This window comes from Sphaerisporangium melleum, assembly GCF_014646695.1.
Classification (GTDB): Bacteria; Actinomycetota; Actinomycetes; order Streptosporangiales; family Streptosporangiaceae; genus Sphaerisporangium; species Sphaerisporangium melleum.
On sequence record NZ_BMNT01000031.1, the window covers coordinates 34,524 to 82,696 of the forward strand.

Sequence of the window (48,173 nt, forward strand, 5' to 3'; positions counted from 1 at the left end):
CGCCACGAGCTGTATAGCTTGGCCTCGCTACGCTCGGCGGCTCGCGGCGCCCTTGAGGCGGCGCCCTTAGGAGAAGGTGTCGGCGGGTTGGGGGGCTCCGACGTGCTTGCAGGCGAACTCGATCTGGACGGCCATCTGGCGGATGCGCTCCTCGATCACTAGGGCGGCGTGCCCGGCCGGGTAGCGGTAGACCTCGAAGTCGTGCCCGCCTTCGGCGAGCTTGTTCAGGTACTTGTCGATCTGCCGGATCGGTGACCGCGGGTCGTTCTCGCCGGCCAGCACCAGCAGCGGCGCCTCCACCGAGTCCAGGTAGCTGATCGGGGACGACGCCGCGTACAGCTCGGGCACCTCCTGCGGCGACCCGCCGAAGAGCGCACGGTGGTAGGCGCGCAGGCCCTCGGTCTCGTCGGAGTAGGCCGCGGCGTGATCGGTGATCGGCACCGCGGCGATGCCGGCCGCCCACCACTTGGGCTGGGTCGCCAGGCCGAGCAGGGTGAGGAAGCCGCCCCAGGACGCGCCCGCGAGCACCATGCGGTCGGGATCGGCCACGCCCTGGTTGATCGCCCAATCGCGCACCGCCGCCACGTCGGCGAGCTCGATGTGGCCCACGTCGCCGCGCAGCGCGTCCCGCCAGGCCGATCCGTACCCGGTGGAGCCCCGGTAGTTGACCCGGACGACCGCGAAGCCCATGTCCACCCAGGCGGCGACGTTCGGCATGAACGAGTCGTCGTCCTGCGCGGCCGGGCCGCCGTGCAGCAGGAACACCGTGGGGTACGGCGGGCTGCCGGGGCTCGGGCGCGACACCAGGGCGTGGATGCGCCCGCCCGGCCCGTCGACGAGGACGTCCTCCAGCGGCACGGACGGCGGCGCCGACGGTCCCGACTGGTTCATCACGACGTGGCCGTCGCTGGCCCTGATCGCCGGCGGGCGCGCCGCGCTCGACCAGGAGTACTCGACGGTGCCGTCCGGCCGGGGCATCGCGTCGTGGATCACGCCGTGCGGCGTCTTGATCTCGGTCAGGTGACCGCCGCCGAGGTCGTACCGGTACAGCTCGGTCCTGGCGCGGTCGTTGTGGCCGATCAGCAGCGCCCGCCCGTCGTGGTACCAGTCGGCGGTGATCTCACCGGGGACGCGCAGCCAGATCTCGCGCTCCTCGCCGGTCACCGGGTCCCAGACCAGCGGCTCGCGCCGGCCGCGCCGCTCGTGCAGCGCCAGGATGCGCCGGTCGGCCATGGCGGGGGCGAAGCGCACGCCCGAGAAGCCTTTGCCCGGCCCGTCGTTCAGCTCTCCGGCGACCGACCCGTTCGGCCTGATCACCCGCAGGGCGGGGTGGCGGGAGTCGCCGTGCTCGCTGTGGCTCACCGCGATCAGCGAGCCGTCGAGCGATATGCCCGCGACCTGGGTGAACTCGCGGGATTCGTAGATGACGGCGGGTTTGTCGTCGCTGCCGACCTTGATGTGCAGCACCTGGAAGCCGTGGCGGCTGCTGCGGCCCACCACGGCCGTGCCGACGGCCGACAACGCCAGGCCGGTCGGGTGCCCTGGGGCGAGGTCGGGGTGCGCGGCGATCTCCGGCCCGCCGTGGAAGGGCTGCCGCATCCAGATGCCGAACTCGTCGCCGTAGGTGTCGGAGAACCACCAGATCCACTGGCCGGTGGGGTCGATCGCCGCGTGGGAGGTGCCGCGCGGGCGGCTGGTGACCTGCCGGGAGGCGCCGGTGGCCCGGTCCCAGGCGTGGATCTCCCACACGCCGGAGATGTTGCAGCGGTACACGGCTCGGGACGGGGCCATCCGTGCCCAGGTGGGCAGGGTCATACGTGCCGCGCGGAACCTGGCCTGCCAGCGTTCCTCGGCCTTCATGGGCGTGCCCCTCCCTCACGCTTCCCGGACCGGGATCGGCGGGTTGCCGTCAAGTATGTCGCTTCTAAACCGAGATTGGCCTACAAAGTCAGGGAAATTGGGTATTCGAGTGCGTCTAGGCGATCTTACGGAACAGAGAGACCCGGCACGACATCTGGACGGTCACCGGGTCGGGCAGGCGGAGGATTTCTCGGCCGAGTGCCTCGGCGTCGGTGTGCCAGGCGCTCGGGCCCATGCCGGCCACCGTCTCCACGGCCCGGTGATCCAAGCGCATCTCGGCCGTCACCTCGTGCTCCCCGGCCTCGGTGAAGTGCGTCCCGAGGGACTCCGCGATCCGCCGTGCCTTGTCCTCGTCCACCGACAGCAGGCCGAGCTCGCCGACCAGCGGTGACAGGTGCCGCGGGGTCGGGGTCACCACGATCAGTGTGCCGCCGGGGCGCAGCACGCGGGCGAACTCCGGCCCGTTGCGCGGGGCGAAGACGTTCAGCAGCACGTCGGCGCATGCGTCCCTGACCGGCAGCGGCCGCCACACGTCCGCCACCACCGCGCCGATGCGGGGGTGGGCCCGGGCGGCCCGCTTCAGCGCGTGCTTGGAGATGTCCAGCGCGATGCCCGTGTCAGCGGGGCCCAGCACCTCGGCCAGGTAGTGGCCGGTGCCGGCCCCGGCGTCCAGGATCACCGCGGGCCCGCGCCCGCCGGCCGCCGAGCCGCCCTGTTCGGGTGCTCCCGTTCCGCGCGCGACCATCGTGCCGTGCCGCTCCGTGTCTCCTGCGGAGGCGAGGACCGGGGCCGCGTGCAGCAGTTCGCGCAGCTGGCGGGCCAGCGGGGCGAAGTGGCCCGCGCCGAGGAACGCCGCCCGCGCCGCGACCATGGCCGGGGTGTCGGCCGTGCCCGGGGCCGCCGAGCCGGTCAGCAGGCTCACGTACCCCTGCTTGGCGACGTCGTACGCGTGCCCCTGCCCGCACCGCACCACCCCGCCGGCCAGGGCGAGATCGCCCTGGCAGACCGGGCACAGCAGGTACGGGATGACGTCGGCGAGCATCCCTCCATCATCCCCGACCGCCGTGACCGCCCGGCTCGCCGCTCACCGCCGGCCCGGACGCCCGCGGGCCGCCTGGACGCGCACCGCGACGCCGTCGAGCAGGCTGCGCAGCCCGAACTCGAAGAGGCTGTCCAGGTCCAGCTCGACCCCCGGGGACTGCAGGACCTGCGAGAAGGCCGGGAACCGCCCGGAGGTGAAGAGCCCGTCGAAGGCCGGGGCGTGCGCCGCCATCCACTCGTCGTCGGTGACCCCGCTCTCCTGGCGCGCCTGCGCCTCGCCTTCGAGGTTGACGGCCACGCCGTGCACGTAGCTGTAGACGGTGACCACCGTGTGCAGCATCTCGTTCGGCCGCAGGCCCAGGCCGGTGAGGCCCTGCATCACCCACTCGGTGCCCGCGAGCGCGTTGGGCGACATCAGGGGGCGGGTGAACGACTGCACCTGGGCGAGCCAGGAATGACGGCGGTACATCGCCCAGTGCTGCCGGGCGGCCAGCTCCAGCCGCTCCCGCCAGGTGCGGGCGGAAGGGACGGGCGCGAACTCCGCGCCGAACACCGCGTCGGCCATCAGCAGCACGAGCTCTTCCTTGCTCTGGACGTGCCGGTACAGCGACATGGTGGGCAGGCCGAGCGCGGCGGCGGCCCTGCGCATCGACAGGGCCGCGATGCCCTCAGCGTCGGCGATCTCGATCGCGGTACGGACCAGGCGCGCGCGGGCCGGCTCGTGCTCGCCGTCCACGGCCGGTGCGGGCTCACGGCCGCGTACGGGCACCTGGCCCGGCTCGGGGACGCGCACCACGGTGCCGACGCCCGGCTTCGGCTGCACGAGCCCTTCCTGGCGGAGCGTCGCGAGCACCTTGGTGGCGGTCGCCATGGCCACGCCCCACTCCTGCGTGATCTGCCGGGTCGAGGGCACCCGGTCTCCGGCGCGCAGTTCGCCGGTAGTGATGCGGCGCCGGATCTCCCGGACGATCCGGGCGTACGGCGGCTCTGGTCGTGTCCCGAGGCGGTTCAACCGGGGGCTCCTTCCGCTGGGCGCGGCGCACGGGTGCGTCGCCGAGTGTACTAGTGCACTAGTGCGCTCTCCGGGCCGCCGTCCGGCGGGCGGATCGGTGATGACGAGGCGCTTTTCCGTGCGGCCGAGGTGCACCCGCCGGAGGCCGCACTAGTGCTGGCGGTGGCATTTCCGCAGTTCGTTGCGTCTGTACACCGTACAAACTACCTTGTACGCATCGGTCCGTACACCGTACATACACCGCGGAATCGCCATCCCCCGAGGAGCTGTGATGAACCGAAGCGTCCTGATCAACGGTGCGAGCGTCGCCGGTCCCGCGCTGGCCTTCTGGCTGCGCCGCCACGGGTTCGACCCGGTCGTCGTGGAGCGCGCCCCGGCGTTCAGAGAGGGCGGCCACGCGATCGACCTGCGCGGGGTCGCCCACGAGGTGGTCTGGCGGATGGGCCTGGCGGCCGAGATCCGCCGGGCGAGCATCGGCACGCGCGGCATGTCGTTCGTCGACGCCTCGGGCCGGCCCCGGGCGAGCATGCCGGTGGAGCTCCTCGGCGGCGAGGGCGCGGTCGGCGAGATCGAGATCCTGCGCGGCGACCTGTCACAGGTGCTCTACGACGCCACCCGCGACGACACCGAGTACATCTTCGGGGACCACGTCACCGCGCTCGCCGACGACGGCGACGGCGTCGAGGTGCGGTTCGCCGGCGGCGGCCGGCGGCGGTTCGGCCTGGTGGTCGGCGCGGACGGCATCCACTCGACCATCCGGTCGCTCGTCTTCGGGGAGGAGGCAGGGTTCGCCCGGCATCTCGGCTCCTACACCTCCTACTTCACCATCCCCTACCCGATGGCCCACGACCGGTGGGACCGCTACCACACCCCGCTCGGCGGGCGCGCGGTGGCCATCCGGCCCACTCCCCTGCCGGATGAGGCCAAGGCGCTGTTCGCCTTCACCTCGCCGCCGCTGTCCTACGACCGGTACGACACCGGGCAGCAGAAGAAGATCATCGCCGACCGGTTCGCAGACGTCGGCTGGGAGGTCCCCCGGCTGCTCTCGGCCATGTGGGAGGCGGAGGACTTCTACTTCGACACCATCGGCCAGATCCACATGGATCGCTGGTCCAGCGGCCGGACCGTCCTGCTGGGCGACGCGGCGTACTGCCCGTCGGCGCTCAGCGGCCTCGGCACGAGCCTGGCCCTGGTCGGCGCGTACGTGCTCGCGGGTGAGCTGGCCGCCGCAGGCGGCGACCACCGCGCCGGGTTCGCCGGGTACGAGCGCGAGATGCGCGGGTACGTCACGGCGTCCCAGGCGCGCGCCAACGGCGGCGAGACCGGTTTCCTGTTCCCCAAGACGAGGGCGCACGTCATGATGCGCGACATGATGATCAGGTCGCTGCCGTACGTGCCGTGGCGGAAGATGATCGTCAAGCGGCTCCAGCAGGCCGACGCCATCACGCTCAAGGACTACCAGAGCTGACGGCGCCGGCCATGGCGGGAACTCAGGCGGGGACCGAGGCCACGCCGGGAGCGAGGAACGGGCGGCCGTTGACCTGCGCGGACACGCCGGTCCTGTCCAGGTACGGCGTGATGCCGCCGTTGTGGAACGGCCAGCCCGCGCCGAGGATCATGCACAGGTCGATGTCCTCGGCCGCGGCGACCACGCCCTCGTCCAGCATGATGCCGATCTCCTCGGCCAGCGCGCGCAGCGCCCGGTCGCGCACCTGGCCGGCGTCCGGCCCGGTCACCCCGGCCGCCTCGAAGATCTGCCGTGCCTCGGGGTCGATGGAGAAGTCCGGCGCGTAGACGCCCGGCTTGCCGGCCTTCACCAGCGTCGCGAGGTTCGCCGAGACGCCGTACCGGCCGGGGAACGCCTCGTGCAGTGTCTCGGACACGTGCAGCGCGACGGCGGGGCCGACGAGCTGGAGCAGCGTGAACGGGGACATGGGCAGGCCGAGCCCGTCGAGTGCGTGGTCGGCCACCTCGATCGGCGTACCCTCGTCCACCGCGCCGATGACCTCGCCCATGAACCGCGTGAGCAGCCGGTTGACCACGAACGCCGGGGCGTCCTTCACCAGGACGCTGGACTTCTTCAGCGCCTTCCCCACCGCGAAGGCCGTGGCGAGCGTGGCGTCGTCGGTCTTGTCCCCTCGGACGATCTCCAGCAGCGGCAGCACGGCGACCGGGTTGAAGAAGTGGAAGCCCACCACCCGCTCGGGGTGGCGCAGATCGGCGGCCATCGACGAGACCGGCAGCGAGGAGGTGTTGGTGGCCAGCACGCACTCGGGACCGACGACGGCCTCGACCTCGGCGAAGACCTGCTTCTTGACCGCGAGGTCCTCGAAGACGGCCTCGATCACGAAGTCGGCGTCGGCGAAGGCGTCCTTGGTCAGCGAGCCGGTGACCAGGCCCTTCAGCCGGTTGGCCTGGTCGCTGGTGACGCGGCCCTTGGCGAGCAGCTTGTCCACCTCAGCGTGCACGTAGCCGACGCCCTTGTCCAGCCGGGCCTGGTCGAGGTCGGTGAGCACCACCGGCACCTCCAGCCGGCGGGCGAACAGCAGGCCGAGCTGGGAGGCCATCAGACCGGCCCCGACGACGCCGACCTTGGTGACCTTGCGGGCCAGCGCCTTGTCCGGGGCGCCCGCCGGCCGCTTGGCCCGCCGCTGCACCAGGTCGAAGGAGTACAGGCCGGCGCGCAGCTCGTCGCCCATCAGCAGGTCGGCCAGCGCCGTGGTCTCGGCCGCGAACCCGGCGTCGCGGCTCGCGGTGCGGGCCGACTCCATCAGGTCCAGGGCGCGGTACGGGGCGGGGGAGGCGCCGCGCAGCTTGAGGTCGACCAGGGCGCGGGCGCCCGCCACCGCCGCCTGCCAGGCGGCGGCGTCCTCGGTGAACGGGTGCCGGGCCACGGCGGTCTCGCCGGTCAGCACCCGGGCGGCCCAGCGCAGCGACTCCTCCAGGAAGTCGGCCGGGTCGAAGATCGCGTCGGCGACGCCCAGCGCGAAGGCGTCACGGCCCTTGATCATCCGGTTCTGCGACAGCGGGTTCTCGATGATCAGCTTGATGGCGTTCGCCGGGCCGATGAGCCGGGGAAGGAGCTGGGTGCCGCCCCACCCCGGCACCAGGCCGAGGAAGCACTCGGGCAGCGCGACCGCCGGGACGCCCGAGGAGATCGTCCGGTAGGTGCAGTGCAGCGCGATCTCCAGGCCGCCGCCCATCGCCGCGCCGTTGACGAACGCGAACGAGGGGACCTCCAGCTCGCCGAGCCGGCGGAACACCTCGTGCCCGAGCCGGCCGAGCGCCTCGGCCTGCTCGCGGGTGCGCACCAGCGCCGCGCCCTTCAGGTCGGCGCCGACCGCGAAGATGAACGGCTTGCCGGTGACGCCGACCGCGGCGATGTCGGTGCGGGCGCTGATCGCGTCGAGGGCCTGGCCCAGCTCGGTCAGGCCGCGCGGGCCGAAGGTGTTCGGCTTGGTGTGGTCGAAGCCGTTGTCCAGCGTGATCAACGCCATCGTGCCCGCGTCGCCGGGCAGGCGCACGTCCCGGACCAGGGCGTGCGTGACGACCTCGTCGTCGAAGATCTCGGTGATGCCGCTCACTTGGCGCCCTCCCAGGCGAGGTTCTCCCAGACGACCGTTCCGCCCATGCCCATGCCGACGCACATCGTGGTGAGGCCGTACCGCACGTCCGGGCGCTCGCCGAACTCGCGGGCGAGCTGGGTCATGAGCCGCACGCCCGAGGAGGCGAGCGGGTGGCCGAAGGCGATCGCGCCGCCGTAGGGGTTGACCCGCGGATCGTCGTCGGCGATGCCGAAGTGCGACAGGAAGGCCAGCACCTGCACGGCGAACGCCTCGTTGATCTCGATGAGCCCGATGTCGCCGATGGACAGCCCGGCCAGCCGCAGCGCGCGTTCGGTGGAGGGGATCGGGCCGACGCCCATCACCTCGGGGTCCACCCCGGCGAAGGCGTAGGAGACCAGCCGCATCTTGGCGGTCAGGCCCAGCTCGGCGGCGGTGCCGGCCGCGGCGATGATGCTGCCGGTGGCGCCGTCGTTGATGCCCGCCGAGTTGCCCGCGGTGACGTGGCCGTGCGGGCGGAACGGCGTCTTCAGCCCGGCCAGGCCCTGCATGGTGGTGCCCGGCCGCGGCGGCTCGTCCTCGGTGGCCAGGCCCCAGCCCTCGGCGGCCTTGCGGGTCGCCATCGGCACCAGGTCCGGCTGGATCTTGCCGTTGGCGTACGCCTTGGCGACCTTCTCCTGCGAGGCGACCGCGTAGGCGTCGGCTCGTTCCTTGCCGATCTCGGGGTAGCGGTCGTGCAGGTTCTCGGCGGTCATGCCCATGATCAGGGCGGAGCCGTCGACGAGCTTTTCGGACAGGAACCGCGGGTTGGGGTCGACGCCCTCGCCCATCGGGTGGCGGCCCATGTGCTCCACACCGCCCGCGATGGCGACGTCGTAGGCGCCGAAGGCGATGCCGCCCGCCACCGTGGTGACGGCGGTCATCGCGCCCGCGCACATGCGGTCGATGGCGTACCCCGGCACGGACTTGGGCAGCCCGGCCAGTACGGCGGCCGCGCGGCCGATGGTCAGGCCCTGGTCGCCGATCTGGGTGGTGGCCGCGATGGCGACCTCGTCGACGCGTTCGGGCGGCAGCCCGGGGTTGCGCCGCATCAGTTCGCGGATGACGCGGACGACCAGGTCATCCGCCCGGGTCTCGGCGTACAGGCCCTTGGGCCCCGACTTGCCGAAGGGGGTGCGCACGCCGTCGACGAACACGACGTCACGAGACGTTGGCACGGCTGGCTCCTCGCTGCTGGATGGCTTCCGCCTACATGCTACTCGCGAGTAACATGATGTCACGGTACCGGCCTCCCGGCACGCCGATCGAGGCCGGGAACATGGCGACGCGGGCTCGGCGGGCACCGGTTCGGCGACGGCGATCCGGTCGGCGGCGATCCGGTCGGCGGCCTGTGCGGTGGCGGTTCAGCCGACGCCGGTGAGGATGGTGCGCGCCAGGCCCGCCGCGAAGTCGTCCACATCGCCCGGCGCGCCCGCGTCCCCCACGAACAGCCGCAGGAACGCGCGCTGGTAGCAGGCGCCGAGCAGCAGCGACGCCGCGGCGTCCGGGTCGGCGTCGGCGCGCACGCGCCCACTGTCGCGCAGAGCCCGGAAGTAGCCGGCGAGCGCCGCCAGCGGCTTGTGCGGGCCGGCGTCCAGCTTGCGGATCTCCTCGCGGTGGCGCTGGAGCAGCGCGGGCTCGGCGAACAGCGACGAGCCGATGGGAATGCTGGCCTCGTAGAACCGCGTCGCCGTGCGGGCGACTTCGGCCAGGCACTCCTCCGTCGAACGCCCCTCCGAGTCGGCCGTGAGCCGTGCGATCAGCGGGCCGAGCTTCGGCAGCCGTTCCTGCAGGACGGCGACGAACAGCTCCTCCTTGCCGCTGAAGTGCCGGTAGAGGGCGGCCTCGGAGATCTCGGCGGCCCGGGCGATCTCCTTGGTGGTCACGCGGGCCAGCCCCATCGTGCGCATCAGCCGCTCGGCGGCGTCCAGGATGCGCTCGCGGGTGCGGGCGCCCGCGGCCGTGCGCGACTGCGGCATCTGGCTGCTCGATCCTCTCGGAAGATGCGGCTTTCGCCGCGCTATGGAAGGGTACTCATCCTACGATGTGAGTGAGTGCTCACCAACCTTTGGGGGACGTTCATGAAGCTCACCGTCTTCGGCGCCACCGGGCGCACCGGAAGAGAGGTCGTCCAGCAGGCGCTGGACGCCGGGCACCAGGTCACCGCCGTGGTACGCGACCCCGCCCGCCTTCCCATCAGCCACTCCGCGCTGGAAGTGATCACGGCGGACGTGACCAGCCCCGCCGCGCTGCGCCCCGCGCTGGCGGGCAGAGACGCCGCCATCTCGGCACTCGGCCCCAACAGCCGCAAAGAGGCGGGCATCGCCGCGGCGGCACTGCACGCGATCGTGCGCGCCATGGAGACCGCCGGCGTGCCGAGGCTGGTCGTGCTGAGCGCGGCCCCGGTCGGCCCGCTGCCCGAAGGGGAACCCCTGCTCTACCGGGCGGTCGCGCTGCCGCTGCTCAAGCGGATCCTGCGCGACGTGTACGCCGACCTGCGCGCCATGGAGGAAGAGGTGCGGCGAAGCCCGCTCGAATGGACGATCGTCCGCCCGCCGCGGCTCACCGACAAGCCGCTCACCGGGGACTACCGGCACGTCGTCGACGGCAACGTCCCGCACGGCCGGTCCATCTCGCGGGCCGACCTCGCCCACGCGATGCTGTCCTTCGTGGACGACCCCGCGACGGTGAAACAAGCCGTCGGCGTCGCCCGCTGACCCGCCGGCCGGGCGGTTCTCAGGATCAGGACGCGGCGATCTGGCGGAGGAAGGCCGCGTTCGACGGTGTCTCGCGCAGGCGGTCGAGCAGTACGGCGGCGGCCTGCTCGCGGTCCAGGGCCGCCAGCACGCGCCGCAGCTTCCGCACCGCTTCGCGCTCGTCGCCGCCGAGCAGCAGTTCCTCGCGCCGGGTGCCGGAGGCGGTGACGTCCACGGCGGGGAACACGCGCTGCTCGGCGAGCGCCCGGCTCAGCCGCAGCTCCATGTTCCCCGTGCCCTTGAACTCCTCGTAGAAGAAGTCGTCCATCCGCGAGCCGGTCTCGGCGAGCGCGGTGGCGATGATCGTGACCGAGCCGGCCCCCTCGGTGGCCCGGGCGGCGCCGAACAGCCGCTTGGGCAGGTAAAGGGCCGAGGCGTCGACGCCGCCCGACAGGGTCTTGCCGCCGCTCGGCGCGAGGGTGTTGTAGGCGCGGCCGAGCCGGGTCAGCGAGTCCAGCAGGATCATCACGTCGGTGCCGCGCTCGGCGAGCCGCCTGGCCCGCTCGACCGCCAGCTCGGCCAGTGCCACGTGGTCGCGTTCCGGCCGGTCGAAGGTCGAGGCGATCACCTCGGCCCGGCTGGAGCGCTGGAAGTCGGTGACCTCCTCGGGCCGTTCGCCGACCAGCACCACCATGAGGTGGACGCCGGGATGGTTGCGGGCGACGGCGTCGGCGATCGCCTTGAGGACCGTGGTCTTGCCGGCCTTCGGCGGCGCGACGATCAGCCCGCGCTGCCCCTTGCCGATCGGGGTCAGCAGATCGACGACTCGGGTGATCGGCGAGCCGGTCGCAAGGACCAGGCGTTCGTGCGGGTGGACGGGCGTCAGCTCGGCGAAGTGCGGCCGGGGACGCCCGGGCCGCTCGCCGTCGACCGAGATCACTTCGACGCCCGTGGACGTGGTGCGCGCGGTCACCCGATCGCCGGGGCGCAGGTCGAGCGCCCTGACCTGCGCCAGGGGCAGGCGCAGGTCACGGTCGCCGGGGAGGTGGCCGTCGGTGCGCAGGAAGGCCGCGCGGTCGCGGACGTCGAGCAGCCCGCTGACCTCGGTCCGGGCGGCGTTGGAGTCGTCCGCCCGGCGGTTGTTCCTCCTCCGGGCGTCGTCCGCGGGCCTGTCGCCCTTTCCGATCCTGATGTCTTCCCGGGGCTTGAGGTCCGCGGTGGCCGCGAAGACGTCCGCGAGCGGCGTGCGGGGCGGGGCGGCCGGTGTCTCGACGGGGGCAGGGGGTTCGATGGTCATCGTCATGGTGGTGTCCTTTGCTGGTGGGGGCGCCGATATGGCGCTGCGAGAGGGCGATGATCGCCGTGGAGAGGGTGGGGAGGGCGCCGCGGATCGCGGCAGAGAGCCGGCTCCCGGTGGTCACGCGGCGCGGAGCACGCGCAGCCCCCCCGTACGGATCTCCGCACGGCCGGCTGCGTACCGGCGGACCGCGTACCTGGCTGGCCGCTGCGTACCGGGCCGCCTACGGATCCGTTCGGCTACGGAGACATGGCTCCGTAGGGTCGGTGCTCCGTCGCGGGTGGGTCCGGACGGGAAGCGGAACCTGAATGCCGGGATGCGCACGGGTGGTGGCCCACCGGACGGCCCGGACGATCGGCGACATACCGATGGGTCTCGCCCCTGCACGCAAAAAGGAGAAGCGGAGTAAGAGGCGGCTCGCACTGAGTGGTGGGGAAGTCCTGATAGAAACCCAGGAAGACGGTCATCCCACCTGAAGAGCCACTTTTACTTTAACACGCGTACACCGCCGGAGCGCAAGCCCTCGTCTCCGGGCCGCAGACGCTCATGGCGCCCAGGACCAGGTGGCAGAAACGGTTGGCGCCCGGTCCTCCGGGCATGCCGGAGTGGGTCTGACAGTGAGGTCGAAGCCTCGGGACGGTGCAGGAGAGCGGGGAGAATCTGGCAGGCTGGGCGGATGATCGCGCGGAGGTGGGGAGACGGATGCCGTACCAGCCGATGATGGCCGGCGAGGTCGAGGTGATCCCGCTTCTCGACGCGGTGGGGCCGATGGGCGGCGAGTTGCGCGGCCCGCTGGGGGAGAAGTTCGTCGGCGGGTCGGCCGAGCACCGGGCGATGCTGCGCGGCGACACCTGGACGCTGCATTTCCGCTGCTACCTGCTGCGCACCCGCGCCGGGCGGCTGATCCTGGTGGACTGCGGGCTCGGCGGGGCCGACTCGCCCGCGTCGAGCTGGGCGCCGGTGCCGGGGAGGCTGGTGGACGAGCTGGCCGCCACGGGTGTCGCGCCCGGCGAGGTGGACACGGTCGTGCTCACCCACCTGCACAGCGACCACGCCGCCGGAGCGGTCACCGAAGGGGTGGCGACCTTCCCCAACGCCCGGCACGTCGTCCAGCGCGCCGAGGTCGACTGGATCGAGGGCGCGGGGCCGAACGCCATACTCGAACGCGTGCTGCGCCCGCTGACCGGCCTGGTGGACGCGGTGGAGGGGGACGCCGAGGTGGCCCCGGGCGTGTGGGTGCGCGCCGCGCCCGGGCACACCCCCGGGCACCAGGTGGTCGAGACCGGGCCGCTGACCCTGACCGGCGACGTGATCCTGCACGCCGTGCAGCTCGCCGACCCCGCGATCCGTTACGTCCACGATGAGGATCCCGAGCGGGCGGTGGCGACCAGGCGAGAGGTGCTGCGCCGGGCCCGCGCGGGTGGCGGGCTGATCGGCTCCGCGCACCTGTCCGAACCCTTCACCCGGCTCTCCGGCTCTCCGGCGGCCGAGGAGGGGTAGCCCGCCGAGGAGATTCGCAAGAGCGTCACCGTGCCGGTCTTGGCGATCGCGGGTGAGTGGGACCTGGCAGGTGGCGGTTCTCAAGGCCCGTCGGGAGGCGTCCGGTGGCGGTGCTGAGAGGCCGGCCGGGAGCTCAGGTGGCGGTTGTGAGGCCCGCTCCGGTGCCGGCCGGCGACTCGGCCCGCGGGTCGGCCGCTTCCGCGGCCAGGCGTTCGTTCAGCTCGGCGACCAGGCGGCGCGCCTTGCGCCGGTAGCGCAGCACCTGCACGGCGCCGATGGCCCAGATGGGGTACTGCACCGCGAACGCCCACCGGTAGGCGGAAAGGCCGGTGCCGCCGGCCAGGTCGAGGGCGATGCCGATGAGGGCGATCAGCGACATGGTGGCGGTGAACCCGCCGCCGTTGACGATGCCGGTCGCCACTCCGATGCGGGCCGACGGGTTGAAGGTACGGGCGTAGTCGAACCCGATCATCGACCCCGGACCGTTCCAGGCGAGCACGACGACGAGCGCGATGAGCAGCCACAGCGGCGCCCGGCCCGGCCACAGCAGCACCGCGCTCCACGCGGCGGCGGTCGAGCAGATCACGATGAGCACCATGCGGGACCGGTGGAACGGATGCCGGCCGGCCAGGTAGCCGAGCACCGGGCCGACGGCCACGCCGATCAGCGTCAGCGCGGTGAGCAGCACCCCCGCGGTCGCCGGGCGCAGGCCCTGGCCCTCGACCAGGAAGGGGTAGCCCCACAGCAGCATGAACGCCGCCGCGGACGACTGGGTCGCCGCGTGCGTCCACATGCCGAGCCGGGTGCCCGGTTGCGCCCACGCCTCGCGCAGCCGGGGCCGTTCGGCGGGCACGGCCGGGCGGGTGTCGCGCAGGACCGCCGCCACCAGGATCAGCGCGAGCACGCCGATCGCGGCGGCGGTGAGGAACGTCGGCGTCCAGCCGTACCGGTGCAGGCTCTGGATGAGCGGCACGGCGGAGGCGATCGCGCCGAGCTGCCCGAGCAGGCCGGTGAGCTGCACGATCAGCGGGTTGCGCCGCGCGGGGATCGTGACGTTGACCAGTCTGATGACGCTGATGAAGGTCATGGCGTCCCCGCCGCCGACCAGCACCCGTCCGCCGATGGCCTCCGGCAGCCCGTCGGCCAGGGCGAAGACGAGCTGGCCGCAGGCCATCACCGCGGCGCCGATGAGCAGCATGCGCTTGGAGCCGAGCCGGTCGACCAGCATCCCGACCGGGATCTGCATCGCCGCGTACACGAGCAGTTGGAGCATGGCGAGCATCGACAGGCCGGTGGGCCCGATGCCCAGGCGCAGGCTCGCGTCGATGCCGGCCACGCCGAGAGACTGCCGGTGGAAGACGGCGACGGCGTACGCGAAGACGCCGATCGTCCACATGATCCAAATACGCTTTGATGTTCTTTCCCCCGCCACGGCGTGGAGTTTACCTTTTGCCCGTTTCCAAACTGTTACCGATACCCCTCCTTGCGCCGCTGCCCGTCCCGGCTCGCGCATCCGAGCCCATGAGAGACGACCGCCCGGGCGCGGCTCGCCGGGGCCGCGAGACCATGAGGGACCGCGACCCTGCTGTGGACCTTGGCCGCCGGCCGGTCCTGGTCCGGGCCCCGGCGGTGAGCCCTCAGGAGACCAGGGTGCGGCCTTCGGTTACGGTCGGGCCATGGCCGAGGTCACGTCGGACGAGTTCTTCGCCCGGATCAACAAGACGCTGGCGAGCGCCGGCGCGCTCATCACCGATCCGCAGGGCAGGGTGCTGCTGGTCAAGCCCAACTACCGCGATCACTGGCTGTGGCCCGGCGGGCACGTGGAGGAGGACGAGACCCCCGACGAGGCGTGCGGCCGCGAGCTGACCGAGGAGCTCGGCGTCGCCCTGCCCGTCGGCCGGCTGCTCGGCGTCCACTGGGTGCCACCGTTCGGCGACCGCCCGCTGCCCATGGTGCACTTCCTGTTCGACTGCGGGGAACTGCCCGGCCCCGGCGACCTCGTCCTGCAGGAGGAGGAGCTCGACGCGTACGGCTTCTTCGCCGAGGACGAGGTACGGACGCTGGTGCCCGCCTATCTCGTCCGCCGCCTGCGCGCCGCCCTCGCGGCCCGCCGCGACGGCACCTCCTTCTACCTCACCGGCGGGTCCCCCGACTACCTGACCTGACCTTTCGCAAGGCGCGGCACCGGACCCGCTAACCTCGCCGGTCATGGACGCCGACATCTGGCAGGACGTCGACCGGCTCGTGGCCTGGCTCGACGGTGCGGCCGTGCTCGCTCCCGACACCGAGCTGCTGATCCGGCTCATGAAGATCACGGAAGAGGCGGGCGAGGTCGCGCAGGCCGTCGTCGGCGTCCTCGGCCAGAACCCGCGCAAGGGCGTCACCCACACCTGGGACGACGTCGACGCCGAGCTGTGCGACGTCATCCTCACCGCCATGGTCGCGCTGCGCTCCCGCAACCCCGACGCCGCACGCATCCTCCGTACCCACGTGACCGCCGTGACCACCCGCGCCCTGCCCCCCACCCCCAAAGCCTGAGCGACACCGCCGGCCGCGCTGAAGTCGGTGGCCGTACACTCCACATGCGTACGGCCACCACCGGTCCGGCCGTGTTGGGGAGTGAGTCACTCAGCGGCCGAGCGGTCCAGGTAAGGCCCTACACGGCCTGGCCCAGGAGGATGCGCTCCCACAGGGCGGCGACGTCCGAGTAGCTCATCCGTACGGTCTGCTTCGTCGGCTGCCCTCGACAGGTGCGCTCGACATAACCGCGGCCGCCGGCCGTGATGAGGTGGTACACCGTCGGCTGGCACTCGCAGGTCCGGCGCAGCACGCGGCACCGTTCCTCCGAGCGGGTCGCGGGCTGCCAGGCGATGCGTGTAGCGGAGTCGTCCGCCTCGCATACGTGGGGGCCGCATCCGGGCTTGCCCGCGATCGGGATGGCCGTCACGACTGCTCCCGAGAAGCGGCGATCGCCACGGCGCAGTCCTCGCATGCCATGGGGTCGAGCGCCGTCCAGACGACCGGGTGGCGGGAGATGATCGACACCCAGGCCTCGGCCCGGCATGTCGCGCTGATCTTGATTCCGGGGAGGGCGATCGCCCAGGGGACGGCGTGCCGGATCGGTGAGGCGGGGACGAACGCCACCGCGTACGGCGGCGGTGGAGCCGCCACTTGGGCGCGGCGACCGGTGGTGCCGGGGAAGTGGCCGCCTGCCGAGATGTGGGCGGCCGGGGACATGCCGTACGGGTCGCGCGGCTCGCCGGGCTCAGGGTGACTCGTCATGCCGCTATCGCCGCCTCGACCTCCGCCTCGCGCATCAGCGCGCGCAACTCCTCGACGGTGAACGCGTCCACCTGCAGCGGCCGGGGCGCCGGCCAGACGGCGATGGCGACGAACCGGCGGGTGCCGGGGCCGTAGTAGACGAGCCACGCGGGTTCCAACTGGTCGAGCTGCGCGGCGGCGGCCTTCTTCGCCAGGTCCCAGCGGTGGGAGGGGACCGGGCGAAATGGGGCGCCGATTCGGTGCCTCCCCCGGCCGAGGGTGACTCTGGGCTTGGGCATGGGTCGCACTCCTGATGCGATCAAGGGCCCGTCGAGGCGTTGCACCGCCTCGACGATCCGTTTCTGTGACGTGTCGGTGACGTCACGTGATCCATGAGTGCGACCGTAGATCGGCAACCCGCCATCAAGGGGTATGGTCCGTACCCCCTGCCCGCGTCAGACCATGAGCTCGATGTTCCCGGCCAGGACACGCGCGCGTGTCCGTAGCTCCGCCGGGCCGGTCTCGGCGAGTTCCAGCGTCATCCGCCGGGCGTAGCCGTTGTAGCGGATGGTCTCCGGCGCCGCCTCGTACGCCATCTCCAGGGCGTGCATGACGGCCCCCTGGTCGCGCTGCAGGAAGTGGGCCCGCGCCACCTCGATCAGGTGACGGCCCCGCCGCGGCCTCGAGGGGATGGGAGCGTACACCGCGCGCTGGGCCTGCCGTGCCGACTCGCCGCCCTGGTGCAGCTCGACCGCGACCGTGACCGCGTGCGCGTCCATCACCACCCGCGAGAACGACGTCCACGGCTGGTAGTAGCCGGCCGGGAGCCGCTCGGCGATCTGCGCGGCGTCCTCCCAGTGCCGCCAGGCGTCCCCCGCCTGCCCGACGCGGGCCGCGGTGAACGCCAGCTCGAAGGACAGCGCGCCGCGCATCGCCAGCAGTTCGACCCCGGCGCTGTCGATTCGCGGCTCGATCACGCGGATTCCGTCCTCGTTGACCTGCCGAGCGGCGTCGAAGTCGCCGGCGTCGCGGTGCGCCTGGCCGAGGAACCACACCGCACACGCCAGCGCGAGCGCGTCGTCGGACTCCTGGGCGGCGAGCATCGCCCGCTCGGCCACCCTCCACAGCAGGTCCGCGGCGGGTTGGTAGGCGAGGAACATCTGGGCCAGGCCATAGGTCTCGGCGAGCAGCGCCAGCGCCTGCCGGCGGGGCTCGCCCCGGTACAGGGCGGCGGCGAGCTGTGCGTCGCGGATGAGATCGGGCAGCAGCGCGCCGAGGGTGGTGCGATGGTCGGGGGAGGCGTGCCGGGCCCGCCACGCGGCGTCCAGGCGGGCGCGCAGGTGGGTGAGCGGCTGCACGGTGCCCTGCGGGGCGAGCGGAAGCGCGTTGACCGCTTGCCGGACGGCGTCCAGGGCGGGATGCCCGGGGCCGGTGAACATGCGCACGGGCATGGACTGGTCGCCGGTCAGATCGGCGAGATTGCGGATGCGCAGCGCCTCGGCGAGCTGCAGCAGGATCGGCAGCCGCGGTTGTTGTTGGAGCCGCCCGCTTTCCACGGCCTTGAGCCACGCGGTGGACTTCCCGATGCGCCCGGCCAGAACTTCTCTGGTCATGCCGGCGCGTTCCCGGTGAAATCTGACGCGGCCACCGAAACCCATAGACGTGCTACCGTCCTGCATATAGCCCTGGCCTTTCCTGGAGCCTCGACAACCTCAGGCTAAGGTGCGGGGCTTTTCTCATGCCAGGTTTCTTGCCTTGCCGGTAAGCGCTGCCGCCGTGCGCTTGGCGGGGTCCCACCGGCGAGGGCACTCGTGGGGATAGGTGGCTCCATCAGGCGTTCACCGAGGTACGGTCTGGGAATGTCGAATCGGGGCTGGGGCACGCTCGCGCCGTGCTCGGCAGGATGCCTGCTGAGCACGTGAATCGGTTCGTGCTGCACAACGCGGCGGAGGTCGCGGCCGCCGTCCCGGCCGTGGAGCAGGCGCGACCGGTTGTGATCGAATACCGGGAACTGCTGGCACTACCGGGGAGGTCGCCGCGATGACCATCACCGTCGACCATTTACGGGGCGAAGCCGCCCGCGAGGTGCTGGGGGAGGAGTACGTGTTGCTGTACCTGGCGACCCGGGCCGAGCCTCCCTACAACTCGGGGCCGCTGTACGACCGTGACCGGTACCTGGAGCGGACGACCAGGCAGGCCGAGGCGACGGGATTCGAGGCGGTGTCCGCCCGTGATGAGGACGGCCGACTGATCGGGTTCGCGTTCGGGCTGCCCATGGCCGCGGGCCGGTGGTGGGGCGGAGAGACCACCCCCGCCCCCGATGATGTCCTCGACGCCGAGAAGTTCCTCGTCATCGAACTCAACGTCGCCGCCGGCGAGCGGGGCAAGGGGTACGGGCGCCGGTTGCTGGAGGAACTGCTCGGCGGCCGCGGTGAAGCGTGGGCCACGCTGCTGTCGACGCCACGGGCGCCGGCGCGCGCCATGTACGCGCACCTGGGATGGGACGCGGTGGGGACGTGCCGGCCCGCCCCGGACGCGGAAGCCGCAGATGTGCTGCTGCTGAAGCTCGACCGCTGATACCCAGGCCGGTCTTGCATCGCCGTAGGCGGCGCCGAACCGGAGTCGTGGATTGACCGGCTCCCGTTGGAGAACTGCCCTACACCGCAGCCGGCGTGAGTGGCCGGGCCGCCGCGACGCGTTGATCTTCTTTCGGTGTTACGTCCGTCTGATGCGGAAGCCGGAGCAGCGGATGAAGACGTTGATCGATCGCGTGTCGCGGCGGCCCAGCGAGTGGTCAGGTGAGCGGCTTGGTCAGGGGGTGTAGACGGTGGGCTGAGGTGGGGTGGACATGCCGTCGCCGATGAAGAAGCTCGGGTGCGGGGGCTGGTTGTAGGCGGTGTTCTGCCAGGCGATCGCCTCGCGGTACTGCACGTCGTGCATCAGCGTGAAGATCCGCCGGTCGGTCGTGGTCGTGGTCGCGTACACGCGGAGCGCCTGGTCGTCACTTCTCGGCCAGACGATCTCCTCGCGCCAGTCGCCGAACAGGTCCGCCGACAGCGACGGCGTCGCCTTCGTGCCGTTGTTGGAGTGCACGCCCGACGCCGTGAGCAGCCGCGTGGTGCCGCCGCTGCCGTACTTGTCGACCTGGGTCTGGTCCAGCAGCTCACGTACGGGGTCGCCGTCCCACCAGGCCAGGAAGTTCACCGAGGACGGCTTGGCGCCCACGTTGGCGCCCCTGGTGTTGCGCAGCCCGTCGGCCCGGGAGGACCAGGACTCCGCGCCGGGGCTGCCCGACCAGATGTCGGCCGACACGCCGCGGCCGTTGTCGCCGTTCGCCGGGGTGGTCCACAGCACCTGGCCGGTGCGGGCGTCGGCCATCCACGAACTGGGCTTGCTGGAGTCCTCGTCGACCTTGAACACCTCCAGGCCCGACCGGGAGGGGTCCAGGTCGCCGACGTGCAGCGCGTCGCCGTGGCCGTTGCCGGTGTTCCACAGCGGGGAGCCGTTGTCGTTGATGGCCATCGCGCCGAACACGATCTCGTCCTTGCCGTCGCCGTCCACGTCGGCGACGGAGAGGTTGTGGTTGCCCTGGCCGGTGTACTGCGATCCGGCGGAGTTGGAGTCGAAGGTCCATCGCTTGGTCAGCGAGCCGTTGCGGAAGTCCCACGCCGCGATCACCGTGCGCGTGTAGTAGCCGCGCGACATGATCAGGCTGGGCCGGGTGCCGTCCAGGTAGGCCGTGGCGGCCAGAAAGCGGTCGACCCGGTTGCCGTAGCTGTCGCCCCAGGACGAGACGGTGCCGCGTGGCGGGTCGTAGTTCACGGTGGACATCGCCGCGCCGGTCTGCCCGTTGAACATGGTGAGGTACTCGGAACCGGCCAGGACGTAGCCGGAGCTGTTGCGGTTGTCCGCCGACGCGTTGCCGATCACCCTGCCGGTGCCGTCGACCGTGCCGTCCGCGGTCTTCATCGCGACCTCGGCCCGGCCGTCGCCGTCGTAGTCGTACACCTGGAACTGGGTGTAGTGGGCGCCGGCCCTGATGTTGCGTCCGAGGTCGATGCGCCACAGGCGGGTGCCGTTCAGCCGGTAGGCGTCCACGTACACGTTGCCGGTGTAGCCCGACTGCGAGTTGTCCTTGGAGTTCGACGGGTCCCATTTCAGGACGAACTCGTACTGGCCGTCGCCGTCGAGGTCGCCGACGCTGGCGTCGTTGGCGCTGTAGGTGTAGGCGACCCCGTCCGGCGAGGTGCCGCCGGACGGGCGCTGGATCGGCACGTCGAGGTACGCGCCGCCGGTGAAGCGCAGCGAGGTCTCCGAGGCGGCCTGCTCGGCGCCGCCGACGACCGGTCGCACGGTGTAGGTCGCGTCCGCGGCGGCCCCGTTGTCCAGGTAGTTCGTGGACCCGGTGATCGGCGAGGAGTTCAGCTTGGTGGTGCCGCGGTAGAGGTTGAAGGCGACCCCGGCGGGGTCGGTGCCGAGCAGCCGCCAGGAGACGAGGTTTCCGCTGCCCGAGCGTACGCTGACCAGCCCGCGGTTCAGCCGCTCGACCTGGCGGGCGTTCGCCGGGCGGGGAGTGGGCGTGGGGCTGGGCGTCGGTGTCGGTGTCGGCGTGACGCTGGGCGTGGGGGTGGGGGACGGTGTCGGGGTCGGGGTGGGGGACGGACCGTCCGTTGGCCGGGTTGGCGGAGTTGTTCCACGAGGCGTTGAAGCCGAACGTCGTGCTCGCGCCGGTGCCGAGCGCGGCGTTGTACCCCACGTCGGCCGCGGTCACCTGGGTGCCGCTCTGCGTCACGGTGGCGTTCCACGCCTGCGTGACCTGCTGGCCCGCGGTGTAGTTCCACACCAGACGCCAGCCGTTGACGGCGTCGCCCAGGTTGGTCACGGTGACGTTGGCGCCGAAACCGCCTCCCCACTGGCTGGAGATGGCGTAATCGACGCGGCAGGCGGGGGCGGCGTGCGCCGCGACGGCCGGCACCGCGGCGGCCACCGCGGCCGCGGCGGTCGCGATGATGGCCAGGCGGCGGATCGGCGATCTGGGGAAATCGCGCATGACTCTCCTTCTCGTGCGGAGCGCCGAGGCGCGCGCGCCACGTCCGGCCATGTCGCGGCGGCACACATGGCGGCACGTCGCCGCACCTCAAAGCACTTCGACGGCGGGGGATGGCGGACCGCGACGGCCTGACCTTCCGTCGCGATCCGACCCGCTCGACGGTAGGCCCGGCGCTGCCCGCCCGCCACGGCCGCCGGTGCCGCCCGCCGCCGTGCACAGCGCCTTCGCGGCGAGGGACGTCCGCCCACCTGCGTGTATCGTCCGGTGACCACCCTGAGGGAACGGCGGGCGGACTGAAACTTCCACGGCCCGGTCAGGAGGCCGGGCGGCTCTCGGCGATGGCCAGTTCGCGCTGGAACCAGGCGATGGTGCGGTGCAGCCCGGTGGTCACGTCGACGCGAGGGCGCCAGCCGAGCCGTTCGGCGGCCAGGGTGGTGTCGGGCCGCCGGACCCCCGGGTCGTCCACCGGGCGGTCGACGAACGCGATGGGGGAGGAGGAGCCGGTCAGGTCGCGGATGGTCTCGGCCAGTTCGAGCATGGACAGCTCGGTGGGATTGCCGATGTTGACCGGTCCGGGGAAGTCACTGTCGGCGAGGGCGAGGATGCCGGTGACGGTGTCGTCCACGTAGCAGACCGAACGGGTCTGCCGGCCGTCCCCGGCCACGGTGATGGGCTCGCCGGTCAGCGCCTGGCGGATGAAGGTGGGGATGGCGCGGCCGTCGTGCGGGCGCATGCGCGGGCCGTAGGTGTTGAAGATGCGGACGATGGCGGTGTCGGTGGCGTGGGTGTGGCGGTAGGCGGTGGTCAGGGACTCGGCGAAGCGTTTGGCCTCGTCGTAGACGCTGCGCGGGCCGATGGGATTGACGTTGCCCCAGTAGGTCTCGGGCTGGGGGTGCTGGAGGGGGTCGCCGTACACCTCGCTGGTGGAGGCGAGGACGAAGCGGGCGTTCTTCTCACGGGCCAGGCCGAGGGCGTGCAGGGTGCCGATGCTGCCGGCCTTCAGCGTCTCGATCGGGTGGCGCAGGTAGTCGACCGGCGAGGCGGCCGAGGCCAGGTGCAGCACCCGGTCCACCTCGCCCGGCACGTGTACATAGGAGGTGGTGTCGCACTCCACCAGCCGGAATCTCGGCCGGCCGATCAGGTGCGCCACGTTCTCCGGCGACCCGGTGAGGAAGTTGTCCAGGCAGACGACCGTGTCACCGCGCTCCAGCAGCCGCTCGCACAGGTGCGAGCCGAGGAAGCCCGCGCCTCCGGTCACCGCGACCCGTTGTCCTCTTCTCATCCGACCCCCACCTCCAGCAGGCTCGCGGCGGCGTCGAGCACGGACACGACGCCGATCTCCATCAGGCCGGGGTCCGGACGGTCGCCGTACGGGTCGCCGTGTCCTCCGGACCACAGCGCCACGTGCCGGCCGGTGGGCGGTGGCCCCCACTGGGCCGGGGCCACCGGGCCGAACAGCACCACCGAGGGGGTGGCGAAGGCCGTGGCCAGGTGCGCGACGCCGGTGTCCCCGCACACGACCAGGCGCGCCCCGGCGACCAGCCGCGCGAGGCTCCGCAGGTCGGTACGGCCCGCGAGCACCTGTTCGGGGGGGAGGCCGGCCAGTACGCCGACCCGGGAGGCGAGCGGGCGTTCGGCCGCGTTCCCGGTGACGACGACGCGGTGACCGGCCTGTTCGAGTGTGGCGGCCACCTCGGCGAAGCGCTCCGGTGGCCAGCGACGCGCCCGCGCCCCCGCTCCGGGATGCACCACCACCACGTCCCGGTTCTCGCCCGCGTCTCCGGCCCCTTCCCGGCCGCGCCCGGCCGCCGGGCCGCCGGTCAGGCCGGCCGCGCCGGACGTGGCCAGGCCCGGAGCGGCCAGGTCCAGGAGGGAAGGGGACGGCTTCAGAACGGCCGGGTCCAGGGCGAGGTCGGCCGGGTCGGCGGGGATGCCGTACCAGCCGAGCAACTCGCACCACCGGTGCACCTCGTGCATGCTCTGCCGCCACGGCGGGCCCTCCAGGCAGGGGAACTCCAGGTGGGCGTGCGTGAGCAGCCGGCCGGGTCGGGTGCCCGACAGCGCGGCGATGCTCTGCGGGCCGCGCCCGTGCAGGTTCACCGCGACGTCCGGGCAGGTCACCTCCGGCCGGTCGGCGGGCAGCGGGCCGGGGCCCGACACGTCGAGCAGCTCGTCGACCGCGCCGATCGACGGGAGCAGACCGGCCAGCGCGGCGGGCGCGGCCAGGACGAGACGGTGGCCGGGGTAGGCGCGCCGCAGCCCGCGCAGCGCGGGAACGGCCGTCAGCAGGTCGCCGAGCGCGAGCCCGCGCAGCACGAGCACCACCGGACGCTTCACGGCCATGACGGCTCCGTGGACGGGCAGACGACCAGCTCGCGCACCTCGCATCCGGGGGGCTGGCCGAGCGCGAACACGATGGCGGCGGCGACGTCCTCGGGCTGGTTGAGCCGGGCGTCGGCGCCCGGCCGGTACTGCTCGTCCCGGCCGTCGAAGAACGCGGTACGCATGCCGCCCGGCACGAGCAGCGTGACGCCGACCCGGCCGGCCAGCTCGGCGGCCAGCGCGCGGGTGAAGCCGACCACGCCGAACTTCGCCGCGCAGTACGCCGTCGCGTCGCTCACGGCGCGCAGGCCGAGGGTGCTGGCGCAGGTCACGACGTGGCCCGCCGACCGGGTCAGGTACGGCAGCGCGGCGCGCACCACCGACGCCGTGCCGATCAGGTTGACCGCGATCACCCGCTCCCATTCGGCGGCGGGCACCTGCGCCAGCGGCCCGCACCGGTCGATGCCCGCGGCGGTCACCACGCCGTCCAGCCCGCCGGCCCGCTCGGCCAGCTCCCACACCGCCGCCTCGGTCCGCTCCCGGTCGGTGAGGTCGGCCACCACGTGGTCCACCCCGTCCTCGGGCACGCTGACGTCGATCACGAGCGGCCGCCCGCCGGCCTTGGCCACCGCGGCGGCCGTCGCCCGGCCCAGGCCCGACGCCCCGCCGGTGATCAGGATCTTCCCCACCATGCTGCACTGCTCCTCGCTGTCGAAACGCTCCGGGCGCGGGGGCCGCTAGATCATCCGTGCGCCATGACGCGCGGACGATCTAGCAGGTCGGGGTTGGTCAGACCACCTCCTGGGCGGCGAGGATCAGACCGGTGGTCGAATGACCCGGTACGGAGGGCAGCACCACGACCTCGCCGCCGGCCCGCCGCACGGCCTCGGCCTCGGGAAGCTCCTGGCCGGTGTAGTCGCCGCCCTTCACCCACACGTCCGGGCGCAGGTGGTCGATGAGCAGGCACGGCGTGTCCTGTTCGAAGACCACGACCGCGTCGACGCAGCCGAGCGCCCGCAGGATCTCCACCCGGTCCGGTTCGGCCACGACCGGGCGGCCGGGCCCCTTGAGGCGCCGCACCGACGCGTCGGAGTTCACGCAGACGATCAGCGCGTCGCCGAGCGCCCGCGCCTGCCGCAGCAGGCTGACGTGCCCGGCGTGCAGCAGGTCGAAGCAGCCACCGGTGGCGATCAGCCGGCCGCCCGCGGCGCGCACGGTGGCGGCCAGCTCGACCGCCGTCCGCGGCCGGTCGTCCAGCACCGCGCCGGGACGTCCGGCCTGCGGAGGCTCGGCGGGGCGCAGGGTCGCGGCGCCGCCGGCGGCGACGAAGTGGGTGGCCTCGGTGACCGCCACGGTCACCGCGTCCTGCACCGAGGCGCCGTCCCGCAGCGCCAGCGCAGCGGAGGCGGCGAACCGGTCGCCCGCCCCGCAGGTGTCGCTCCCGGTGATCGGCGCGGGCGGCGGCACGCGCAGGACGCGGCCGGCACGGGTGCACAGGACGGCGCCGTCGATGCCGCGCGTGACCGCGACCGCCTCGGCGTGCAGCTCGCGGACGAGGTGCCGCGCGGCCTGCTCGACCCCCGCGGCGGGCCGCCCGTACAGCAGGGCCGCCTCCGCCTCGCTCGGCGTGACCAGCGCGCAGCCCGGCACCGGCGGAAACCCGGACGGGTGCGGGTCCCACACCAGCGGGGCCGTCCGCCGGCCCAGCAGGTCGCGCACGGTGTCGGCGGCGCCGCGCCCGTAGTCGGACACCAGCACCGCTCCCGCACCGCGCAGCGCCGTGGCCGCGCGGTCACCGTCGGGGCCCCGCCAGGCCCGGCCGTCCCCGCTGTCCAGGCGCAGCAGCGTCTGGCCGCGGGCCCGGATGCGCGTCTTGCGGGACGTGGTGCCGCGCAGCGGCAGCCGTACGACCTCGGCGAAGCCGGACAGCAGCGCGCGCAGCCGCTCGCCGGGCGTGTCCTCGCCGATCGCGGTGATCAGCACGACCTCCGCGCCGTCATTCGCGGCGAGCAGCGCCGCGAGCCCCGCGCCCCCGGGCCGCCGGTGCTCGACGCGGCCGTGGACCACCGGGACCGGCGCGTCCGGGCAGAGCCGGTCCGCGTCCCCCTCGATGTCCACGTCGAGCAGTGCGTCGCCGACGACGACGATCGGCCCGCCCTTCATCCCAGGCTCCCCTCGTACCCATCTGGCGTCGCCGCCCTCCGGCGCCCGTCCGCGGAGGACGGTGTGCCGAACCCGTCCACTGACATGCCGCGCCGGTCGGCCGCCGCCCGCGCCGGGGCTCCGCCGGTGTCCCGGAGCGCGGCCTCGAAGGCGTCGCACAGCAGGTGGACCACCGCCAGGTGGACCTCCTGCACGGTCGCGCAGTCGCGCGAGGGCACCGCCACCGCCTCGTCGCACATCGCGGCCAGCGGGTTCGGGGCCTGCCCGGTGAGGGCCCAGGTGGTGAGGCCGCACTCGCGCGCCGCCTCCGCCGCCGCGACCACGTTCGCGCTGGCCCCGCTGGTCGACAGGCAGAGCAGGACGTCACCGGGGTGGCCGTGCGCGCGCACCTGGCGGGCGTACACCTCCTCGGCGCCGTAGTCGTTGGCGATCGCCGTCGTGGCCGAGGTGTCGGCGTGCAGCGCGATCGCCGCGTACGGACGCCGGTCGGCGCGGAACCGGCCCACCAGCTCGGCGGTCAGGTGCTGCGCCTCGGCCGCCGAGCCGCCGTTGCCGCAGGCCAGCAGCCTGCCACCTGCTCCCAGTACCTCGGCGAGTGTGCTTCCCCACGCGTCGATCGTGCGGGTGCGGGCGTCCACGGCGGCGAGCGCGGCGCGCAGCCGCGAGAAGTTCGTGTGCATGGGTGTCAACCTCCCGCCGCGGCGAGCCGGTCCAGGTGGTCGCCGATCAGGCTGCGGTACACCGTCTCGGTCCGGCCGGCGACCTGCGGCCAGCCGTACCGCGACCGGGCGCGGCGCACCCCGGAGGCGGCCAGCGAACCGCGCAGCTCGGGGCGGGCGAGCAGCTCGCGCAGCGCTTCGGCCAGCAGCCGCGGACGGCGCGGGGGAACGAGCATGCCGCACCCGGACACCGTGTCGAGGTGACCGCCCACGGCCGAGGCGACCACCGGCACACCGCACGCCATGGCCTCGACCGGCACCATGCCGAACGGCTCGTACCAGGGCACGGTGACGACCACCTGAGCCGACTGCATGAGCGCGGGGACGTCCGTGCGCGGCACGCTGCCGATCAAGTGCACCCGGGAGGCCAGCCCGGCCGCCGCCGCGAGGGCGCGCAGGCGGGCCGACTCCTCGTTCCCCGGCTCGCCGCCCGCGACGACCAGGTGGGCGCCGGGCACGTGCGCCAGTGCCTCGATGACGGTCTCCACGCCCTTACGCGGCACGAGCCTGCCGATGCTGAGGATCCGCGCCCCGGCCGCGCCGTCGCCGGTTCCCGCTTGTGTGTGGGCCCAGGCGATGGCCTCGGCGGCGGCGCCGTCACCCTCGTCGGCCGGGGTCGTGGCGGTGGCGTCTCCCGTCACGGGGGCGGCTTCGGCCTGGACGCGTGCGTCCGCCACGGCAGAGGTGCGAGGGTGGAAGAGGCCGAGATCGACCCCGCAGGGCACCACGGTGATCCGCCCGGCAGGTACGCCCATCGCCACCAGCTCGTTCACCTCGTCGGCGCAGGTCGCGACGATGGCGGCGGCCCGGCGGCCGATGTCGCGCTCGATGGCGAGCCGTTCGGGCGGGCTGGTGTCGGCCGCGCCCTGCCAGCGCCGTTTCACCGTGCCGAGCGCGTGGAAGGTCTGGACGACCGGCACGCCGAGCTCCTCGGCCGCGGTGAGCGCGGCCAGCCCGCTCATCCAGAAGTGCGCGTGCGCCACGTCGGGCCGCAGGGCCGACCAGCGCCGCGCGAGATGGGCGGCGAAGGCGGGCATGTGCGGCAGAAGCTCGTCCTTGGGCAGCGGCTCCGGCGGACCGGCGGGCACGTGCTCCACGGTCACCCCTGGTGCCATCACGGTCGTGACCGGCTCGTCCGGGGACGATCGGCGGGTGTAGACGGTCAGCGCGTGCCCGAGCGCGGCAAGAGCGGCGGCCAGGCCCGCGACGTGGACGTTCTGGCCGCCCGCGTCCACCCCGCCCACCGCGGCGAGCGGGTCGGCGTGCTCGGACACCAGGGCGATCTTCATGGCGTCCCCTCCTTCACCCCGGCCACGCCGGGCCGGACGGGCAGACGGGCGCCTCCGGGGCCCGCGCCGTCCTCCCGGGCGGCGACCAGCGCGCGGACCGTGCGCACGACCTCCTCGCTGGTCACCGAGGTCAGGCACGGATGACCCGGCACCGGGCAGACGCGTGCCCGGCTGCCCCGGCACGGCGCCTCCTGGTCGCCGAGCAGCACGACCGGCACGCGGTACGGCGCCCAGCGGGCCGCGGGCACCACCGGGGCGAACAGGCTGACCACCGGCGTGCCGACCGCCGCGGCCAGATGCGCCGGCCCGGTGTTGGCCGCCACCACCACCGACGCCCCCGCCAGCACGGCCGCGAGCTCCGGGAACGTCGTCACCCCGCCGAGGTCGAGGCCGTACGCCCCGGCGACCTGGGCGGTCAGCGGCTGCTCGTCCGGGTCGCCGGTGACCACCACCCGGACGCCGGCCAGGACGAGATCGCGCACCAGCCGCGCATGGTGCTCGGCGGGCCAGGCACGGGCCGGGGCGGAGGTGCCCGGATGGACCACCACGTACCCGGGCGGGCCGGTGAACTGGTCGACCGAGGGGAGCGGACGGCGGACCGCGAGCGCGCCGTCGTCACCGGGCGGCGGGGCGAAGCCGGCGGCGCGGGCCAGGGCGAGCATCCGCTCGGCCTCGGGCACGTCCACGGTCTCGTCCACGACGTGCCGCACGTCGAGCAGCGACCCCGGGTAGTCCTCGCTGATCGCGGCGATGCGCGGGACGCCGGCCAGGCGCAGCAGCAGCGCCAGCGGCAGCGACGACTGGTGGAAGGAGGTGAAGATGACGGCCTGGTCGGGGGCGGCCTTCTCCACCAGCGAGGTGAGCCGTTCCACGTGCGGCCGGGTCAGCGGCGGCGGATCGGGGTCGATCCACGGGGCGCGCCACTCCAGCACCCGGTGCACGCCGGGCAGCAGTTGCGCCGCCGCGCCGCCGTTCGGCCCGGTGAGCAGCACGACCTCGCGGGCGGACGCCGCGATGGCCCTGATCGCCGGTCCGGCGAGCAGGACGTCCCCGGCGTTGTCCAGCCGGACCGCCAGGACGGTGCCCGCGCCGGGGCCGGCCGCCACGCCCGGCGCGGTCCGGCGTCCCACCATGGCCTGCACCCCGCTCACCGGCGCGCCCGCAGTTCGCCGCGCAGGCGGTGCAGACAGGCCGCCGGAGGGATGATCACACTGGTCACGGCCATGCGCAGCACCTCTTCGGGAGTACGGGGGCCGGGCGCGAGCCGGGCCCAGGCGAACTCGGCGGTGAGCGCGAGCCAGGCCACCCCGGCCGCGCCACCGAGGGCCGACAGCCGGCGGACGCCCGGTGTGCGCGCGGGGCGTCCCACCGTGGCCAGCAGGGCGCACGCGACCAGGCCCGCCGCGGTGGTGACCACGTGCCGGGAGAATCTGCCCGGGACGTCGTCCACCGCGGCGCGCCAGCCCGGCCCGTGCAGCCAGCGCATGAGCGCGTCGTCGGCGTTGCCGCGCTGCGCCCGGACGCTGCTCCAGAAACCTTGCGCGCGGAGCGGGTGCAGGGTGATCCGCCGCCCTTCCGCGAGCGTGTATCCCGCTTTGAGCAGCCGCAACGCCAGGTCGGCATCCTCGCGGTAGGCCCTCGGGAACCGCTCGTCGAACCCGCCGACCCGCTCCAGGGCGGCCCGCCGGTAGGCCATGTCGGCGGTCGCCCAGGCGGCGCCGGCCAGCGCGGCGGTGTTGCGCTCGGCGTCGGTGGGCCGCCGCAGCGGCGGCGGTTCGACGCGCAGGCGGCCCTGCGAGCCGGCGACGTCCTCGGGCAGGTCGGCGAGGTCGGCGGCGAGCGCGTCCCGCCACCCGGGCTGGGGGACGACGTCGTCGTCCAGGAAGGCGATCCAGGGGGTGGACGCGGCCCGCCATCCCGCGTTGCGGGCGGCGGCGGGCCCGCGCCCGCCGGTCCGGAGCACCTGGACGTGGCCGGGCACCTTGAGCCCGGGGCAGAAGCGGGGCCGGTCGTCCACGACGATCGTGGGCATGTCGGCGTCCAGCGCGGCGATGACCTGCTGCAGGCTCCGCCGGCCGATGGTGGGGATCACCACTGTGATCATCAGGCGTACACCTCGTTGCGGCGGATGACATAGGGGCCGAGGACCAGGACGTCGATGGGAGCGGAGCCGAAGCATTCCAGGGCGTCGCGAGGGTGGTCGGCCATGGGACGCCCGGCGGTGTTGAGGCTGGTGTTGACCAGTACGGGCAGGCCGGTGCGGGTCTCGAACTCGGTGAGCAGGGCGGCGAGCAGGGGTTCGGTGACGGGGTCGATGGTCTGGACGCGGGCGGTGTGGTCGGTGTGGACGACGGCGGGGATGCGGTCGCGCCAGGCGGGGTGCACGTCGTGGACGAACAGCATGTAGGGGCTGGGGTGCGGGCCGCGGGTGAAGATGGCCGGGGCACGGCCGGCCAGGACCATGGGGGCGATGGGCCGGAACTGTTCGCGGCCTTTGACGGTGTTGAGGCGTTCGGTGTTCGCCGGGTTGCCCGGGTGGGCGAGCAGGGAGCGGTGGCCCAGGGCGCGGGGGCCGTACTCGGCGCGCCCCTGGAACCAGGCGACGATCCGGTCGGCGGCCAGGTCGGCGGCGATGGTCGCGGCCAGGTTGGCGGGGCGGGTGTGCGGGACGGCCGCGGTGGCGAGGCAGGCCGCGAGTTCGTCGTCGGTCCAGCAGCGGCCGAGGGCGGCGCCGGGCATGGGGGCGATGGGCTCGTGGTGGCCGCGGGCCAGGTGCAGGGCGCCGCCCAGTGCGGTGCCGGCGTCTCCGGCGGCCGGCTGGACCCACACCTCCTCGAACGGGGTCTCGGCGGCGATGCGGGTGTTGGCGACACAGTTGAGCGCGACCCCGCCGGCCATGGTCAGCCGGGTCTTCCCGCTGGCGTGGTGCAGCCAGGTGGCCAGTTCCACCAGGATCTCCTCCAGGCGGGCCTGGACACTGGCGGCCAGGTCGGCGTGGTCGGCGCTCCAGTCCTCACCCGGGCGCAGCGGTTTGGCGTACTGCGCGAAGTCGACCGGTTCGGTGCGGAAGCCGCCGTCGCCGGTGGTGTGCAGGTACTGGCGCAGTTCCTCCAGGTGGCGGGGGGTGCCGTAGGACGCCATGGCCATGACCTTGTACTCGTCGCTGGAGCGGGTGAAGCCCAGGTGGGCGGTCAGGTCCTCGTACAGCAGGCCCAGCGAGTGGGGCAGGGACTGGGCGGCCAGGATGGTGAGTTCGCCATCGGTGTAGTGGCCGGCCAGGTGGGAGTCGGCCTCGCCGCGGCCGTCGCAGACCAGCACGGCCGAGTCGCGCCAGGGGGCGGCCAGTCCGGCGGACGCGGCGTGCGCGACGTGGTGGGGGACGAAGCGGACCTGGGCCGGGTCCAGGCCGGGCAGTGCGGAGGCCAGGAAGTGCGGGGCGCGCTCGGCGTAGGTGGTGCGCATCGGTTCCCAGCGCGGGTCCTGTCCCGGTCCGTCCGGGACGACCAGCGCGGGGTCGTAGGAGTAGGCGACCGCGTCCAGGTCCTCGGGCCGCAGCCCGGCCTGGGCCAGGCACCAGGCGGCGGCCTGCTCGGGCAGTTCCCAGGCCGAGAACGGCACCGGCCGTTTGCCGTGTTTGCGGCGGCTGAACCGCTCCTCCTCCGCCGCGGCCACCACCTTGCCGTCCACGACCAAGGCCGCCGCCGGATCATGAAATATGGCGTTGATCCCCAGAAACCGCATCGGCATACCTCCGTAGGGCCGCGGTGGTCTGGTTACCGAGCGAAGCGGTGGTCAAACGCGGCTTTGCGTATACGTCGAGGTAGAAAGATGCGAATCTTGAACTTCGTCACTATCTGTAGCCAAATTCCCGCATTGGTCACCTGGCAGCACCGGACCTGATCTTGGGGTCCACGCCGGCTCGAACGAGGGTCCGCGCAGCCCCCGATCTCACGGTCCGCGCCGCCTCGAACCGGCGAGCCGCCCGCCCGTCACCGGCGGCGGACACCGGCCCGCAGGAGCCGGCGCCGCCGTGTGCTCAACCGTGTGTCCGCCTACAGGCGAGCGGGATATGCCTGCACTCCTGCACTGCGTGGCACACCCCCTCGTCCTGCCGGTCCGTCATCGTCAGCACTTCCGGATGGCCTCCTCCGGGTGCTTTCGCCCCGGGTGCCGGTCGCTCAGTCCAGGACGGCACGTCCGCCCTGTTCGGGGATGACGACCCGTCGCGTCTTCGGCCCGATGGGCGGGCCCTGGTCCCGGTGGCTCTCCCGGCAGGGCGCGCACTCCAGGACGTCCAGGGCGTCCACAAGCTGGTCGAGAGGAATGAACCCGCCGCATCGCCGGCACGTGCCGTACAGCCCGCGGTCCAGCCGCGCCATCGCCGCGCGGAGCTTGGCGATGGTCGCCCGGACGTGTGCCGCCGTCCGCCGGTGCGCGGCCGGGTCCGGTGCGGCCGGCCGTTCGCCGAGCCGGCCGAGCTCGGCCTCCGCCGCTTCGAGCCGCTCCTCCAGCATTGCGCGCAACCGATCGAGATGCGTGATGTGCCGCTGGTAGTCCTGCATGAGGGTGTGTACCGACTGGATGTCCGCCATGACGTCGATCGACTCCTGACTTCGGCTTTCGTCTGGACGGGAGGACCTGACCCGTACGCCGGGACCCCGCTCGCGTCGCCGGGGTCCACGAACGTGACGCGGAGCCGAACGGCCCCCGTCACCGGGCCACACCGCCGGGTCACGGGGGACGTGAGCGCGCACGGCAGGCCACAAGGGCCGCGATGGTGCGCACGCACCGGCGGTGCTGGAAGGGACGGCGAAGAACGGCTCGCGCGAACGGTGCCACGGATCACGAAGGCGGCCGCCGCGACGACCGGCCGGGGAACCGCCTCAGCGTCCGGCGATGGCCGGCTCAGGCGTCACGGCAGCGTTCACGGGCGTCTCGAACGGTCGTGGTCGCGGGAGCCTGGTCAGGCACTCGGCGGGCTGCGAGAGCCCACGGGCCTGCGGGCGGCGTCCTGCGGAGTGAACCCGGCTGCCGGATCGTGCCAAGCGTGCCAGAGCGGCAGTTGCCGGCCCGCCTGGTCGGCGACGGGCGGCGCGGCGAACGGGACGCGGCTCGGCGGGTGCTCCGGGGTCCTGGCCGACATGGACGGAGCGGTCGACGACTGCTCGGCCCACGCCGGAGCCCACAGCTCGGTGGCCACGTTGACGTGCCGCTCATCGGGGTCGCCGCCGTACCACGCCGGGGCCGAGGCGACCAGCAGAAGGGCGAACAGCAGCAGGCCCACCACCATGGACCCGGAGGTGGACCGACGTGCGGCTCGCCACGATCGCCCCATAAGGCCGACCATAACCGACCCACCGCCCCCACGCGCGCCAGTGACCACGGCGCGGGGCGGTCGTTCGCCGGGCGTTCACCGGATCCACGGCCGCGGGTGCGAGGACCGGCCGCCTCGATACCGCATACGGATGATCCCCGCAGGGGCACCGGCGGGTCGCGCCGTGATCTGGCGGCCGGTCGCAGGAGGGTGGGTCAGCCTTTGAAGGTCTCCGTGCGGGTGCTGTAGTCGGGGACGGCGTGGCGCATCTCGTCGGTGACGCGCGGCGGCGGCAGCGGCGCGATCTCGCGTTCGTGGTAGGCGAGCAGCTCCTCGCCGCGGTCCCACAGATCGCGCAGCAAGGCCAGCCACGGTCCGATCACGGCGGGGTCGGTGACCCGCCGCCCGCCGGCGTGGCCGCCGATCTCGTCGTACAGCACCTCGTACATCAGCGATTCCGAAAGGATCAGCAGCTCGGGAAGCGGCTCCCACTCGCGCACGGACTCGGCGGGCACGACCCTGACCTGCTCACCGGCGCCGGCCCGGGCCGCCAGGATGTGCATCTCCCACTGAAGGTACGGCGTGACGGCCCGCTCGACGATCCGCACGCGCTGGAAGGCGGGGCGGGTCCGGTAGAAGTCTCTCAGCGCCCGGCCCATCTCGTTCCCGAGTGCCAGGGCCCTGTCCCAGTCGCCGTCCATCATGGCCCGCCAGCTCGCCACGTCCGGCTCGTAGAACGTCTGCGCCCGCTCCAGTTTCCACAACGGTCCCACGGCCGTCTCGAACGCCCTGCCGAACTCCTGGTTGTACTCCTCCACCGCCAGGGTCACCCCGGCATGGCGGAGCCCGTCCACGTTCCTCATGGCTCTCCTCGGTCGATCACCCTCATGGCCCTCACCGGATCGACGTGCGGGCGGGCTCGCGGAGCCCGCCCGCCTTGGTGCGTCAGTTGCCGGTGGAGTTGCTGACCGCGGTGGTCTCCAGCCGATCCAGAGGACGGATCTTGATCTCCACGACCTCGGCGGCCTCGTCTTCGTACTTCTGCTCGTCCATGTGGTGCCTTTCTACGTGGGGAAAGGACATGTGGATAATCCCCATCCTGCCATCCGGGGTCACCATGTGCGACGCGATATCGTTCCATGATTCCCGTACGGACCGGCCTGGAATATCGGCCCGAATAATGCGGCGGTTTCGGCAATCGCATTTCCGGTGATCGAATATGGGCGACAATCAGGGGTGCCCTTCACGGTGAGTCATGTGATCGCGGTGTTGCCGCTCCGGCGGTGGATGCCGACGTCCGGGCTGGTCATCGGGGCGATGGTGCCCGATCTGCCGTACTACGTGCCGCTGCCGTTCTCCGGGGTGACCACGCACGACTGGCGCACCGGCTGGGCGGCCGATCTGCTCGCGGGGTTCGGGGTGCTCGCCCTCTTCCACCTGCTGCTGCGGGCTCCGCTCACCGCTCTGGCCCCTGACCGTCTCAGAGCGCGACTGCCCGGCCTGGCCTCCCGGACGGCGGGAGCCGGCGCGCCGACGTGGATGGCCGCCGGTGTTGTGATGGGCGCCGCGATTCTCACCGGGACGGCGACGCACCTGGCATGGGACGCCTTCACCCACGTGGACGGCGCCGTCGTGACCCACTGGCCGGTGATGCGCCTGCCGGTGGCGGGAGTCCACCGGGTGTTCAACGTGGTCATGTACGTGAGCTCGCTGGCGGGGCTCGTCGTCCTCGCCGGCGCGCTCGCCCGGTGGTACCGGCACGCCCCGGTGCGTCCGGGACCGTGGCCGGGCCTGTCACGCCGTTCGCGTCGCATGGTGTTCGGGGCGGCCGCCGCCGGCGCCGTGGCCGGAGCCGTCCTGCTCGGCACCGGGGACGGCGCCGCGGCCGGTGTCTACGACCTGGTGCGTGCGGTCCTCCTCGGCGGCATCACCGGCGCCGGCGCCGTACTGGGTGGATACGTGCCGGCCTGGCACCTGTACGCGGCCGGCGAGTGCCCGGCACTAATCAACTTTTCATCCACTGGTGCTCCAGTGCCGCTGGATAGCTTCGCTCTGCCAAAAGCATTGCGGAGGAGTGGGATATGAAGCTGATGAAGGCCGGAGTCGTTCCCGAGGTGCACGCTCCGTGGGAACTGCGGGACGTGCCGATGCCCGAGGCGGGGCCGCACCAGGTCCTCGTCAAGATCCACGCGTGCGGCATCTGCTACACCGACTCCCTGCTCGCCGAGGGCGTCCTGAACATGCGCCCCTTCCCCCTGATCACCGGGCACGAAGGAGTCGGCGAGATCGTCGCCGTCGGCGAGGGCGTGATGACCCGCAAGGTCGGCGACCGGGTCGGGCTGCCGATCACGCAGAAGGCCTGCGGGCGATGCGAGTTCTGCCGGGAGCACCACCCGTACAGCTTCGTCACGGCCAACAACTGTGTGGCCCCCGTACTGACCGGCGTGAACGTCGACGGTGGCCAGGCCGAGTACGTCGCGGTCGACGAACTGGGCACGGTCCTGCTGCCCGACGGCATCTCGTACGAGATGGCCGCGCCCACGGTGTGCGCGGGCTACACGGTCTGGGCCGCGCTGCGCCGGGCCGCCGTGCAGCCGGGCGGGAGCATCGCCGTGGTGGGCATCGGCGGCGTGGGGCACCTGGGAGTCCAGTTCGCGAAGGCGGCGGGCTACCGCGTCATCGCGATCACCCACTCGGAGGAGAAGCACGCCCTGGCCCGGGAACTCGGCGCCGACGAGGTCGTGTCCGACGGCGCAGGGCTCAAGGCCGTCGGCGGCGCCGACGCCCTGCTGCACACCGCGCCGTCGCACGGGCCCGCGATCGACGCCCTCAAGGGCCTGCGCCCATGGGGAAAGATCATCCTCATGGGCATCTCGGCCGACGACGCGTTCCCGCTGCCGGCCCTCGCCATCACGAGCCACAGTTACCAGGTCATCGGCTCGGCGCACAACGGGCCGGAGTTCCTCGCCGAGGCGTTGGAGATCGTCGCGCGCGGCGACGTGACGCCGATGATCGAGGTGTTCCCGAAGGAGAAGATCGGCGACGCCTACCAGAAGCTGCGCAACGGCGAACTCCGCTTCCGCGCCGTGATCCAGTACTGAACGGCGAGCTCACCTGGCACGGCCCGCACGAGCGGACGGTCGCCGCGGACCCTCCTGGTGGCCGCGGCGACCGCACCAGCGCTGCACCGCACCCCGGCAAGGCGGCCACGCCCACCCGTGGCATCAGTCGCCGGCCGCGGTGCTCGCCGGCCGATCCGGCAGGCCTGCCCTGGCGGCCGTGGCCGGCGTGAGCATGCCGCACACAATGGCCGCCAGCGCGGCGAGGACGGCCTCCGACTTGCCCCCCGCCGCCGCGGCGACGCTGGTGAGCGCGGCGAAGGCGAACGTCAGCGTGCGCAGCGCGGCCGTCCGCCGTCGTGTCACGGGGCGGATCACCGCCGCCAGCACGGCGACGAGCAGGCCGCCCCACACGATGGCCGCGACATAGGCGTCTTGCGCCTCCATGCGGCTGAGCGCGTGCCGCACCGGCGGCGGCCCCGCGTTGAGCGGGACGATGTCCGGCATCCGGTCGGGGAACAGCAGCCACGCCGCGTCACCAAGGGCGGCGATGACCGCACAGCCGACGGCGCCCGCGCACAACAGGGCCACGAACCCCTGCGCGGGCTCCCCGGTGCGCCACACGGCCACGAAGACCGTGGCCGCCAGGACCGCGACGAGGATCACCGACGGCCACAGAGCCCGATCCGGCAGGCCGTCGGCCAGCGGCGGCATGACCCGTTCGAAGGGCATGAGGACAAAGGTCGCCGCGCCGGCCACCAAGCCCGCCGCGGCTCCGCCGGCCGGCATGGAGCGAGACCGATGCGCCGTGCTGTGATATTCAGCAGCGAATGGGCGTTTTGTCGGATTCATCAATATGAAACCATCGCGAATAAATAGGCGGCCCGCCGGTTCACCGCATCGGTGATCCCGTACAGTTACCAACGCCCGTTCAGGTGATTTCTCTACGAAGACGAGGGTAGAAGCCGGGTGTGAGAGGGGGCGGCGGCCCGATGTTGCTGAGTTTCCGCGTAGCCAACCATCGCTCGCTTCGCGGTGAGCAACAGTTGCTGCTCACGCCCAGTTACACCGCTGACGGCCCGCCCGGCGCCGGCTGGGAAGCCGTTCCGGTGATAGGCATCTTCGGCCCCAACGCCTCAGGCAAGTCCAACGTCCTCGACGCCATGCTCTACATGCGGAACCTGGTGCAGGGCTCCCTCCGGGAGAGCGAACCGGACGCGGGGATCCGGCGTCATCCCTTCGCGGCGGACGCCGCCGCACATGACGAGCCCTCCACATATGTGGTCGATCTGCTTCTCGGTGGTGTTCAGTACACCTATGGGCTGTCGGTGAATGACGCCCAGGTGGTCGAGGAGTGGATGTACAGCTATCCACACAAGGTCAAGCGCACCGTTTTCCACCGGAAGCTGGACGAATACTCGTATGGAGAGCACTCTCCGCACTCCATGCGGCAGGTGGGGGACATCACGGCGTCGAACGTCCTCTACCTGTCCGTGGCGGCCAGATCGAAGCAGATGGTCGTCCGCCCGGTCTACGACTGGTTCGCCGGCCTTCTCGACCGCTCTCTCGCCGCCGGCCGTTTTTCCGACGATGCCGCCATGACGGGAGCGGTCGATCGCCGGGGCTATCTGGAGCGGCTGACGAGGCTGCTGCGGGCCGCGGACACCGGCATCGAGTCGGCGGAACTGGTCGAGGAGACTCCGGCCGAGTTCGCCAAGAGGTCCGGCAACGTCAAGAGCGCCGACGGTTATCGAGGCATGCCGCGTAAGTATCTGGTTTTCCGGCATCGCGGCGAAGGGAGCACTTTCTCCCTGAGACTGCACGACCAGTCGCTCGGGACGCGCGCGCTCTACGAGATCGGCATTCCGGTCTTTCGAGCACTGGATCGGGGAGTTCCTCTCATTGTGGACGAGCTGGACTCGAGTCTGCATCCTTACCTGTCGGCGCAGCTCATCCGGTTGTTCAGCGACCCCGCCACCAATCCGCGCGGTGCTCAGCTTGTCTTCACCAGCCATGACGCGACGTTGCTCGGCCGCATTCAGGGTGAGGAAGTACTGCACCGGGATCACATCTGGTTCACCGAAAAGAACGAATACGGCGAGACCGAATTGTTCCCGCTGTCGGAATTCAAGCCCCGCCGGGACGAGAACCGCGCACGCAGATACCTCGCCGGGCGCTATGGTGCTGTCCCGATCGTCACTGACGATCTCTTTGCCGCGGCTTTGGCGACGCGTGGGGAAGGGGACGATGACTCCTCGGGAGCGCCGGACCAGGAAGGTCAGCCCTGAGACCGATCTGAAGCGGAACAGGCGCGGAGTACGGGAGGAACGTTCCAGCTTCCTGATCCTGTGCGAGGGGAAGACCGAGCGGGACTACTTCGCCGGCATGCGGTCACGACGCGGTCCGCACCTGGACGTCGACATCCCGAAGGGCGGCCATCGAGCCGTCGTGCGGGAAGCCGGCGATCGGGTGTCGGACGAATACGACGCCGTCTGGTGTGTGGTGGACACCGAACTCGACCGATCGCTGACGAGCGAGATGCTGCGGGAGGCGGAGAACAGCGGAGTCCGCCTTGGGCTGTCGACTCCGTGCTTCGAGTTGTGGCTACTCCTGCACCACGTCGACCACGCGAAACCATTCCAGTCCGCGGAGAGCGCCAAAAAGCTGCTCCAGGACGTCGTTCCCACCTGGAGCGAAGGTACGACGAAGTTCGCCGACTTCGTGACGGGCGTAGAAGACGCCTGCCGGCGGGCCCGTAGGCTGCACCCCGATGACGACGATCCGCTGAAGAACCCTTCGACCAGCGTCTGGCGACTGGTCGAAAGTCTGCGCCGCGGATCGGCGTCCAACTGACGGTGGATGCCGGGTCGGTCACCTTGTGGTCGCGGCTCCGGAGCGCCGTCGTGACCGATGGGTGGGGAGATCCAGATGGGCGAGCCTGGTGAGGTCGTCAGCGGTGTGGTGGTCGAGTGGAGTGGTGAGGAGGGTTGGGGGTATCTCCGGTCCGCCGAACTTCCCGGCGACGTCTTCGTCCACTACTCCATGATCGTGGCAAAGGGATACCGATCGCTCACGCCAGGGCAGGCGGTCCGGTTCACCTGGGAGCGCGCGCGGCAGGACGGCTTCGACTTCCGGACGATCGAGGTATTCACCGGAGATGACGTCAGGCCAGGCCCGCCGGGCGCGGCCGGCGGGCGTCGTGACGGCGGAGGCGGGTTCTCCAGTCACCTGCGGCTCGATTTCGATCAGTAGGCGCGGTGGTGCGCGTCAGCCGGGCTGAACGGTGCCCGTCACCGGGGCGGTCAGGTGCCAGCGGCACCAGACCGTCTTGCCCTTGCCGTCGGGCAGGGGGATGACGCCGGTGTCGTCGGCGAGAGCGTCGATGATGGCGAGGCCGCGGCCGTGGACGGCTTCGAGGTCGAGATCCAGGTGGCCGGGGCAGCTCGGGGCCGTGGTCGGTGACGCGGACGCACAGGGCGGCGGTACCGAGCCACAGGGACAGCCGCACCGGGGGCTCGCCGTAGGAGACGGCGTTCGCGAGCAATTCCCCGACGGCGAGGACGACGTCGTCGGCGAGTCCGGGCAGCTCCCAGACGGTGAGGGTCTCCTTGACCGTGTGGCGCGCCTTGCCGATCATCGAAAGGTCGTCGGTCAGGTCCCAGCAGGCGGTACGCAGACCGCCGTCCTGCGTCGTTGGCATCGGTGCTCCGTGGGGTGTCGGACGGCTCGCGAGAGCCGGGTGGGTTGAGCGGCTGGCGCGATCGGCCGCCGCTGGAGTGGTGGAGCCGTCAGGGACCGGCCCGTACAGGACGGCTCGTTCCGCCTCGCGCATCAGGTCGCGCAGTTCGCCGGCGGTGCCCGCCCGCAGGATCAGGGGAGCAGGCAGCGGCCAGGTGGCGACGGCGTAGAACCGCCGGGAGCCCACGCCGTACCAGATCGCCCAGGCCGGTTCCAACTGGTCCAACTGCTGTGCGGCCGCCCGCTCCGCTGCATCCCAGCGCCGTGAACGGACGGGAACGGGCGTCACTCCTGCCCGGTGCCGGCCGCGCGCCGGTGCCAAGGGGTTCGCCTCCTGGCTCACGCCTCCACCTCCGTGCGCCGCCGATGCCGTCCACCCCGCGTGTCCCGCGTGCCCGGCGTGCCCGGCATGACCGCAGGCTGCCGCCGCACGAACGCGCCCCCGCCCGCCGTGCCCGGCGGTTCCGCCCGCTGGTGCCGCCCAGGAGTCCCAGGTTGGCCGGTGGCGGTGCCGTGCGCGTGCGGGACGGGCGCGCCGCGCACGGCAGCACTGAGGCGACCGCCGGCGGCCTGCTGGAGCGGAACGCGCGGCACCGTGTCCTCGGCAAGGCGCACCGGCCGCAGGGGGACTGGTGGGCCGGACAGGCCGAGACGCCGTCGTGCGGCCATCCGGGCCTGGACCTGGGCGGCGGTGGGCTGTTCCCACTCGTGGCGCGGACGGTGCGGAAGGCTCGCCGCCTCGTGCGCGTACGGCGGGTGCCCGCACCACCGGCAGCCGAGCGGCATCGGCGGCTCATCGGCATGCCAGCGCACGCGGATCGCCCGGACTCCCCTGCTCTGTGAGCATCCTCGACTAGGGTTCTGCATCGGATCGGACCTCCATCGTCCGGTCAAGGGGCTTGCCCGGCGTGCACTGCCGTGGCAGGCCCCGCTTCATGTACGGGTGACTGCGTTCGGATCCCCCACGCTGACCCGGGCGTCCCAGGGCTCGGGTGAGTGTCTTCTTCTCGCGTGGTGGATGTTGTTCGAGCGGCGTGGTCGCGCTGTTCGGGCCCCACCGTTGAGCTGAGGTGTTGTGGGTTCAGATGGGTGTCTTCGTCTCACGCTGGGCGTTGTTCGAGCGGCGTGGCCGTGCTGCTCGGCTCGCCCTCGGCGAGCCGTGTGTCTCGGTTCCGGCGGGATGTCTTCGTCTCGCGCTGGGGCGTTGTTCTGCGGCGCCGGTACGACGGGACGTGGGTCGGCGAATCCGGCGCCGTCATACAGTGGGCAACCACTCACCCGTCCCGTTGCATGGATCCCGGGCATGGCTTGCCGATGAGCGACAAAGCCGTGCCCTGCCGGTAGGTCGTCTATCCGTCGAGATAGAGGAAAGCCGGATGGTGATCTTCAAGTTTCCTAGCCTTAATTGGACATATCTGACGATTTCCGTAGGGCTCGCGTCATCGCGCTGACGTACGTGTTTGAACGGCGCGAAGAGAGAATCCGATGTTTCTCGTTGCCCTTCACAGAGTGGCGCTCGATTGCTAGCTTGTGCAGCGGAAGTCAGGGCACACTGTGGCGACACTTCGTGGCGGCATCGTGCCAAGGGTGTATCGCTGTAGCATTCTTCGGCGCGGGTGGGTTAGAAGATGGCATCAAGTGATGAAAAATCGCCCGAGAGGGCACATGAATTCTTCGGGATGGAACTCCGCAAGCATCGCCAAAAGGCCAAATTGACCCAAGATGAACTTGCCGCTGCCACTCGTTTCAGTCGTAGCCTGCTCGGATTCATCGAGCGAGGTCAGCGCACTCCTAGCCGCGATCTGGCCCAACGCTGCGACGACGCGCTGGGAGCGGGAGGAGAACTCGTCCGCCTGTGGGCGCACCTGACGGGCGATGCAAGCCCTCATTGGTTTCGTGGTTGGCTCAGTGTGGAGCAAGAGGCGCACACCCTACACACCTGGCAGCCGCTGATAGTCCCGGGACTGCTGCAGACGGAGGACTACGCCCGGGCCATATTGCGAGGAAAAGCCGGTATACGAGAGCACGAGGTAGAGGCGTATGTGCGCGCTCGGATGGAACGGCAGGCCATTCTCGTGCGGGATGTTCCGCCGATGCTTTGGGTGGTATTGGACGAGGAGGTCCTACATCGTCTCGTCGGCGATGCCGAGATCATGCGTCGTCAGGTCGAACGGCTGCTCTCTGCTGCTACGTCTCCTAGGATCGCCATCCAGATACTCCCGAGGGCCCTTGGAGTCACAACGGGGGTCCTCGGTGGCTTCGTCATAGCGCAGCTTCCCGGAAGTCCGGATACTGTGTATCTCGAATCTGCGCTAAACGGACACGTTACCAACCGTCCCGAGGATGTCGAAGCCATCCACGCTACGTACGACACGATTCGCGTGCAGGCACACCCGCAACATGTGTCTACAGAATTGATCAGAGAGGCGGAGAAAGCATGGACCTGAGCGACGAGCTCCGGAATGCTACCTGGCGCAAGGCGAGCAAGAGTGGTCCCAACGGCGGTGACTGTCTGGAGGTGGCGCCGTTGTCCGGCGGGCGGGTGGGCCTGCGGGACACCGAGGCTCCGGAGAAGGCGCCGTTCGTGGTGAGCGCGAGCGTGTGGGACGCCTTCATCGACGGTGCGAAGGCGGGTGAGTTCGACTTCTGAACCCCGGGTCGTGATCGGACCAGAGAGGCGATCGAGGCATGGATCTGATCGAGGAACTGCAGAACGCGGCCTGGCGTAAGGCCAGGAAGAGCGGCCCCAACCAGGGCAACTGCCTGGAGGTGGCGCCGTTGTCCGGCGGGCGGGTCGGGCTGCGGGATACCGAGGCTCCGGAGCGGGCGCCGTTCGTGGTGAGTGCGAGTGTCTGGGACGCCTTCATCGAGGGTGCGAAGAAGGGTGAGTTCGACTTCTGAACCCCCGGGCTGCGATCGGATCTCAACCCCCAGGCAGGGATCAAATCAGAGAGGCGCTCGAAGCATGGATCTGAGTGAGGAGCTGCGGAACGCGGCCTGGCGTAAGGCGACGAAGAGCGGCCCCAACCAGGGTGACTGTCTGGAGGTGGCGCCGTTGTCTGGCGGGCGGGTGGGCGTGCGGGATACCGAGGCTCCGGAGCGGGCGCCGTTCGTGGTGAGCGCGAGCGTGTGGGACGCCTTCATCGACGGCGCCAAGAAGGGCGAGTTCGACTTCTGACGCCGGCCCTCAGCAATGCCAGGGAAGTCCTCGGCGATAGTGCCGCCGCCTGGGGCTTCCTCTGGCCGTTCGCTCGTCGGGCTGAACACTGCCATGAACCTGCCGACACCCGCGAGGTATCGTCCACCCGCAGCGCACAGTTCGCAGGGCGATAGTGCAGATGTCCGCTGCGTCAGACGCTGCGGAGCTTCTCGAACAGGACCGCTTGCCGTACCTGTTCGAGTGGTAGCTCGTAGAGTTCGGCGATCAAATCTTCGGGGTCGCCTGCGCGCACCTGTTCGGCGATCACTTCGGTGGGCACGGATCTGACGGCGGGCTCCCCGAAGGCCCGTACCGGGTCGATCTTGACTTCGGGGGTTCTCGGCTCGGGAAGCAGACGGACTGCGGTGCCGCTTTCGTCGAACTCGACGGCCTTGACGAAGAGTTCGACGGCGTCGGCCATGACGAGTTGCCCGTTACGCGGAATCACGAGCAGAAGCTCGCGTTGCAGGCCGACCTGCTCCTGGACTCGTTGCACGAGTTCTTTGCCGCTGGATGTCACGAAGTTGGCCGCGTGGGCAAGGGGATAGTGCACGTCGGTTTCGCTCCGGAGCTTGGCGACCGCCGGCCACATGTTGATGATGGGGACGCCTGCGTTGCGGTACTCGGCCAGCAGCCGGGTCTCGACGAATCGGCCCCATGTCACGTGCGTTTCGCTGGTAGGGCGCGGACGAACGACCGGGTCGCATGTACGGCTATTGCGGGAGTATCCGCCGATCCAACGTCGTGTGGTACCCGGCGGCAGACCGATGAGTCGATCGACCTGGGACATCGTGTAGGTCGGCCGTTCGAGAAGGTCTCGCCTGGTCATCGCTGGGTGATGGTCTTCTGCCAGGTCTGGATGGTGCGCTTGTAGGGCTCGGGCATGCGCAGGGCCGGGACGTCGTCGTAGGCGAACAGCCCGAGCTTCTTGTGCTCGTTCGAGCTGCGTACCTCTTCGTCTCCGTTGTAGATGGTTCCGTAGCTCACGATGAAGGTGTGCCGCAGGTCGGTGATCTCGTAGACCCAGGTGTCGATGATCTCCTCAACGCTCACCGTGAGGTTCAACTCCTCGAATACCTCCCGGCAGACGCACACCTCCGGTGTCTCGCCGACTTCGAGTTTCCCGCCTGGCAGTTCCCACTCATCCCGCTCATTCATGAGTAGCGGGACCTTCCCGCCCATATCGACCACTAGTTTCACCGAGATCGGCAGTTGGTACTCGAAATAGCCGGGATTCCGCTCAACCAGATATTCTGGCATTCCGTCGCTACGGAGGCGGTCAGGGCCATCCATTTTCATCTCCCGCTTCAACTGTCGAACAGAATGGCCGCCGCATCGTCGGCACCCTGGAACTTCTCGTCCGGCATGTTGGCTGAGTCGCCTCGCGTTGCCTGATCAGGTGGGGTGCGCATCGCGGCTTCGCGGATGTCAGCTATATGACCAGGCTGCGGATATATCCCCAGAGTGAACTTGCTTCGTGTTGTGGCGGTATTGTCAGGCGCCCGGCTTATTCCAGCTTTCAAGCGCTGGTGGCTTCGCGCCTCGCTCAACACACTCTGCCATGAAGATGGTCGCCTGATGTGCGATCTCGGCGACTTCGACACATCGCCGATCGTATGCCGCTCACATTCGACGGATTTCCGGTGATTTGCCGCGTCCAGAGAAAAGGGTGTACGTATACGTGCGGGGGAGCGGGGGCGTTCTGGCTTGGCGGGGTCAGTCGGGCGGGGGTGTTTCGCCGCGGGGGCGGGGCGGTGGGATGGGGCGGCCTTCGCAGCGGGAGTCGGGTGGGGCGGGCATGGGTTCGGGGGCCACCCAGGACAGCACGCTGCGTTCGACGTTCCACTCGTACAGGTGCACGGTGGTGCGCGGGACGGCGCCGGGCTCGGGGCAGAGCACCCGGGAGACCAGTCGGTCGTTGCTGACGAACCGGACCGCGCCGGAGCGTTCGAGTATGGTGACGAGCTTGTCGTCGGTGGTGATCAGGTAGCCGATGACGACCCGGTTCGGCTCCTTCTCGAGTCCCATCTTGCCGTCGGGTTTCGTCTCGCCGTCGGGTTTCGCCTCGCCATCCGGTTCGGCCTTGCCGTCCGGTTCTGGGCTGAGCTCCACGGCGGTGAGGGGGAGGATCGGCGAGCGCAGGACGACCACCCCGGCGACCAGGGGGAGCAGTACGGCCAGGGCCCAGGAGAGGCTCTGCACCACCAGTGGCGCGGCGCGTGCGGGCACCGGGCCGGTGAGCAGCGGGGCCAGTGCGGGAGGGGCGGCGAGCAGGACGAGCGTGGAGAGGTCGCCCTGGTGCAGCGCCTGGGCGATGGCCGTGCGCAGGACGAACAGGCCGAGCACCCCGGCGACCACCGGCAGGACCAGGCAGATCGCCCTGATCCTCGTCCGGTCCAGCGGGCGGCGTTCCCGGACGGCGAGCCCGCCCGCCGCGAGGGTGAGCATCAGCAGGGTCGGCAGGAAGCGGAGTTGCCAGCCGAGCAGTCCGACGCCGACGACGACGGCCACGACCCAGTCGGGCATCCGGTCGGCGGCCAGTGTCACCCAGGTGGGCCGTCCAGTGCTGAGCCGGTACAGCGGGCCGAGGACCCGTGCGGCCAGCACCACCGCGGGGAGCACCCAGACGAGGGTGAGGAGCACGGTGCTGAGCAGACCGAGCGGGCTGACGTACTGGACGAGCAGCAGCAGCGTCTGGGTGTCCTGGCGGCTGGCGTACCAGAGCCGCATGACCAGCAGTATCAGGGGGAAGGCGGGCAGCAGTGTCAGCAGCCACTCCTGGTTGCGCTGCGGCGCGCGCACCCGGAGGGGCCGGCGTACCTCCTCAGCAGCCATCGGAGGACAGGGCCCGCTCCCACGGCCAGCGGCGGATCCGCGGCGGCTTCACGCACGGCTGGAGGCTCTGGGCCACGTTCACCCCGGGGTTGGCGGCGAGCAGCGGCCGGATGTGCCGGTCGTAGGCGTCCTCCCACGCGGTGTTCTGCGGGTCGGCGTACGAGCGGTACAGGGCGAGCTCGACCAGGGTGCGCAGGGGGGTGTTGGTGCCGGTGTTCACCCCCCACATCTCGGTCTTCTCCAGCGCGATGTCATGGTGCACGAAGGCGCCCTTCGACCGGGCGACGAAGCCGGCCATGATCGCCGCGTCGGTGCTCACCGCGTCGTACTGCTTGTTCGCCAGCCCTTTGAAGCATTCGCTGATCTGCTTCTCCGGGATGGTTTCCACTCCTGCCTTGCCCAGCGGGCTCTCGGAGGTCGAGGCGCCGAGGGTGCAGACCTTCTCGCCGGCGAGCTGGCTCAGCGAGCTGACCGCGGGGTGATCGTTCCGGGTGACCACGGACTGCTCGGTGTACAGGTAGGGGGTGGAGAAACCGACCGAGGCATCGCGGACCCGGTCGCGGGTGATGCTGAACGTCGCCACCACCAGGTCCACGGCGACGTAGTTCCCGCGGTCGTCGGTGGCCTGCCGGCGGGCGCGGTCCTCGGTCTTGATGGACAGGAAGACGACCTGATCGCGCCGGAAGCCGAGGTCGGCGGCGATCATGTACGCGATGTCGATGTCGAAGCCGGAGAAGGTGCCGGTGACCGGGTCCTTCTCGGCGATGCCCGGGGTGTCGTTCTTCACTCCGATGTAGAGCTTGTCGCGGGCGTGTTCTCCGGTCAGCCGGGCCTGCTCGCGTAACTGGGCCTCGGTCGGCGGCCCGGTCTCGAACACGATCCAGCCGCCGACCAGCACGGCGGCCAGGATCGCGGCCAGCCAGCCGTACAGCCGCAGCCAGTCGCCTCGGCGGCGTGGTGGCTCGGACGGCGGAGGGGGTTCCGGTGGCGGTGGCGGCTCAGGAGGAGGCGGCCCGGTCTTCCCAGGCCGTAAAGGGCGCCCGATACGCCGCGATTTCCCGATTCCCACGCGCACAGCCTCCATCACCCCGACCCGTCCGTCCATTCTGCCGAGAAGTGGGGCAGAGGTCATCCTCGAAATCGATGCTCTTTTCGTCGGAAAAGCCGGCGGAATTGGGCCCCCGGAGAATGCCGCAGGCCGAGCCCGTACGGCTCGCTCGACGACGAGGACGGTCAGGGCACCCGCCGGCCGCTAAGGAAGGGTGGCCGTGGTGTGGATGCCTTCGGTGAGCAGGTGCTGGGCGCGGGGGAGTTCGGGGAGCTCTTTGCGCATGAGGCGCAGCCCCACCGAGACCGCGACGGCGGGGACGTGCCGGGCCGCCAGCAGGACGCACGTGTAGGTGACGAAGTCCGTGAACAGCGCGACGTCGTCGAGGTAGAGCGCGGTGGCGAGGTGGTCGGCGATGTGGCCGAGGTCCTCGATCGTGGCCTCCCGTTGCCGTTCGTCGTAGGCGGCCGCCGGCGGGTAGGTGGTGGTGAGCGCGCGCATGGTGCGGTCGATGAGGCCGGTACGGTCCTGGACCAGGCGGGCGTACTCCTGGTCGGCGAGGTGCGGCAGCTCGTCCGCAGGCGGGGGGAACGACGGCAGCAGCCCGGACCGCAGGAGGTCGGCCGCCGCGTCCGCCGTGGGCGCCCAGCCGTCCGCGCCCAGCTTGCGGGCGAAGCGGCCGTCCATCCCGAACCCCGACCCGCCGGCCAGCACGGGGACGCCCGCGGTCCGGCACGCGTTCAGCGTCGCGTGCGCCCGCGGCAGCCCGGTGGGCATCGTGCAGCTCAGTGCCACCGCGTCCGGACCCGTACGGTGCAGGTGGGCGATCAGGTGGGGGCCGGGGACGTTCGTGCCGAGGAAGTCCACCCGCAGCCCGCGCAGTCGCAGCACCTCGGCCAGTAGCCGGGCGGCGAGCTGGTGGTACTCGCCGTCGACGCAGGCGACGACCACCCGGCCGTACAACTGCCGCGGCCGGACCCGTGCGCCGATGGCGCCGACGACCTGCTCGCTGACGGCCGTCGCGCCGTGCTCCCTGGCCACCGACCATTCACCCGTGGCCCAGAGTTCGCCGACGCGGCGCTGGGCGGGGGCGATGACGCCGAGCAGCAGCCGTTCGGCCGGGACACCGTCGTCCAGGAGACCCTGCACCAGATCGAGCGCGGCGTAG

Annotated in this window: 49 protein-coding genes and 1 pseudogene; 17 read left to right on the plus strand and 33 right to left on the minus strand. The window is 71.7% G+C overall.

Translation table 11 applies throughout. The features are described 5' to 3' along the window. Window positions 1–66: 66 nt before the first annotated feature. The 3 genes from IEY93_RS25555 to IEY93_RS25565 form a co-directional block, all read right to left on the minus strand. Entirely contained in the window at window positions 67–1,860 is a 1,794-nt protein-coding gene (locus IEY93_RS25555) for a S9 family peptidase (protein WP_189165663.1), read from the minus strand. A 115-nt stretch (window positions 1,861–1,975) separates the two neighbouring features. Continuing rightward, window positions 1,976–2,902, minus strand: a complete 927-nt coding sequence (locus IEY93_RS25560) for a putative RNA methyltransferase (protein WP_189165664.1) — start codon at window positions 2,900–2,902, stop codon at window positions 1,976–1,978. Window positions 2,903–2,944: 42 nt separating this feature from the next. After that, entirely contained in the window at window positions 2,945–3,913 is a 969-nt protein-coding gene (locus IEY93_RS25565; RefSeq protein ID WP_189165665.1) for a TetR/AcrR family transcriptional regulator, read from the minus strand. Window positions 3,914–4,184: 271 nt separating this feature from the next. On the opposite strand from IEY93_RS25565, the gene IEY93_RS25570 reads away from it, so the two are divergent. After that, entirely contained in the window at window positions 4,185–5,381 is a 1,197-nt protein-coding gene (locus tag IEY93_RS25570) for an FAD-dependent monooxygenase (RefSeq protein WP_203968836.1), read from the plus strand. A 22-nt stretch (window positions 5,382–5,403) separates the two neighbouring features. On the opposite strand, the gene IEY93_RS25575 is transcribed toward IEY93_RS25570, so the two are convergent. From IEY93_RS25575 to IEY93_RS25585, 3 genes are all read right to left on the minus strand, one after another. Further along, window positions 5,404–7,497 carry a 3-hydroxyacyl-CoA dehydrogenase NAD-binding domain-containing protein gene (locus tag IEY93_RS25575; protein WP_189165667.1) on the minus strand — a complete coding sequence of 698 codons (2,094 nt, stop codon included), beginning with the start codon at window positions 7,495–7,497 and terminating at the stop codon, window positions 5,404–5,406. After that, on the minus strand, window positions 7,494–8,672 hold the full coding sequence (locus IEY93_RS25580) for a thiolase family protein (RefSeq protein WP_372444523.1): 1,179 nt from the start codon (window positions 8,670–8,672) through the stop codon (window positions 7,494–7,496). The genes IEY93_RS25575 and IEY93_RS25580 overlap by 4 nt, the downstream gene beginning before the upstream one ends. 207 nt (window positions 8,673–8,879) lie before the next feature. Then, window positions 8,880–9,494, minus strand: a complete 615-nt coding sequence (locus tag IEY93_RS25585; RefSeq protein WP_189165669.1) for a TetR/AcrR family transcriptional regulator — start codon at window positions 9,492–9,494, stop codon at window positions 8,880–8,882. A gap of 75 nt (window positions 9,495–9,569) precedes the next feature. Here IEY93_RS25585 and IEY93_RS25590 point away from each other — a divergent pair, with 75 nt between their 5' ends. After that, window positions 9,570–10,232, plus strand: coding sequence for an NAD(P)-dependent oxidoreductase (locus IEY93_RS25590; protein WP_307837610.1), 663 nt, complete (start codon window positions 9,570–9,572; stop codon window positions 10,230–10,232). A 25-nt stretch (window positions 10,233–10,257) separates the two neighbouring features. Here the strand turns inward: IEY93_RS25590 and rho are convergent, their stop codons facing one another. Further along, entirely contained in the window at window positions 10,258–11,514 is a 1,257-nt protein-coding gene (rho, locus tag IEY93_RS25595) for a transcription termination factor Rho (RefSeq protein ID WP_189165670.1), read from the minus strand. Window positions 11,515–12,210: 696 nt separating this feature from the next. Here rho and IEY93_RS25600 point away from each other — a divergent pair. Further along, window positions 12,211–13,008 carry an MBL fold metallo-hydrolase gene (locus IEY93_RS25600; RefSeq protein ID WP_189165671.1) on the plus strand — a complete coding sequence of 266 codons (798 nt, stop codon included), beginning with the start codon at window positions 12,211–12,213 and terminating at the stop codon, window positions 13,006–13,008. A 133-nt stretch (window positions 13,009–13,141) separates the two neighbouring features. Here the strand turns inward: IEY93_RS25600 and IEY93_RS25605 are convergent, their stop codons facing one another. Further along, complete coding sequence (locus IEY93_RS25605) at window positions 13,142–14,404, minus strand: MFS transporter (protein WP_189165672.1); 1,263 nt, start codon at window positions 14,402–14,404, stop codon at window positions 13,142–13,144. A gap of 280 nt (window positions 14,405–14,684) precedes the next feature. Between IEY93_RS25605 and IEY93_RS25610 the strand changes: the two genes are divergently transcribed. Together IEY93_RS25610 and IEY93_RS25615 are read left to right on the plus strand one after the other, a co-directional pair. Beyond that, a complete protein-coding gene (locus tag IEY93_RS25610) occupies window positions 14,685–15,173 on the plus strand; it encodes an NUDIX domain-containing protein (protein ID WP_189165673.1) in 489 nt (162 codons plus the stop codon). A gap of 43 nt (window positions 15,174–15,216) precedes the next feature. After that, window positions 15,217–15,546, plus strand: coding sequence for a MazG-like family protein (locus IEY93_RS25615; protein ID WP_189165674.1), 330 nt, complete (start codon window positions 15,217–15,219; stop codon window positions 15,544–15,546). 118 nt (window positions 15,547–15,664) lie between these two features. Here IEY93_RS25615 and IEY93_RS25620 read toward each other — a convergent pair whose 3' ends face one another. From IEY93_RS25620 to IEY93_RS25635, 4 genes are all read right to left on the minus strand, one after another. Continuing rightward, window positions 15,665–15,955 carry a hypothetical protein gene (locus IEY93_RS25620; protein ID WP_189165675.1) on the minus strand — a complete coding sequence of 97 codons (291 nt, stop codon included), beginning with the start codon at window positions 15,953–15,955 and terminating at the stop codon, window positions 15,665–15,667. After that, window positions 15,952–16,290: a hypothetical protein gene (locus IEY93_RS25625; RefSeq protein ID WP_189165676.1), complete on the minus strand. Its 339-nt coding sequence runs from the start codon at window positions 16,288–16,290 to the stop codon at window positions 15,952–15,954. The genes IEY93_RS25620 and IEY93_RS25625 overlap by 4 nt, the downstream gene beginning before the upstream one ends. Beyond that, window positions 16,287–16,568, minus strand: coding sequence for a hypothetical protein (locus IEY93_RS25630; protein WP_189165677.1), 282 nt, complete (start codon window positions 16,566–16,568; stop codon window positions 16,287–16,289). Before IEY93_RS25630 ends, IEY93_RS25625 begins: the two co-directional genes overlap by 4 nt. Window positions 16,569–16,724: 156 nt before the next feature. Further along, window positions 16,725–17,948 carry a helix-turn-helix domain-containing protein gene (locus tag IEY93_RS25635; RefSeq protein WP_189165678.1) on the minus strand — a complete coding sequence of 408 codons (1,224 nt, stop codon included), beginning with the start codon at window positions 17,946–17,948 and terminating at the stop codon, window positions 16,725–16,727. A 361-nt stretch (window positions 17,949–18,309) separates the two neighbouring features. Here IEY93_RS25635 and IEY93_RS25640 point away from each other — a divergent pair, with 361 nt between their 5' ends. Then, the gene (locus IEY93_RS25640; protein WP_189165679.1) at window positions 18,310–18,846 is read left to right on the plus strand and encodes a GNAT family N-acetyltransferase; all 537 of its coding nucleotides are present in this window, start codon (window positions 18,310–18,312) and stop codon (window positions 18,844–18,846) included. A 234-nt stretch (window positions 18,847–19,080) separates the two neighbouring features. Here IEY93_RS25640 and IEY93_RS25645 read toward each other — a convergent pair whose 3' ends face one another. From IEY93_RS25645 to IEY93_RS25705, 14 genes and pseudogenes are all read right to left on the minus strand, one after another. Beyond that, window positions 19,081–20,808 (minus strand): rhamnogalacturonan lyase, encoded by a 1,728-nt coding sequence (locus IEY93_RS25645; RefSeq protein WP_229691481.1) that lies wholly within the window; start codon window positions 20,806–20,808, stop codon window positions 19,081–19,083. 193 nt (window positions 20,809–21,001) lie between these two features. Then, window positions 21,002–21,370: pseudogene (locus IEY93_RS38610) on the minus strand (cellulose binding domain-containing protein); the annotation flags it as partial. 262 nt (window positions 21,371–21,632) lie between these two features. Beyond that, window positions 21,633–22,601, minus strand: coding sequence for a UDP-glucuronic acid decarboxylase family protein (locus tag IEY93_RS25650; protein ID WP_189165680.1), 969 nt, complete (start codon window positions 22,599–22,601; stop codon window positions 21,633–21,635). After that, window positions 22,598–23,662, minus strand: coding sequence for a glycosyltransferase family 9 protein (locus tag IEY93_RS25655; RefSeq protein ID WP_189165681.1), 1,065 nt, complete (start codon window positions 23,660–23,662; stop codon window positions 22,598–22,600). Before IEY93_RS25655 ends, IEY93_RS25650 begins: the two co-directional genes overlap by 4 nt. After that, window positions 23,653–24,333 (minus strand): SDR family oxidoreductase, encoded by a 681-nt coding sequence (locus IEY93_RS25660; protein WP_189165682.1) that lies wholly within the window; start codon window positions 24,331–24,333, stop codon window positions 23,653–23,655. The genes IEY93_RS25655 and IEY93_RS25660 overlap by 10 nt, the downstream gene beginning before the upstream one ends. A 97-nt stretch (window positions 24,334–24,430) precedes the next feature. Then, window positions 24,431–25,804 carry a D-glycero-beta-D-manno-heptose 1-phosphate adenylyltransferase gene (gene rfaE2, locus IEY93_RS25665; RefSeq protein ID WP_189165683.1) on the minus strand — a complete coding sequence of 458 codons (1,374 nt, stop codon included), beginning with the start codon at window positions 25,802–25,804 and terminating at the stop codon, window positions 24,431–24,433. Further along, a complete protein-coding gene (locus IEY93_RS25670) occupies window positions 25,801–26,484 on the minus strand; it encodes a D-sedoheptulose-7-phosphate isomerase (protein ID WP_189165684.1) in 684 nt (227 codons plus the stop codon). Before IEY93_RS25670 ends, rfaE2 begins: the two co-directional genes overlap by 4 nt. A 5-nt stretch (window positions 26,485–26,489) precedes the next feature. After that, the gene (locus IEY93_RS25675) at window positions 26,490–27,812 is read right to left on the minus strand and encodes a glycosyltransferase (RefSeq protein ID WP_189165685.1); all 1,323 of its coding nucleotides are present in this window, start codon (window positions 27,810–27,812) and stop codon (window positions 26,490–26,492) included. Continuing rightward, window positions 27,809–28,945, minus strand: coding sequence for a glycosyltransferase family 9 protein (locus IEY93_RS25680; RefSeq protein ID WP_189165686.1), 1,137 nt, complete (start codon window positions 28,943–28,945; stop codon window positions 27,809–27,811). The genes IEY93_RS25675 and IEY93_RS25680 overlap by 4 nt, the downstream gene beginning before the upstream one ends. Before the next feature lie 14 nt (window positions 28,946–28,959). Next, a complete protein-coding gene (locus IEY93_RS25685) occupies window positions 28,960–29,916 on the minus strand; it encodes a glycosyltransferase family 2 protein (RefSeq protein ID WP_189165687.1) in 957 nt (318 codons plus the stop codon). Next, window positions 29,916–31,553, minus strand: coding sequence for a carbamoyltransferase family protein (locus tag IEY93_RS25690; protein WP_189165688.1), 1,638 nt, complete (start codon window positions 31,551–31,553; stop codon window positions 29,916–29,918). Before IEY93_RS25690 ends, IEY93_RS25685 begins: the two co-directional genes overlap by 1 nt. 437 nt (window positions 31,554–31,990) lie before the next feature. Next, window positions 31,991–32,404, minus strand: coding sequence for a hypothetical protein (locus tag IEY93_RS25695; RefSeq protein WP_189165689.1), 414 nt, complete (start codon window positions 32,402–32,404; stop codon window positions 31,991–31,993). A gap of 371 nt (window positions 32,405–32,775) precedes the next feature. Continuing rightward, on the minus strand, window positions 32,776–33,102 hold the full coding sequence (locus tag IEY93_RS25700; RefSeq protein WP_189165690.1) for a hypothetical protein: 327 nt from the start codon (window positions 33,100–33,102) through the stop codon (window positions 32,776–32,778). 239 nt (window positions 33,103–33,341) lie between these two features. Further along, window positions 33,342–33,989, minus strand: a complete 648-nt coding sequence (locus IEY93_RS25705; protein WP_189165691.1) for a DUF6879 family protein — start codon at window positions 33,987–33,989, stop codon at window positions 33,342–33,344. 385 nt (window positions 33,990–34,374) lie between these two features. Here IEY93_RS25705 and IEY93_RS25710 point away from each other — a divergent pair, with 385 nt between their 5' ends. Together IEY93_RS25710 and IEY93_RS25715 are read left to right on the plus strand one after the other, a co-directional pair. Further along, window positions 34,375–35,211, plus strand: a complete 837-nt coding sequence (locus tag IEY93_RS25710) for a DUF4184 family protein (protein WP_268241584.1) — start codon at window positions 34,375–34,377, stop codon at window positions 35,209–35,211. Beyond that, window positions 35,208–36,227, plus strand: a complete 1,020-nt coding sequence (locus IEY93_RS25715) for an alcohol dehydrogenase catalytic domain-containing protein (RefSeq protein WP_229691469.1) — start codon at window positions 35,208–35,210, stop codon at window positions 36,225–36,227. The genes IEY93_RS25710 and IEY93_RS25715 overlap by 4 nt, the downstream gene beginning before the upstream one ends. A 123-nt stretch (window positions 36,228–36,350) precedes the next feature. Here the strand turns inward: IEY93_RS25715 and IEY93_RS25720 are convergent, their stop codons facing one another. Then, window positions 36,351–36,917: a hypothetical protein gene (locus IEY93_RS25720; RefSeq protein WP_189165693.1), complete on the minus strand. Its 567-nt coding sequence runs from the start codon at window positions 36,915–36,917 to the stop codon at window positions 36,351–36,353. 260 nt (window positions 36,918–37,177) lie between these two features. On the opposite strand from IEY93_RS25720, the gene IEY93_RS25725 reads away from it, so the two are divergent. The 3 genes from IEY93_RS25725 (at window position 37,178) to IEY93_RS25735 (ending at window position 39,437) form a co-directional block, all read left to right on the plus strand. Next, entirely contained in the window at window positions 37,178–38,473 is a 1,296-nt protein-coding gene (locus IEY93_RS25725; protein ID WP_189165694.1) for an AAA family ATPase, read from the plus strand. After that, a complete protein-coding gene (locus tag IEY93_RS25730; RefSeq protein ID WP_189165695.1) occupies window positions 38,433–39,038 on the plus strand; it encodes an RloB family protein in 606 nt (201 codons plus the stop codon). The genes IEY93_RS25725 and IEY93_RS25730 overlap by 41 nt, the downstream gene beginning before the upstream one ends. A 75-nt stretch (window positions 39,039–39,113) precedes the next feature. Next, window positions 39,114–39,437, plus strand: coding sequence for a cold-shock protein (locus tag IEY93_RS25735; protein ID WP_189165696.1), 324 nt, complete (start codon window positions 39,114–39,116; stop codon window positions 39,435–39,437). Here IEY93_RS25735 and IEY93_RS39820 read toward each other — a convergent pair. After that, entirely contained in the window at window positions 39,349–40,017 is a 669-nt protein-coding gene (locus IEY93_RS39820) for an ATP-binding protein (RefSeq protein ID WP_373291503.1), read from the minus strand. The genes IEY93_RS25735 and IEY93_RS39820 overlap by 89 nt on opposite strands. Window positions 40,018–40,418: 401 nt before the next feature. Between IEY93_RS39820 and IEY93_RS25745 the strand changes: the two genes are divergently transcribed. From IEY93_RS25745 to IEY93_RS25765, 5 genes are all read left to right on the plus strand, one after another. Next, entirely contained in the window at window positions 40,419–40,766 is a 348-nt protein-coding gene (locus IEY93_RS25745; RefSeq protein WP_189165698.1) for a hypothetical protein, read from the plus strand. 785 nt (window positions 40,767–41,551) lie between these two features. After that, window positions 41,552–42,370 (plus strand): helix-turn-helix domain-containing protein, encoded by an 819-nt coding sequence (locus IEY93_RS25750; protein ID WP_189165699.1) that lies wholly within the window; start codon window positions 41,552–41,554, stop codon window positions 42,368–42,370. Further along, entirely contained in the window at window positions 42,361–42,573 is a 213-nt protein-coding gene (locus IEY93_RS25755) for a DUF397 domain-containing protein (protein WP_189165700.1), read from the plus strand. Before IEY93_RS25750 ends, IEY93_RS25755 begins: the two co-directional genes overlap by 10 nt. A 38-nt stretch (window positions 42,574–42,611) precedes the next feature. Then, window positions 42,612–42,824, plus strand: a complete 213-nt coding sequence (locus tag IEY93_RS25760) for a DUF397 domain-containing protein (protein ID WP_189165701.1) — start codon at window positions 42,612–42,614, stop codon at window positions 42,822–42,824. A gap of 64 nt (window positions 42,825–42,888) precedes the next feature. Further along, entirely contained in the window at window positions 42,889–43,101 is a 213-nt protein-coding gene (locus IEY93_RS25765; protein ID WP_189165702.1) for a DUF397 domain-containing protein, read from the plus strand. 172 nt (window positions 43,102–43,273) lie between these two features. On the opposite strand, the gene IEY93_RS25770 is transcribed toward IEY93_RS25765, so the two are convergent. Beyond that, a complete protein-coding gene (locus tag IEY93_RS25770; RefSeq protein ID WP_189165703.1) occupies window positions 43,274–43,951 on the minus strand; it encodes a DUF433 domain-containing protein in 678 nt (225 codons plus the stop codon). After that, window positions 43,948–44,382, minus strand: a complete 435-nt coding sequence (locus IEY93_RS25775) for an NUDIX domain-containing protein (RefSeq protein ID WP_189165738.1) — start codon at window positions 44,380–44,382, stop codon at window positions 43,948–43,950. The genes IEY93_RS25770 and IEY93_RS25775 overlap by 4 nt, the downstream gene beginning before the upstream one ends. Window positions 44,383–44,586: 204 nt before the next feature. Here IEY93_RS25775 and IEY93_RS25780 point away from each other — a divergent pair, with 204 nt between their 5' ends. Continuing rightward, entirely contained in the window at window positions 44,587–44,769 is a 183-nt protein-coding gene (locus IEY93_RS25780) for a hypothetical protein (RefSeq protein WP_189165704.1), read from the plus strand. Between the two features lie 69 nt (window positions 44,770–44,838). Here the strand turns inward: IEY93_RS25780 and IEY93_RS25785 are convergent, their stop codons facing one another. The 3 genes from IEY93_RS25785 to IEY93_RS25795 all read right to left on the minus strand — a co-directional run. After that, window positions 44,839–45,957, minus strand: coding sequence for a hypothetical protein (locus IEY93_RS25785; RefSeq protein ID WP_189165705.1), 1,119 nt, complete (start codon window positions 45,955–45,957; stop codon window positions 44,839–44,841). Further along, window positions 45,947–47,026, minus strand: coding sequence for a transporter substrate-binding domain-containing protein (locus IEY93_RS25790; protein WP_229691471.1), 1,080 nt, complete (start codon window positions 47,024–47,026; stop codon window positions 45,947–45,949). The genes IEY93_RS25785 and IEY93_RS25790 overlap by 11 nt, the downstream gene beginning before the upstream one ends. A gap of 183 nt (window positions 47,027–47,209) precedes the next feature. Next, a partial coding sequence (locus IEY93_RS25795; RefSeq protein ID WP_229691472.1) for a cobalamin B12-binding domain-containing protein occupies window positions 47,210–48,173 on the minus strand: 964 nt, incomplete at its 5' end.

Excerpts from the sequence above, each read along its gene's own strand:
- IEY93_RS25675 (WP_189165685.1), bottom strand. The coding sequence starts at position 27,812 with ATGAAGATCGCCCTGGTGTCCGAGCACGCCGACCCGCTCGCCGCGGTG.
- IEY93_RS25655 (WP_189165681.1), bottom strand. The coding sequence starts at position 23,662 with ATGGCCGTGAAGCGTCCGGTGGTGCTCGTGCTGCGCGGGCTCGCGCTC.
- IEY93_RS25650 (WP_189165680.1), bottom strand. The coding sequence starts at position 22,601 with ATGAGAAGAGGACAACGGGTCGCGGTGACCGGAGGCGCGGGCTTCCTC.
- IEY93_RS25765 (WP_189165702.1), top strand. The coding sequence starts at position 42,889 with ATGGATCTGAGTGAGGAGCTGCGGAACGCGGCCTGGCGTAAGGCGACG.
- IEY93_RS25730 (WP_189165695.1), top strand. The coding sequence starts at position 38,433 with ATGACTCCTCGGGAGCGCCGGACCAGGAAGGTCAGCCCTGAGACCGAT.
- IEY93_RS39820 (WP_373291503.1), bottom strand. The coding sequence starts at position 40,017 with ATGCGCGAGGCGGAACGAGCCGTCCTGTACGGGCCGGTCCCTGACGGC.
- IEY93_RS25605 (WP_189165672.1), bottom strand. The coding sequence starts at position 14,404 with ATGTGGACGATCGGCGTCTTCGCGTACGCCGTCGCCGTCTTCCACCGG.
- IEY93_RS25630 (WP_189165677.1), bottom strand. The coding sequence starts at position 16,568 with ATGCCCAAGCCCAGAGTCACCCTCGGCCGGGGGAGGCACCGAATCGGC.
- IEY93_RS25750 (WP_189165699.1), top strand. The coding sequence starts at position 41,552 with ATGGCATCAAGTGATGAAAAATCGCCCGAGAGGGCACATGAATTCTTC.
- IEY93_RS25705 (WP_189165691.1), bottom strand. The coding sequence starts at position 33,989 with ATGAGGAACGTGGACGGGCTCCGCCATGCCGGGGTGACCCTGGCGGTG.
- IEY93_RS25615 (WP_189165674.1), top strand. The coding sequence starts at position 15,217 with ATGGACGCCGACATCTGGCAGGACGTCGACCGGCTCGTGGCCTGGCTC.
- IEY93_RS25760 (WP_189165701.1), top strand. The coding sequence starts at position 42,612 with ATGGATCTGATCGAGGAACTGCAGAACGCGGCCTGGCGTAAGGCCAGG.
- IEY93_RS25570 (WP_203968836.1), top strand. The coding sequence starts at position 4,185 with ATGAACCGAAGCGTCCTGATCAACGGTGCGAGCGTCGCCGGTCCCGCG.
- rho (WP_189165670.1), bottom strand. The coding sequence starts at position 11,514 with ATGACGATGACCATCGAACCCCCTGCCCCCGTCGAGACACCGGCCGCC.
- IEY93_RS25680 (WP_189165686.1), bottom strand. The coding sequence starts at position 28,945 with ATGGTGGGACGCCGGACCGCGCCGGGCGTGGCGGCCGGCCCCGGCGCG.
- IEY93_RS25725 (WP_189165694.1), top strand. The coding sequence starts at position 37,178 with ATGTTGCTGAGTTTCCGCGTAGCCAACCATCGCTCGCTTCGCGGTGAG.
- IEY93_RS25600 (WP_189165671.1), top strand. The coding sequence starts at position 12,211 with ATGCCGTACCAGCCGATGATGGCCGGCGAGGTCGAGGTGATCCCGCTT.
- IEY93_RS25770 (WP_189165703.1), bottom strand. The coding sequence starts at position 43,951 with ATGACCAGGCGAGACCTTCTCGAACGGCCGACCTACACGATGTCCCAG.
- rfaE2 (WP_189165683.1), bottom strand. The coding sequence starts at position 25,804 with ATGAAGGGCGGGCCGATCGTCGTCGTCGGCGACGCACTGCTCGACGTG.
- IEY93_RS25685 (WP_189165687.1), bottom strand. The coding sequence starts at position 29,916 with ATGATCACAGTGGTGATCCCCACCATCGGCCGGCGGAGCCTGCAGCAG.
- IEY93_RS25715 (WP_229691469.1), top strand. The coding sequence starts at position 35,208 with ATGAAGCTGATGAAGGCCGGAGTCGTTCCCGAGGTGCACGCTCCGTGG.
- IEY93_RS25670 (WP_189165684.1), bottom strand. The coding sequence starts at position 26,484 with ATGCACACGAACTTCTCGCGGCTGCGCGCCGCGCTCGCCGCCGTGGAC.
- IEY93_RS25755 (WP_189165700.1), top strand. The coding sequence starts at position 42,361 with ATGGACCTGAGCGACGAGCTCCGGAATGCTACCTGGCGCAAGGCGAGC.
- IEY93_RS25560 (WP_189165664.1), bottom strand. The coding sequence starts at position 2,902 with ATGCTCGCCGACGTCATCCCGTACCTGCTGTGCCCGGTCTGCCAGGGC.
- IEY93_RS25625 (WP_189165676.1), bottom strand. The coding sequence starts at position 16,290 with ATGACGAGTCACCCTGAGCCCGGCGAGCCGCGCGACCCGTACGGCATG.
- IEY93_RS25660 (WP_189165682.1), bottom strand. The coding sequence starts at position 24,333 with ATGGTGGGGAAGATCCTGATCACCGGCGGGGCGTCGGGCCTGGGCCGG.
- IEY93_RS25640 (WP_189165679.1), top strand. The coding sequence starts at position 18,310 with ATGACCATCACCGTCGACCATTTACGGGGCGAAGCCGCCCGCGAGGTG.
- IEY93_RS25700 (WP_189165690.1), bottom strand. The coding sequence starts at position 33,102 with ATGGTGGTGGGCCTGCTGCTGTTCGCCCTTCTGCTGGTCGCCTCGGCC.
- IEY93_RS25720 (WP_189165693.1), bottom strand. The coding sequence starts at position 36,917 with ATGCCCTTCGAACGGGTCATGCCGCCGCTGGCCGACGGCCTGCCGGAT.
- IEY93_RS25690 (WP_189165688.1), bottom strand. The coding sequence starts at position 31,553 with ATGCGGTTTCTGGGGATCAACGCCATATTTCATGATCCGGCGGCGGCC.
- IEY93_RS25585 (WP_189165669.1), bottom strand. The coding sequence starts at position 9,494 with ATGCCGCAGTCGCGCACGGCCGCGGGCGCCCGCACCCGCGAGCGCATC.
- IEY93_RS25735 (WP_189165696.1), top strand. The coding sequence starts at position 39,114 with ATGGGCGAGCCTGGTGAGGTCGTCAGCGGTGTGGTGGTCGAGTGGAGT.
- IEY93_RS25555 (WP_189165663.1), bottom strand. The coding sequence starts at position 1,860 with ATGAAGGCCGAGGAACGCTGGCAGGCCAGGTTCCGCGCGGCACGTATG.
- IEY93_RS25610 (WP_189165673.1), top strand. The coding sequence starts at position 14,685 with ATGGCCGAGGTCACGTCGGACGAGTTCTTCGCCCGGATCAACAAGACG.
- IEY93_RS25775 (WP_189165738.1), bottom strand. The coding sequence starts at position 44,382 with ATGCCAGAATATCTGGTTGAGCGGAATCCCGGCTATTTCGAGTACCAA.
- IEY93_RS25785 (WP_189165705.1), bottom strand. The coding sequence starts at position 45,957 with ATGGCTGCTGAGGAGGTACGCCGGCCCCTCCGGGTGCGCGCGCCGCAG.
- IEY93_RS25695 (WP_189165689.1), bottom strand. The coding sequence starts at position 32,404 with ATGGCGGACATCCAGTCGGTACACACCCTCATGCAGGACTACCAGCGG.
- IEY93_RS25635 (WP_189165678.1), bottom strand. The coding sequence starts at position 17,948 with ATGCAGGACGGTAGCACGTCTATGGGTTTCGGTGGCCGCGTCAGATTT.